Genomic DNA, 55,766 nt, shown 5'->3' with positions numbered 1-55,766 from the left:
TCTTCCGATCTCGCCGAACCCCCGTGGGCGAAACGATCAAAGAGGAAGGCGAACCCAAGACACTGAAGAACGGAAAGGTTAAAAAAACCTATATCACCACCCACATGGGTGGAACCCTGCGCCGTGGTTGGACGGCTAAAACGGAACAGGAAGCGGCAGCGGGAGGGGGCAACGCGGACGGCGTGACCTATGCGAAAAGCCTTCCCGTTGTTCATCAGGGCAACGAATTCATAATTGAAATCGTGAACCCGGTTCATTATGCGTCTTATGTTGAATACGGCCACCGGCAAACGCCGGGGCGGTATGTTCCGGCCATTGGGAAACGCCTGAAGGCCAGTTGGGTGAAAGGGCGGTTCATGCTGACGATTTCGGAACAGGAACTTCAAGCCCAATCCCCGGCCCTGTTGGAAAAGAAGTTGATTCAGTTTTTGGGGGAACATTTAAATGGTCAATGAAATCATTACAGGCGTTTCCCTTGGGCTGAACGGGGTTTTTGGGGACGCCTACGAAATTTATAAGGATGGCGTGGAACAGGATTTGAAAGAACCCTGTTTTTTTATCGCTATTCTTCAACCGCAATGGACGCCGCAACTGAACCGGCGTTCAAAACTGATTGTTCCCTTGGACGTGCATTATTTCCCGCTTGACGGCACGAATAACGGGGACATGATCAACAAAGCCGCCGACATTCTGACCGTCTTGGAGTACGTCACCCTTCCCAATGGTGACACGCTGCGGGGCTTGGATAAATCCTTTCAGATCATTGACGGCGTTCTTCATTGCTTTGTGACCTATACGGTTTATTTAGTCAAGCAGTACACCCCGCCCGAAATGGAAAGCGTGGATTCTGACGTTGGGGTGACGAAAGGGTGATTTTTTATGGCAACAAAGAACAAGCCCGTTGCCGCTGACGCTGAACCCGTTGAAATAAAGTTCAGCAAGGCCAAACTATTGACCTTCAAGCGGTATCGGAAGCGGGTTGACCTGTTGGCCACCCTGCTTAAAGATGGCGTGGAATACACTTTGGCGGACGTGGATTCCATCATCAACGATTTTATGAAAGGACGTGACTGAATATGGCTTTGGGCGGCGGCACCTTCTTGGTGCAAAACAAAGTTCTTCCCGGCAGCTATATCAATTTCGTCAGCGTTTCCAAAGCGTCCGCAACGCTTTCTGATCGTGGCTTCGCAACCATGCCCCTTGATTTGGATTGGGGCGCGGACGGCGAGGTTTTCACCGTCACCGCTGATGAATTCCAGAAAAACAGCCTGAAAATCTTCGGCTATGCGTATACAAACGATAAGCTGAAGGGCCTTCGTGATCTGTTCCAGAACATCAAGACCGGCTATTTCTACAAACTGAACACGGGCGGCGTAAAAGCGGCCAACAACTACGCAACGGCTAAATATACCGGCACCCGTGGCAATTCTCTGAAGATCGTGATTGAAGCGAATGAAAACAGCACAACCGAAAATCCGATCTATGACGTTTCCACGGTGCTGGATTCCTTGGTGGTTGACGTCCAAAAGGGCGTTACCGCCATGTCCGGCCTGACGGCCAACGATTATGTGACCTTTATTCCCACGGCCACCATTGCTTTGACGGCAGGGACGCCGCTGGCAAACGGCACGGACGGCACGGTTGCAGATGCTTCCTATCAGACGTATTTGGATAAGATTGAATCGTATTCCTTCAACGTCATGGGGTGCTTGGCAACCACGGACACGATCAAGGGCCTGTTCGCCGCGTTCAATAAGCGTATGCGTGATGATAACGGCGTGAAGTTCCAAACCGTTCTATTCAAATACAACGCTTTCGATTATGAAGGCGTGATCAGCGTTGAAAACGGTTTGGTTGGCGATCTTACCAACCCGGCCTTGATCTATTGGGCCACGGGAGCGGAAGCCGGTTGTCCGGTCAATAAGAGCCTGACAAACGCCACTTACACCGGTGAATACTCCGTTGATACGGATTACACCCAAAGCGAACTGGAAGCCGGGATTCAGGCCGGAAAGCTGATGTTCCATAAGGTTGACGATACCGTTCGGGTGTTGGAGGACATTAACACTTTCGTATCTGTGACGGACGCGAAATCTTCCGATTTTTCCAGCAATCAGACCATCCGCGTTCTGGATCAGATCGGCAATGATATTGCCCTTCTGTTCGGCACCAAATATTTGGGCAAGGTTCCCAATGACAACGCTGGCCGCGTAAGCCTGTGGAATGACATTGTGAAACACCACAACGATCTTCAGACCATCCGCGCCATTGAGAACTTCAGCGGTGATAATGTCACCGTTGCCCAAGGCACGGACAAGAAAGCAGTTGTCGTGACGGATTATGTGACGCCGGTGAACGCAATGGCCCAGCTTTACATGACCGTTTACGTTCAGTAAGAAAGGAGTAAAACGGTATGAACAATGTTATGAACGCCAAAGACGCCGTTTCTGCTTCTTTGGCACAATGCTTCGTGACTATCGAGGATAACCGCTATTGCTTCATGCAAGCGATCAACCTTGAAGCCAAATTTGACAAGAACAAAACAGAAGTTCCGATCCTTGGCAAAACCGGCAAAGGCAACAAGGCCACCGGCTGGAAGGGTACGGGTTCCGCCACGTTCCACTATAACACTTCGATCTTCCGGCAGCTGATGAAGCGTTACAAGGACAGCGGCGAGGACGTCTATTTTGACATTCAGGTAACGAATGAAGATCCCACTTCTTCGGTTGGCCGTCAAACTGTGATCCTGAAGGATTGCAATATGGACGGCGGCATTCTGGCCAAGTTTGACGCCGATGCTGATTATCTGGATGAAGATATGGATTTCACCTTTGAAGATTTTGAACTTCAGGAATCCTTCACCAATTTGGACGGCATGGTGTAATTCAGAAGGCCCGTCCGTTATTTTCAGCGGACGGGCCTTTTTCCATTTAATTCTATTTTAATTCAGGAGGTTTGAATTATGAGTATTTCCGCTTTTTTGGCACAAAACGCCCTTCCCATTGACAATGTGAAACACATTGTTTCTAAACGGTTCTTGGATGAAAACGGCCAGCCCATGGAATGGGAAATCAAGGCCATTGACAGCGCCGAGGATGAAGCGATCCGCAAATCCTGTACAAAAAGGATGCCCGTTCCCGGCAAGCGCAACCAATACACCAATGAAACTGACAGCAACCTTTATGTTGGCAAATTGGCCGTGGCCTGTACCGTATTCCCCAATCTGAATGATAAGGAACTTCAGGACAGCTATGGCGTTATGGGAGCCGACGCCCTGTTGAAAAAGATGCTGACGCCCGGTGAATATGCCGATTACCTGAACAAGATTCAGGAAATTTGCGGCTTCGACGTGGATTTCAGGGACAAGGTGGATGAAGTAAAAAACTAATCAGTGAAGGTGATGGTGAAGCGGCTATCGCTTACTTTTGCCTTCACGAACTTCATAAATGGCCACATGAATTTTTTGAATTGTCAGATAATGAACAAGCCGTGGTCGTGGCTTGTTTGGAAATTCGGGCAGATCGGGAGAAAAAACGGCAAAAAGAAATTGACGCGAAATCCAGACGGGGACGGCGGCATTGATCCGCCGTCCTACTTTTATCAAAGGTGGTGACTTCCATGGCAACCCTTAGAACGGCAATCGCCTTATATGACGGTATGACCGCCCCGCTGCAAAGCATGAACCGGGCAATGGGAATTGTTCTGAACAGCTTTGAAAAAATGCAAGCAGTATCGGGAAACGCCGTTGATACGGAATCCATTCAACAAGCGCGGGTGGAGTTGGCCAAAGCGGAAACCGCCTTTGATGGTATTGATGAAAGTATCCGTCGATCCCAACAAAATCAAAATAATTTTAACAATGCGATCCGAAACGGCGGTTCCGCCGCTGATGATCTTTGGAATAAAATCAAAGGCATTGCCATTTCTATTGGCGGGGTTATGGGCCTTCAAAAAGTCCTTAACATTTCTGATCAGCTTACCCAAGGAACCGCCCGGTTGAACCTGATCGTGGACGATGGCGGCAGCGTGGACGCTTTGGAAGCCAAGATTTACGCTTCCGCCCAGCGTTCCCGCGCCAATTATCTTGACATGATTCAAAGCGTTTCCAAATTGGGTGTGAATGCCGCTGATGCTTTCGCCAATAACGATGAACTAATTCAGTTTGCTGAACAGGTTCAGAAAAACTTCACCATTGCCGGAACTTCAACCGCTGAAGCGTCCGCCGCATTTCTTCAGCTTACCCAAGCTATGGCGTCCGGCGTCCTGCGCGGTGATGAATTAAGAAGCGTTTTTGAACAAGCGCCCACCCTGATTCAAGCCGTTTCAAAATATTTGGACGTTCCTATTGGACAAATCAGAGATATGGCGGCAGAAGGCCAAATCACGGCGGAAATTGTGAAAAACGCGATCCTTGCCGCCACCGATGAAACCAACGCCAAGTTTGACGCCATGCCCAAGACATGGGATCAAATTTGGACTTCTATGAAGAATCAGGCGCTTTTGGCTTTTCAACCGATTTTGCAAAAGCTGAATGAAGTTGGAAATTCTGAACGATTTCAACAGATGGTCAATGGCTTGATCAATGGCCTTTATACTCTGGCAGCTGTTGCCACCGCCGTGTTTGACGGTTTGGTGAGTGCGGCGGCTTGGGTATCTGATAATTGGTCTATTCTGGAACCTATTGTTTGGGCGCTTGTGGCCGCGTTTGTTGCTTATAACGTAGTTGGTGCCATTGTCAGCCTGATCAATGGCGCTGTGGCCCTTTCTGAAGGCGTCAAGGCGTCGGCCCAAGCCCTGGCAACCGGGGCCACCTTCGCTGAAACTGCGGCCCAATACGGCCTGAATGCCGCATTGCTGGCCTGTCCGTTGACGTGGATCGTTCTTTTGATCATTGCGCTGATTGCCGTTATCTATGCCGTATGTGCGGCAATCGCTAAATTTACCGGCGTGGCCACGTCCGGGTTTGGGGTGATCTGCGGCGGCGTTAACGTCGTGATTGCTTTTTTCAAGAATTTGGGCTTGTCCGTGGCTAACATTGCCTTGGGCATTTGGAACGCTTTAAGCGCCTGTGCCAGTAATATTGGCACCGCATTTCATAACGTGATCAGCGGCGTTCAATCTTGGTTTTACAATTTACTGTCCACCGCTTTGACGGTTGTGGCCGGTATCTGTGAAGCCCTGAACAAGCTTCCTTTCGTAGAATTCGATTATTCCGGCATTACCAACGCGGCCAGTGATTACGCCGCAAAAAGCGCCGCTGCGTCCGGCAATATGGAAGATTATACTTCTGTGGCCGACGCTTTTAATAAAGGCATGAACACATTCGACACCTATCAAAGCGGTTGGGCGTCTGATGCTTTTTCAGCTGGCGCGGCTTGGGGTGACGGTGTGGCCAATAAGGTTTCCGGCCTATTTAGCGGTGCCAATGATGCTTTGGGAGCCTATGACCTTGGAAATGCTGCGAACGCTACGGCAGCAAATACCGGCACCACGGCAGATAATACGGGGAAATCTCTTGACATTGCGGAAGATAGTTTGGAATACCTGAACGATATTGCGGAACGTGAAGCAATTAACCGTTTTACTACCGCTGAAGTTACGATCCATCAGACCAATGAAAATCACATTAACAGCGAACTTGACCTTGATGGAATCATGGACGGTTTGGCCACCAAAATGGTTGAAGAAGTTGACGTTTCGGCGGAAGGGGTGCATGACTGATGCCGTATAATTTTTATCTGGACGGCGTTCTTCTTCCGATCACGCCGGGGGCGCTGAAGCTGAAGATCAATAATCAGAACAAAACCATTACCTTGATCAATGAAGGTGAAATCAATGTTCTGAAAAAAGCCGGGCTGACTGAAGTTTCCTTTGAAATGAACATTCCTGCGGTCAGTTATCCGTTCGTCAATGGAACGCCCAAGACGCCGAAATACTATCTGGACAAATTGGAAGCCCTGAAAACGAATAAAAAAAGCTTCCGATTCATCGTTTCCAGAACCACCCCCGGTGGAAAGCTTCTGTTTGACACTAATTTGTCAGTTTCCATGGAGGATTACACCCTTGATGAAGATGCTAAAGCCAATGGAATGGACGTCAAGGCAACCGTGAAGCTGAAGCAATATAAACCTTGGGGAACCAAAGTAATCACGATTGAACAGCCGGTTGCAGCGGCTACCCCAAAAGCAACGGCCACCGCGACAAGGGACACCAGCACGGCCCCGGCAGTAAAAACCTATACCGTTCAAAAAGGCGATTGCCTGTGGAACATTGCCAAGAAATATCTTGGCAATGGTTCCCGGTATACGGAAATCTATAATTTGAACAAAGACAAGATCAAGAACCCAAATTTGATCTATGCCGGGCAAGTTTTAACCTTGCCTTCGTGAAAGGGATGAAACCATGACGGTGGAACTTCTTATTCAGAACGGTTCAAAAATCTATCAACCCGCCGTCGTGGAAGGAATCAGCCTGACCACCGAACGGAAGGGAACGCCCGGAAAGTTGACGTTCGATGTTGTGAAAGACGCTTCGTTAAACTTTCAGGAAGGAAACGCCGTTCGATTTACGGTAGACGGAACCAAAATGTTTTACGGTTTCGTGTTCATCAAAAAGCGTTCCAAAGCCAACACTATTTCTGTTACCGCTTATGATCAGCTGCGGTATTTAAAAAATAAAGATACCATTACCTATGAAGGGAAAAAGGCGTCTGAAGTGGTCAAGATGCTGGCCGATGATTTCAATCTTCAATGCGGAACGCTGGAAGATACCGGCTATGTAATTGAATCCGCCGTGGAGGAAAACACGGGCCTATTCGACATGATCCAAAACGCTTTGGACGTCACCCTTCGGAATACCAAGAAGCTTTATGTTCTCTATGATGATTTTGGAAAACTGACGTTAAAAAACGTTGAATCCATGAAACTGGATTTGCTGATCGACGCTGAAACCGCTGAAGATTTTGATTATGCGTCCAGTATTGACGATCAGACCTATAACAAGATTAAGTTGATCTATGACAATGATAAAACCGGCAAGCGTGAAATTTATATTGCGCAAGACGGCAGCAACATAAACAATTGGGGCGTCCTGCAATACCATGAAGCCCTTCAAAATAATACCGGGGCCGCTGCACGGGCCACCGCTCTATTGGGCTTGTACGATAAGAAAACCCGAACCTTGACCGTAAAAAACGCCTTCGGTGATCCCCGCGTTCATGCCGGTTGCGCGGTTGTGGTCAATCTGAACCTTGGCGATATTATCACGAAAAATTACATGGTAGTTCAAAAAGTTAAGCATACGTTCACCGAAAGTGAACACCTTATGGATTTAACCTTGATTGGCGGTGAATTCATTGCCTAAATTTCTTGAAACTGTGAAAACGGCAGCGGTGGACGCCGTAGAAGCCGGAAAGCCGGTCAACGTTGTATTTGGAACGGTTGTTTCCGCGTCCCCGTTGAAAATCCAAGTAGATCAAAAATTAATCCTTTCGGCCAAAATGCTGATTCTCGCCCGAAACGTTACGGACTTTACAGTTTATGAAACTGTAAACCACCAAACTGAAGATACGGGCGGGGGTTCCGGGGACGCTGCTTTTGAATCCCATCATCACGCCTACGCGGGAAAAAAGGCGTTTCAAATTCATAACGGCTTGGCCGTGGGGGAAAAAGTTATTCTGATCCGCGTTCAGGGCGGTCAAAAATACTTGGTCATTGACCGATTGGGGGCTTGAACATGATTCCTGAAGTATCGGATGATCTGCAACAGGATTTTGAATTTGCGGAATTTCCAACCAACACCTTCAAACTGAACATCAGTCAAAGCACGGTTGCCGGACATGTGGATAATATTGAAGCCATGAAACAAGTCATTTACCTGATCTTGAACGTGGAACGATATGAATACCTGATCCACACTTGGAACTATGGCGTGGAACTGAAGGATTTATTTGGGCAACCAATTTCATTCGTACTTCCTGAAGTGAAGCGCCGGATCACGGAAGCGTTGCTTCAGGATGAACGGATCACCGCCGTTGATGATTTTGAATTTGAAGTGAACCGTGGAAAAGTTCACGCCACCTTCACGGTCACAACGATATTTGGTGACATTCAAACAGAAAAGGCGGTGGAAATCTAATGTATGAAAATATTACTTATGAAAGCTTGCTGAAATCCATGCTGGCCGTGGTCATTGCCAAGAACGCCAACGTGGACACCCGAGAAGGTTCATTGGTTTGGTATGGCCAAGCGCCTTCGGCGGTGGAATTGCAAAACCTTTACATTCAACTTGATACAATCCTGAATGAAACCTTTGCCGATACTGCAAGCCGCCCTTATCTGATCCTTCGGGCAGCTGAACGGGGGTTGACGCCTTATTCCGCCACAAAAGCGATCTGCAAGGGGGAATTTACCCCCACAACGTTGGAACTGGCCACGGGAACCCGATTCAGCCTGAACGATCTGAACTATAAAATAACCGAAAAGATTTCCAACGGCGTTTATAAGCTGCAATGCGAAACCGAGGGTGAAAAGGGCAATGAATACGTCGGAACCCTGATCCCGGTGGAATATATCAATGGTTTAGAAACCGCCCAGCTTACGGAAATCTTGATCCCCGGCGAGGATGAAGAAGATACCGAGGTTTTCCGGCAGCGATATTTTGACAGTTTGGACGCCCAAGCCTTTGGCGGAAACGTGGCCGATTACAAAGAAAAGGTCAACGCCATTTCCGGCGTGGGGGGCGTCAAAGTTTACCGCGAATGGAACGGCAATATAAAACCGGCTGATCTGGCCCTTCCTACGGATTATGCGACATGGTACGCTTCTTTAACCGATGTTCCGGCAGCAATTCAAACGTGGCTTGCTGCGACGTCTACGGCGGCGCAAGACGGGCTGTTGACGGTTGGCGGGTGTATCAGGTTGGTTGTGATTGATTCCACCTTCAGCAAGCCTTCCATGGCCCTTGTGGACTTGGTTCAAGAAACTATTGATCCGGCGTCCGCTCATGCTGAAGGTTTGGGCCTTGCTCCTATTGGCCATTTTGTAACGGTTGAAGGCGTCAATAACACGGCGGTGAATATTGCCGTAACAATTACGTACCAAAGCGGTTGGACTTGGGACGATGTAAAATCATATGCCCAAAGCGCCATTGATGCCTATTTGCTTGGCTTGTCTAAAGGATGGGCAAATTCCAATGATCCATTAGTGGTAAGGATCAGCGGTATTGAAACCACGCTTTTAGCCTGTCCGGGCGTGGTTGACGTTGCCGGAACCACAATCAATGGCACGGCGGCGAACTTGATTCTTGGGGCCAATAATATCCCAATCCGGGGTGAACTGAATGGATAGACAAATCATAAATTACATTCCCCACGTTTTAAGGGCCGTTCGTGAAATGAAGGCCCTTACCGATGGCCAGCAATTCGCCCTTGATCAAGCGTGGGACGCGGTAGATCAAGGGCTAAATGATCAGTTTGTTGATACGTCCAGCGAATATGGTCTTTCCAGATGGGAAAAAATTCTATCCATTACCCCGAAAGGAAGTGAAACGTTAGATTATCGGCGGTTCCGTATAAAAGCGAGAATTGACAACGATTTTCCCTATACCATCAGTTTACTGAATTCAAAAATGGATTCTATGTCTAATGGTTTAGACTTCATTGTTGAAATTGAAAAAGGAACCTACCTGTTGAATCTAACCACCTATTGGGATCAGGCCGGACAGATCGACGCCCTTAAAATTGTATTGGATGATATGATTCCATGCAATTTGGTTATCAATTCCATAAATAAAATTTTGTCCATTCCCCCCGCTGAAACTAAGTACATTGCAACGGGAATGACCGTTTGCGATAAAATCAACCTTTCTGACGCTGGAAATATTTATGCTTCACTTAATGAAACCAAGAAGCTGATCGGTGTGGTTGGGCAATGTGATATTGTTCATCTTTCTGATGCCGTAATCATGAAACCGGCCATAAGCGTTGAACACAAATTGGCAACCGGCATTGTTTATGCTGAAGCAATAAATATTTCAGACTAATAATTTTTGAAAGAAGGTTTTCTAATGGCAGAATTCAGAACCATGATTCCGACGAACAAAGGCCGTGATTTGATTGCAAAAATAATCGCGGGATCGTCCGGGGTTCAATTTACCCGCGTCGTTACATCTTCCACGGTGTACACGGATGATCAAATTCCAGCGCTTACAAGCATTTCCAATATCAAACAAAGCGCTGCCATTTCCAAGGTTACAAAAGTAAACACCGCCACGGTGAAAATTGAAACAGCCTTGGATAATACCGCCGTTACCGTTGGGTATACTTTGGCCACAATTGCGGTATATGCCATTGATCCTGATGAAGGTGAAATTCTCTATGGTGTTTCCGGCGCTTCGGTAACTGGATATGTACCGGCATATAATGGCCTTACCGTGTCCGGGGTATATGTGACTTTGACCACGGCGGTGACAAATGCCAGCAATGTCAGTTTAACGGTTGATCCGGCAGCGACGGCCACAATTGCGGAAATCCAAACGCTGGAAAATGAAATTTCCGATATTAAAGGCTATATTGGATATTCTGACACGTCCATTTATGGGGCGGAAGTTGACTATACCAATAAAACCTTCACTCGTTTGGCCGGGGCAATCGGAAAAACGCCGGGAAGCTCATTTGATTCAATCCCGTGTTTCGGTGGGCGTAAGCGTTGCATTATGACCGACGCCGGGATTGTTTTGGCTTATTACGGTGAAACCGGCTATACCGAAACTGGTGCGTTGATCGTAGCAATCACCAAGAACAATGTCAATTACCCCGTTGGGACAAAAGTTCAAGTAATGGTTGAACAACCTAAATTTTATTACAAGGTTGTTCCGATTACCCTTAGTAAAATTGAATTCGCAGAAGTTGACACTATCGCCGTAACTGCGGGAGCGTCGGCGGCTGGAAACTTAACGATCACCCTTGACGGTATCGCCTTCACGGTTGCCGTTTTGAGTACGGACAATACAGCGGCTTTGATTGCCGCGAAAATCAGAGCGGCAACCTTTAGCGGCTGGACTGTAAGCGGAAGTGGAACATCTGCAATTTTTACTTGCAACAAAACCGGCACAAAAGTCACGGCCACTTTCGACGGGGCCAGCACCGGGGTTACTGCAACGGTTACGAAAACGATGCCGGGATATATCGGTAAAGGCCACCACATGAGAAAAGCCCGGTATTACGTTAGCCCTTATCAGCAAGCCGGATTTAAAATTCATCCCGCGTTTGTCTGCAACGGTAAAGTGAATAATTACATTTATCTTTCCGCTTTTGAAGGAACGATCTTTGATACTTCAGTCGGGGCCTACGTTTTGAACGATGATGTGACGGCGGACTTCACCGTGTCTACGGGGGATAAGCTTTCTTCCATCAATGGGGCAAAACCGGCCAGTGGACTTTTGAACACCTTAACCCGCGCAAATGTCCGAAAGTTAGCTGAAAATCGCGGAATCGGGTGGGAACAACAGTTAATCCAAACTATGGCCATGACCGAACTTCTGTTCACCATCGAATATGGTTCTATGGACATGCAATCCAAATTGGGCGTTGGGGTAACCAATAAAACAGACGATGGCACCACGTCCATGACTGAAATTACCGGAGCTACCGCAACCCTTGGAAATGCAAGCGGTTCTGTAACCAACACCAACGGGTTCAACGTGGTTTCTTATCGCGGTGAAGAAAACTTTTATGGCAACATTTGGAAATGGGTTGACGGGATCAACATCAAAAATGGGCCGAACCTTGGCTATGTATATGTAGCCGATCATTCGTTCACAGATGATACGGACGCTTCCCCCTATTCTGACGCGGGAATCAGCGCCGCCCAAGTCAACGGGTACATTTCGGCGTTTGCTTATAATGAATCCTTTGATTGGCTGTTCATTCCGTCTGAAACAACTGGAAGCAGCGCCCTTCCCGTGGGGGATTACTACTATCAGGACATTGTAAATTCCGGCTGGCGGGTTTGTGTATTGGGCGGTAATTGGAGTAGCGGTTCTTATGCCGGTGGTTTCTATGTGTTTCTGGGTAACGGTTCCGGTAATCGTGATCGGCGTATCGGCGGGCGGCTTGTGTATATTCCTTCTCTTGTAGCTTAATCAATTGTGGGTAAAACAGACCGCTTGACTGATTATTCATAAAAAAAAAGAAACTAAGTTTGTAAATTAGGCAGTAATTGGAATAACAGTTCTAATGCCAGTGGTTTCTATGTGAATCTGAATAACAGTTCCAGTAATCGTAATCAGAATATCAGCAGGCAGCTTGTAAATGCGCCATGGTTTGCTTGAACGCCCCCTTTGGATTCAACATTCAAAGGGGGTTTCAATATAGTTCGTCTGTTTTACCCTGCCACTTGGCAAAACATAAAATCTAAGATAAACCGTATTGGTAAATTTTATAATTGAAGGTTCGGTTAATCGCATACACAAAGGAACGCAAATGAAACGGTATGGGCATTTGTGGGAACAGGTTTGTTCAATTGAAAATTTAAAGCTGGCCCACCAACACGCGAGAAAGGGAAAAGGTTGGTATGAAGAAGTAAAAGAAATTGACAGTGATCCAAACCGATATTTGGCAAATCTTCAAGAAATGCTTTTGAACCATACGTTCAAAACTTCTTCCTATGAAACGTTTACCAAACAAGAAGGTGGAAAGCTAAGAACTATTTATAAATTACCGTATTTTCCAGACCGCGTGGCACAATGGGCAATCCTTCAGGTAATCGAGCCGGTTCTAATAAAGAATCTTGTTTCATTCACTTATTCAGCCATTCCAAACCGTGGAATCCATAAGGCGTTGACCGATATTAAAACGGCAATCACTAAAGATGCCCAAGGAACCCGGTATTGCCTGAAGTTCGACATTCGGCACTATTATCAATCCATTGATCATGACATTTTAAAAACCAAATACAGAACCCTGTTCAAAGATCGTGATTTATTGGAATCTTTGGATGAAATTATAGACAGCATTGACACCGCTGACAATGATGATCTTATTCGTTTACAGGCAACCGCCGCTGATCACAAAGGGCTTCCGATTGGGAACTATCATTCCCAATATGGCGGAAATTTTTATCTTTCATCCTTTGATCATTGGATGAAAGAAAATAAGCGAATTCGGCATTATTTCAGATATATGGACGATGTTGTTATTTTGGCAAGCAGCAAAGAAGAACTTCACGCTTTGAAAACTGAAATAACTGAATACCTTTGGACAAAACTGAAATTAACCCTTAAACCAAATTGGCAGGTGTTCCCGGTTTCATCCAGAGGTATTGACTTTGTCGGTTATCGTATTTTTCCCGGCTATACACTATTACGAAAATCAACTTGCATACAGATGAAGCGAAAAATGAACGGAATATTGGCCAAGCTGCAACACGACGGCGAAATGTCTTATTCAGAATGGTGTTCGGTTAATTCATATCACGGTTGGTTGATCCATTGCAATGGGTTTCGATTATCCCAAAAATATCTTGAACCATTACGGCCCTATTGCGATCAATATTATTTAAGCAAAATTAAACGAAAGGCAGGGTAAAATATGAAAAACTTTGGAGTTGTAAAAAGCACCGTGAAACCTTCTTCTTTGGCGATTGATGATTCCAGCGTGTGGATTAGCAGCAATATCACCGAAATTACGGAACCGGTGGGAGAAGATACGTTCACCGGGTATCAGTATGAGTTGATCCAGTACAGCAAAGATGAATACATCCAATTACTGGACACCCAAATGACCAACACACAACTTGCGTTGGTAGATGTTTACGAATTGGTTACTTCAACTACTACCGCATAAGAAAGGAAAAGTGAATTCGTATGACTAAAATCTATGCTGATCTTATCCGAAAGGGACTGAAAACAATCAATGACGTCCCCGAAAAACTGAAAGCTGAAGTTCAGGCCATTTTGGATAGTGAATCCAATGTGGTCTGATTTTTTGCTTAAAATTTTCTTCAGAAAGGAAGTGACTGAAATGGCTGTTATTTATGCAACCCTGATCGTCAAAGGCAAGAAAACCATCGATCAAGTCCCGCTTACGATCAGGGATCAGGTAAAGCAAATCTTGATTGATCTGGAATGCCCCGAATTGGCCGAATAACACCCTATCCGGCTTTCCCCCTGTCGGTTCCTAATACCGGCAGGGGGCCATTTTTTTGAAGAAAGGAAGGATGTTATGACGGTTGAAGTTGCTCTTTTGATTTCAGGTTTATCGCTTGCCTTCTCCATCTTTTTTGGTATTTCTACCCAACGCCGGAGCGCCAAATCAGATGATAAAAAGGACGCCACCGAAATGACAACCGTGATTGTCAAGCTGGAAAACATTGGAACAGGAATCACCGAAATCAAATCTGAAATGACCAACGTAAAGAATGACGTTAAAGAAGATCGGGAACGGCTCATTCGGGTGGAGGAATCCGCCAAGCAAGCCCATAAACGCTTGGATGATATTGTAAAGCCCTATCAAGTAAAAGAATGAAAGAAGGAAAGTTTATGTCAACAATTATAAAGAAATTATCCAGCCGCAAATTATGGGCCGCTGTGGTCGGTATTGCTACCGGCCTTGGTCTTGTATTCGGTTTGGATGAAGGGATCATTAGCACGGTTTCCGGCGCTGTGGTTGCTGTAGCGTCCGTGGTGACGTACATCATCACTGAAGGGAAGATTGATTCCGCCGCCGTGAAAAAGGCCGTGGAAGGCGTACAGAACGCCGTGGAAGCTATTACTAAAGAAGGTGAATAACCAATGACGGAACAACAGCTTAGAAACTTGGTTGTTGAAACTGCCCAAAGCTATCTTGGTTGTAATGAACAAGATGGAACCCATAAGCAGATCATAGACCTTTATAATTCCCATAAACCTTTGGCGCGGGGTTACGCTGTGAAATACACTGACGCTTGGTGTGCCACGTTTGTTTCTGCGGTATCTATAAAAGTTGGTCTTACTGATATTATGCCTACTGAATGTGGTTGTGAAAGTATGATCCAACTCTATAAGGCCCATGACGTCAGCCAATGGGAAGAAGATGAAAGCGTTACTCCGCAAAAGGGGGACGTTATTTTTTACGATTGGGAAGATACCGGGGCCGGAAATAACACTGGTTCGGCGGATCACGTCGGTATTGTTGCGGGCGTGATTGGAAGCACGATCACTGTCATTGAAGGGAATTATTCTAATTCTGTAAAGAAAAGAACCCTTCAAGTTAATTCAAAGTACATCAGGGGCTATGGTATTCCCGGTTATTATACAAAATCTGAAATGGAGGATAATGAAGAAATGCCTAACATTGAAACGTTGACTGAAGATCAAATCACGGCCCTGTGGGGAAAGCTTATGGCCCCTTTGAAGGATAACGACGCTTCGACATGGAGTGAAACAGGTAGACAATGGGCCATGGACAATGGTATTATTCTTGGTGATGGAACCGGGAATTATCAATGGGAAGCGCCTTTAACCCGTGAAGCCATGTGTGTCATGATGTATCGGTTTGCTCAATTCATCGGTAAAGCGTAATGCGCGGCAAACATGAACGAAAAGAAGCGTTTTCAAAAACGCTTCTTCGTCAGGATAGTTTACTAATCTGGATCATTACGATTTCATATATCGTGCTGGCTTTTTACTGTGTCCATAAAGGATTCACGGCTTCGTTGCCTTGGTTAACGGCGCTTCCAAGTGTAGCTTGGGGCGCATATGCCGTAAGCCAAAATGCGTATTATAAGAAGTCCACGGCGGAAAATACCAAGGATGGAATTGTTTTTGAAAGCACAATGAACCCGCCGTCTAACGTTGATCGAGATTGCTAAACATGGGCTAAAATAATGTTTCTAATGTGTTTCTAACCTACCCGCGACAAGCGACGCTTCACGGGTTGAAAGTTCAGTATTTCCGGCCTTTCTGCGCGTTGCGGGGCTTCAAAATTTATGGTACCATACAACCGGATGATCGGATCACGGCTGGTATCCGTCACTGACAGGATTTCATCAAAACGGCTGATCATGATTTCACACGCCGCCGCACATAGCTGGCCTGATTGCATCATGCGGCGCAATATATCCACAGTTTTTTCCTTTGAAAAAGCTTCTTTATAGCTTCGTTTACTGGTCAGGGCACTGACAATATCCGCAACAGCGACGATCTGCTGCGGCATCGTTAACTGCGCTTCTTTCAATCCCTCCGGATATCCGCTGCCGTCCAATTTTTCGTGGTGACGGGAAGCAATTTTAACAATTTCCTCATCCACCAGTCCTTCGATAATTTCATGCGTATACGCAACATGCCGCTTCATGATCTCCATTTGCTCCGAAGTCAGCCGGCCCTGAAATTCCAAAATGTCGGGACTGATGGCTACTTTGCCGACGTCATGAAGCATCGCTCCCAAATAAAGCTTTTTGATTTCCTCAATGGGGAGTCCCAGGCATTTACCCAGTTCCAGACTGATGGCAGTGGTATTCATGGTATGCGTCACAGTATATTCACTGCGGAAATCCACGGAAAACACCATCATTTTGAGATATTCAAAGGCTTGCTCCACTGTCAGATCGAGCTGTTCCACCGCCTTTGTAACGGTTTCACGGTAATTTCCGTTTCTCAAATTCTCCGCAATCTGGTTCGGATCGGACTGAAAGAAAAGCTTCACATATTCCGGGTGAAAGCGCTTGCCGCTATGCTTTAAAATAAGGCTGAAATCGCGCTGACCGGCGTCGGTGACATTCAAAATGTCAATCCGATCTGCCAGGCAAATAAGCCCCGCGTAATTGAGATATTGACTATCCGTTTTATCGTAATCACGGTAATCAAGATGATGATACAAAATTGCTTCGGCTTCGTCACCAATCGGGGACATATATTTTAAGAATAAGTACCCATAGATAGCATGGCTCCAGACAGACCCGCTGTCAAAAGAAACCATTTCATCAATTTCTTCCGTTTTATAAGCGCCAACATCATGTAGCAAACTAAGAATGAGAAGCTTGTCTTGATCAATGTCAAGCGGTGGCTGCGCATGTCGCAGCATTTCTAAAACGATATAGGCAACGCGCTCTCCGTGGTCAACCAATCTGGGATCGAAATAAAGCAGCATTTTTTCGATTACGGAAATGATTTGCGATTTATGAATGAACGATAGACTTTCTTTCATTATGCCAGATCCTCTCTGCCCCACAGGATTATATGGAAGGCAGCATAGCGCCTCTGCGGCTCGACGGGTTTTGCCCGGTACGCATGCACCTCTGCATGAATTGAATTTCACACAGCATCGTCCATGGCATTTGCCGCGATAGCAATGATGGAGCAAAAAATTCCATTCCCTCTCCACCGCTGCACCGCCGAAGCTGAACCTTTTTTAAGACCGACCGCTGGAGCGCAGAAGCCGTCCCGGCAGTTTTTCATGGGATCAAGCGACTCTCTGGCGCCGGTGGTCCAATCGGTCGAATACCCGATTGAACAGGAAGAGGCTCACCAATGTCACAGCCGCTCCGATGAGGTTGTTGCCAATGCGGGTCAGAACAGCGGCCTTGACGGGCAGCATCAGCGTGGCGGTGACCAGTGCGCTGAAGGAATTATAGACTGTTTTGATAAAATAGGAGGTGATGAACATGGACAGAAATCCCGCCAGCAGCACCACCGCCGTCTGGTAATCGGGAGGGATCAGCCAGCCAAACAGCGCCATGAACAGCACGCACCCCAAAATAGTGGCCGGAATGCGCATTCGCCGCCGCCGCATCAAATCGTCCTCAATGGGCGTCATCAGAGACAGCACGGTGAGATTCACCCACATGCTTTTGGGAATGCTCAGCAAATCACCGCAAAGCATGGTCACCAGCAGCGTGACCAGCAAGCTCAAAGCCCAGCGCTCCCACTGATTGTCCAGGGAAAATGGGGCAAGCAGCACCGTGGGCGCATCGTGCCCGCAGCTTTTCCGACTGCCCAGCCAGTGCAGCAGACCGATCACGCAGCCGATCACGGTCAGGCTCACCATCCGCTTGACAAACAGATCGCCCGTCACATCATAGCCGCGGAACATCAGATACCCCATAAAAAAGGGCAGATATGCGCTGTGGGTGGCATCCCGCCGGGTAAACAGCAGCGCGGCGCCCAAAAATATCGCATCCACCGCCAACCCCACCAGAGGACTCCATGTGGAGAGCTTGGCGCACAGCCCCATCAAAACCAGCAGCACCGGCACCAGCAGGGCGCTGTATTTAGCGTCCATACCGAAATCCGCCTTCAGGAACATCAGCAGTCCCATCAGCAAAATCACGCCTACGATGCTGTTTTCTTTTCCAAACCACGTGTTGTAGCCGTTGATAAAGAGGACACAGAAGAGAAATACCGGCAGCTTTTCCGCAATCCCTTTTAAAACGGCGCAAATTTTTTCCTTTGTCAATTTTATCACCGGAAAACAGGATACCATGGGAATTTATGTCTGTAAAGGTCAAATTTGTAAATAAATTGCGGCATACTGCGGCAAATCAACAGCCGGCGGGCACCCACAGGTCCTTGCCTCCGTTTTACGGATGTCGCCTTCCGCGCTTTTCCGTTCGAGCGCCTCTGGCGGCAGACGGCTGCCGTTTGGGCGCGTCCTGCTTGTCCCCGCGCAGTTTCACGGACGGGGCGGCTGTCCGCCGCCGGTTCGTGCCCGGCGCTGTGCGGGGCTGCTTCACCGTCTTTTGCAAAACCTCCATGGGCCACTTCGACGTTTCCCGGGGAAGGGCCTTCCCTGTCAGCTTTTCGATATCCTCCAGATAGTCCAGCTCATCATAGTCGCAAAAGCTGATGGCGATACCGCCCAGTCCCGCCCGACCGGTTCTGCCCACCCGATGGATATAGGTCTCCGGCTCATTGGGCAGTTCGTAGTTAATCACATGGGACAGTTCCGGCACGTCGATGCCGCGGGCGGCAATGTCGGTGGCGACCAGCACCTTGATTTTCCCGCTTTTAAAGCTGCTCAGGGCCGTTTGCCTTGCGGTCTGGCTCTTGTTTCCGTGGATGGCCATGGCCTCAATGCCCGCCTTTGCAAGATCCTTCACCACGTCATTGGCGCCGTACTTGGTTCTGGTGAAAACCAGAGCGCTGGTAACGCCCTGCTTGAGCAGATTTTGAAGCAGAAATTTCTTGTTTTTCTTGTCGATCAGATACACACTCTGCTGTACGGCAGTAGCAGTGTCTGTAACGGGATTTGCCTTTACTGTTACAGGCGCGTGGAGCATGGTGTGCGCCAGCGTCTCAATCTCCCGGGGCATGGTGGCGCTGAAAAGCAGCGTCTGGCGCTGCTTTGGCAAAGCAGCCAGCACCTTTTTTACGTCCCGCAGAAAGCCCATATCCAGCATCCGGTCCGCTTCGTCCAGCACAAAAATCTCCAGCCCAGCCAGCTTTACGTAGCCCTGCTGCATCAAATCGCACAGACGTCCCGGCGTTGCGATCAGGATGTCCACGCCGCGCCGCAGCGCCGCTACCTGCGGCTCCTGCCCAACGCCGCCAAAGATGGCCGCAGAGCGCAGGGGCAGGTTTTCCCCATAGCTTTGAAAGCAGTCCAGAATTTGAATAGCCAGTTCTCTGGTGGGTGTTAAAATCAGCGCGCGCACCTGCTTGGCCCGTTCTTTGGACAGAATCTGGAGGATGGGCAGGGCAAAGGCGGCAGTTTTTCCGGTGCCGGTCTGTGCGCAGCCAATCAGATCCCGTTTTTCCAAGAGGTATGGGATCGCCTGCTGCTGAATGGGGGTGGGCTCTATGTAGCCCTGACGCGAAATGGCGGCCAGCAGCGGCTGGGAAAGTTGCAATTGCTCAAAGGTCATGAAAACGATTCTCCGTTCTGGTGCCGTCGGCTTGTCGCGGTCATGGCGCGGCTCTCCCGCCCATGCTCGTCACAGCTCCAGATATCACTGGGACGGCAACCTTATAGAAGTATACCACAAGCGCGCCAAAGTATCAAATATCCTTACGGTACAGCTCCTGTTATTTCCGCCGCCTGCGCTCACCTCGTTTTCACGTAGTCCAGAATCATCCGCATTTGCATCTCCAGCGCGCTGGTATAATCCAGCACGCTATCCACCGGGTAAACCGTGCCGTAGCTATACTTCGCAGCCGTCGTCAGCATGGCATACATGGAGCCGAAATAGAGCTGCGTCTCGTCAATATCCGTGCGCATGGTGTGGTCGTTCAGCGCTTTTTCATAGAGCACGTGGAATTTTTTTGCGAACAGCCCCACGCTTTCATAGTAGGGCGCCATATCCTCTTTCGTCGCCTGCTCGTGAATGACGTAGAGGTCGAAATTAAAGTTGAACTTCAAAAGCTCCTTGTAATTCTGATATAAATCCATGTACCGCGACAGGCAGAATGCAAACTCCTCCATGCCATTCATGGCTGCGCCGTTTTGCTTTTCATAGTCGGCTTCCACCGTCTCGGCATACGCCCGCCATTTCAGCGCCGCAATTTCAATGACCAGCTTTAGCTTGGTGCCGTAGTACCGGTACAAACTGGCAATGCCGCAGTCGCTCTCGTCCGCGATCTGCTGCATGGTCACCGCCTCAATGCCGCGCCTGGCAAACAAATGAAACGCTGTCTCCGGAATATTGTCTTTCCGTTGCGCGATATACTCCTTATACTTCATATACGCCCCCTCTCTCCCCATCGGGTCCAACCAATCATAAGAAAGCGTGTCTTGCAGCAACACGCGCCTTCCAATTGATAGGGAGTCTACCACACCTCTGCTACAAAGTAAAGATTTCGTTAAAAACTGTCGCTTTCATACAGCCCGGGTCCCCCGCCGCACCTCTTTCGCAGGGCAGGCAGTGGGCGGCGGTTATTTGCAGAAAACTCCGCTTCAGCGCTGCGCTCAGGCGCTTGGAGGGGACTTGCGAACAGGAAATCACCTGTTGCCAGCACGTGGACCTGATACAAAACACCGCCCTTTGCCAAATTGTGTAAAAACGATGGAATTATTGTTTACGGGGGTATATAATTGCGCTGAGCACAAAGTCTTGCGCAGGAGGTGATACACCATGAACGTCGAGGATATATTTGACAACTTCAAGCATACCGGCATTTATATTGTGGATCGGGATACCCTGATCACCTATTACGAAAATCCCGTGGCCCAAGCCTATTCCGTCAAAAACAGAATTGGAAAGCCCTGCTATTCCATTCACGGAAACAAGGAGATGTGCGCTTCCTGCCCCATTCGCAGCAAGGATCACGTCAGCTTTGTCAATCACTCCGACGCCAATATGATCTTCATTGTCCGCTCGGTGGAGATCGACTGGAACGGGAAACCCTCGTACCTCCTGGCAGTGCAAAAGCAAGTGGACCTTCCCTTTCAGTCAGAAGATGAAAAGTCAATGAATCGGATGACCCGCGCTCTGCAAAAGTCGGTGAGCGTCTACACGGAGATCAATCTGGAAACCATGCAATACCGGCAGATCACCCTGCAAAATCCAGACGTCTTTTCTGTGCCGTCCGCCGGCGACTACCCGACCGCTTTTGAATATATGTGCCAGGCGGAGATCCATCCCGATGATGTGGATGAGGTTCGGCGGCTGCTCTCTCCGGCGGTACTGCTGGAAAACGGGTCAGACGCCAACGGCGCTGAAGAGGTCACCGTTCGGTATCGCCTGAAAAACACCTTTCCATTTCGCCTGATGCAAAGCCGGGCAATCTACATACGGGATGAGCTGCCGCATTACGTTGTGGCGATTGCAACGGATGTGACCAAAGAAAATCTGCTGAACGAGCAAAAATCGACGCTCATCAATGTCTTGAAAAACATCGCAGTGGGCGTTTTTGTATTTGAGCTTTCCCAGCAGGATGTTCGCATCGTCATTGCAAACCCTGCCATTTGCGAGATGATGGGCATTGACAGCGCAAAAGCCACCGGCATACAGAATCAAGAAGTCTTTCAGTTGACGCATCCCGACGATATGCCGACGGTCAGGAAGGTCATCAAGACGCTGCGCATTCCCGACAGCGCCATCGATTACGAATACCGCACTCGCAACAAAAAGACCGGTGAATACATCTGGCTGTCGGCCAAGGGCCGCAGCATTCTCCAGCCCAACGGGAAGGTGCTGGCCTATATCACCTATAACGACATTACGGAGCAGCGGCGGCTGCACGCGCTGCAAACGTCCCTTGAGGCGGAAGAAAAGGCAAACCGGGCAAAATCTGATTTTCTCGCCAATATGAGCCATGAGATCCGCACGCCGATGAATGCAATTCTCGGCATGACGCAGCTGGCGGGAAGTGAAGTGGCGCAAGGCACCGTGGCGGCGCAATATTTGGAGCAAATCAAGGAATCCAGTGCGTATTTGCTTGGAATCCTCAACGATATTCTTGAAATGAGCAGGATCGACAGTGGAAAAGTCACGCTGGAAGAAGAGTGGGTCTCTCCAAACGAAGTGCTCTCCGCCGTGCTGGACATGATGGAACCCATGATGGCGGCGAAGCATATTCATTTTGAGTACAACCCGCGCATTCGGAAGAAACCGCCCTATGAGTATTTTGTCGATCCGCAAAAGACAAAGCAGATGCTGATGAACATTTTGAACAACGCCTGCAAGTTTACGCCGGAGGGCGGGCACGTCAAGCTGAGCTTTCATAATATCACCCGCGATGACGAAGCCAAAACGGCCGTGGACCAAACCGTTATTGAGGACAACGGCTGCGGCATGAGCAGCGAATTTATTCAAAAACTGTTTCTCCCCTTCGAGCAGGAGCGCACAAAGGAAACCGCCTCCATTCCCGGAACCGGACTGGGGCTTTCAATCTCCCGGTCCATTGCGCGGCTGATGGGCGGCGATATCACAGCCACCAGCGAGCCGGGGAAAGGCTCCGTCTTTACCGTCACCTCCCCCTATCATTACAGACTCTCAAATGCTGCCGAGGTCCCGGAGCCGCGTCAGGAGCCGTCTCATAACCAGCAAATACTTGTCGGAAAACGGATTCTTCTGGCGGAGGATCACCCTCTGAATGCAACAATTGCCACCAAACTGCTTGAAAAACGAGGAATGTCCGTCACCCATGCCAATGACGGAGAAAGTGCGGTAAAGATTTTCGCGGCGAATCCCCCTGGCACCTATGCCGCGATTTTGATGGACGTGCGTATGCCAAACATGAATGGACTGACCGCAACAAAAGCGATCCGCAAGATGGCGCGGCAGGACGCAAAACGCATTCCCATCATCGCCATGACGGCCAACGCGTTTGACAGCGATCGGAAGCTGTCCGGGGATGCCGGTATGAATGCCCACCTCGCAAAACCAATCGATCCGGAGCTGCTTTACAGCACTCTGGCAAAATTCATCGGCGATGCCGACAAGCGCTCCTAGCAGGAAAAACCGGTCAATCCCCCCCAAAAGCGGAAGGGACGAGCAGACAGCTGTCAACTCGTCCCTTCCGCCCTTTTCATCCATGCGCCGCGCCCAACGGCGCCAAGGCCGTACGGGTGCTCCCCGGTTCCCATCGATCCGGCCTGCGGCAAGCCCGGCAATGCAGCAACCCCTGCCGCCTCACGGCAGCAGGGGTTGCGGATGGTTTATTCCGCAGCGGCGGCCTTCAAAGCCTCCACGCGGTCTGCCTTTTCCCAGCTGACACCCAGATCCTCCCGGCCCATGTGGCCGTATGCCGCAAGATCGCGGTAGATGGGTCTGCGCAGGTCCAGATCCCGGATGATGGCCGCGGGCCGCAGGTCAAACACCCGGCGCACCGCGCTCTCCAGCTTGTCATCGCCCACGGTCCCGGTGCCAAAGGTATCCACCAAAACGCTGACCGGGTGCGCCACGCCGATGGCATAGGCCAACTCCACCTGGCAGCGGCGGGCAAGCCCGGCCGCCACGATGTTCTTGGCCACCCAGCGGGCGGCGTACGCCGCGCTGCGGTCCACCTTGGTGGGGTCCTTGCCGGAGAAGCAGCCGCCGCCGTGGGGCGCGCTTCCGCCATAGGTATCCACAATGATCTTCCGCCCGGTGAGTCCCGCATCCGCCGCCGGACCGCCCTTGACAAAGCGGCCGGTGGGGTTCACATAATACTTTGTGTTTTCATCCAGCATTTCAGCGGGGATGACCACCTTGGCCACCTGGTCGATCATGTCTCTGCGGATCTGATCGAGGGTCACATCGGGGTTGTGCTGCGTGGAGATGACCACGGTATCCACCCGGACGGGGCGGTTGTTTTCGTCATATTCCACGGTGACCTGGCTCTTGCCGTCCGGCCGCATGTAGGGCACCACACCGGTCTTGCGGACAAGCGCCATCTGGCGGCACATCTTCTGGGCAAGCGACAGCGGCAGCGGCATCAGCTCCGGCGTTTCGTCGCAGGCGTAGCCGAACATCATGCCCTGATCGCCGGCGCCCTCGCCAAGTCCCGCGTCGGCCCCGGACTTATCCTCCAGCGCTTTGTCCACGCCCATGGCGATATCGGAGGACTGCTCGTCGATGGAGGTGATCACGGCGCAGGTATCGCAGTCAAAGCCGTATTTGCCCCGGTCGTAGCCGATGTCCCGCACCACTTCCCGGGCGATATGCGCGATGTCCACATAGCAGTTGGTGGTAATCTCGCCCATCACATGGATCAATCCGGTGCAGGCAGTGGTCTCGCAGGCCACCCGTCCCTGGGGGTCCTGCTCCAAAATAGCGTCCAGCACGGCGTCGGAAATCTGATCGCAGATTTTATCCGGATGTCCTTCCGTCACGGACTCGGATGTAAAGAGGTAATGTCTTGCCATAAGTTGTTCTCCTTTTGTGATCCCCCTCAAGAGTCGAAAAAAATGCGCGTTTCGACGACGAAACGCGCAAAAAGTATCCTTTTCTCGCTCCTCATCTATCGGTATCCGTCGGATTTGGCACCTTACAACGCAGGTTGCCGTGGTTTCATAGGGCCGTTCCCTCCGCCACTCTTGATAAGGGATGATGTAATTGTAAGCACTATTTTATCTTTCTCCCGCCCGTTTGTCAAGATAAAAGACGGTAAAATGTTTGGGAAATTTATCTGTTTTTGGCAACGTTTAAAATTTATTGATGACAATTGAGACTCCAGCGGGTATAATGCTCTCAGAGTAAAGATTCCATAAATGTTGGAGGTTTTGATTTTGAGGAAACTCTGTGACGCGGTGGACCGTTTCTGTCTGAACCACCCCCGCTTCGGCATTCCCAATCTGATGCGCTACGTCGTGTTCATCACCGCCGCGGTATTTTTGCTGGACTCGTTTTCCGGCAACGCCGCTTCCGCCATGCTGAGCTTCGACGCGGGGGCGATCCTGCACGGAGAGCTTTGGCGGATTATCACGTGGCTGTTTATCCCGGAATACGACCGGATGCTCTGGATGGTGCTGGGTATGTTTTTCTATTACTCCATCGGCACCTCCATTGAAGAGTCGTGGGGCAGCGCGAAATTCACGCTCTTCTATCTCACCGGCGCGGCTTTGACGGTGATTTTCGGGTCCATCAGTCTTTTGTGGAGTCCCTTTGCCATGGTCACCAACAGCTACCTCAATAACGTGTTGTTTCTGGCCTTTGCAACCCTTTACCCCGACGCCCTGATCCGGTTTTATTTCGTTCTTCCCATCCGGGCCAAGTGGCTGGCCCTGTTCTACGTCTTTTTGACCTTCTCCGACATCATCCGCATGAACACCCTGGCGGTGAAGCTGCTGCTACCGGCCATTTTGCCGGTGCTGCTGGCAGCATGGCTTGCCTATGCCGTTTTTTTCTGGGACCGCATCCGGGACATCCTCGCGGACATCGGCTTTCTCACCCGGCACCAGCGCTCTCCCCAGACTGTGCAATTTAAATCCGCTGTCCGGCAGCAGAAAAAGAAGGAGGCGGAGCGGGGCTACCGCCATAAGTGCGCCGTCTGCGGCCGCACCGACGCGGATTTTCCCGAGCTGGAGTTTCGGTACTGCTCCCGCTGCGCGGGGTATCACTGTTTTTGTCAGGACCACATTTTTAGCCACACGCACTATACGGAATAACGTGAAAATTCCCCGGCTATTTAGCCGGGGAATTGAGACTGCCCCAAAAGCCGTTGGGCTTTTGGGGCAAAGGGCTTCGCTGCGCTTTGCGCCTCATATGTCCGCTTTCAGCGGACTGTTCGACGCACGCTTCGCGCAAAGTGTTTTCTCCCACGCACAGGTCGCGGGAGAAAACAGATTTCATTTTTTTCCGCTCCTGCGGCAAACTGAAGTAAGACTTTTGAACAAGCTGAATTCCCCGGCTATTTAGCCGGGGAATTCCATTCTGGAAGGGGCATTCGGTATACGGAGTCGGCTCCCACCAGCTTTCCGTACTGAAAGCGAAAGCTGGCGGATTCAAACAGGACGTACAGCTTTCCGCCGCGAAAGGTGGTCTCCTCCGTCTGCGGCGGCAGATACAGCGTCTCGAGGCGCGCGTCGCCGTCAAAGCAGTACAGCGGGATGCTCGTCCCGTTTGGCCAGTGAAACCGCCGGAGCGTGCCGTTTTCCACAAGGGCAGCGTCATATAGATACAGCTGGGACACGCCCAGCGCGGCAGAGGCGGAAAGGACGATCCTCCCGTCGTTCGTCAGGCTCAGGCCCTGTATGCGCTCCGGCATGGAGACGGCCGCCGCCGGTTTTTCCAAAACGCCCAGCGGCGCCGTATCATCCAGGGGAAACACCATGGCCATGGCGGCGTTTTCCTCTCCCGATGCCGTGACGATGTGGTGGCTCTCCGGCGTGAAATAGCGCTCTCCCATGGCGTACTCCCCTACCAGCAGCCCGTCTCCCCAGATGCAGCAAAAAGACGCCCGATTCTGCGTTGCAAAGCTTCCCAACGCCGTCACGGATTTCCGGTCCCAGTCCGAAACCTCTTCGGCGGAAAACACGTAGCACTGACTGCCGCCCACCAGATACACAAACTCCCCCACCGCCGTGACGCCCCCGGCATGGCAGGATAGCGCGCTGCCATCCTCTCGGAGCAGCCGCAGCGCACCGGCGTTGCCCATGGCGTCCACGTGATAGAGCCGGGCCCGTCCCGAACGGGAGAGATATCCGCTGATGAGAAATCCGTCGCCAAAGCTTTCGATTCCCTGGGGAATGAAATCACTGTCCAGCCCCGGCACCTGAAACGCCCGCTCCGCCTTGTGATAAAAATCGCCGAAATACAGAAGGAATCCCATCCGAAATACCAGCACCAGTACCGCCAGACCCGCCAGCAGCCGCCGCAGTACCTTTCGCTTCACGGTTTTCCCTCCCATTTCGTTTTGTTTCTTTTCTATTGTACCGCATGTGTCAATCTTTTACGCAAGCAGCCCCGCCGCGAAAGCGGCGGGGCGTTCTTTTATTCCTTGGGTTCCTCCAGATGGCGGATTCGTTCTTCCAGCTCCTCCATCTTTTTGGACTGGCTCAAAAACGCACCGCTAAAGACCGACAGCACCACCGCCGACAGGCAAAGCAGCGCCCAAATATTGGAACTTCCAAAGGCCGCCACCAGATAGCAAACAACAAACCACAGCAAAAACATTGCGAGAAAATCTTTCATAGCGTCCTCCTCTTCTCAATAATAACTGAAGGTTCCCTGCTCGATCTCCTGCCGGAAAAGCTCTTTCCCCTCCGCGTCCAGCGCGACGGCGAACGCGCGACGCCGCTCCTGCTCATAGGGCCACGTCCCATCCGCCTGCCGCAGCAGGAAGTACCGCCGTCCTTCCTTTGTAAGCCAGTCTCCTTTTGCCGCGGTAAACCGGTCCACCTCCCGGGAAACGCTCTTGCCGTCCGCAAATTCCTCCGCCTGAACGCTGACGCTGATGTCCGCGATCCGGACATTGTCCACCCGGCCGTAGTAATACCAGAGGGTCTCATCAGACCGGGACATGGACCGCTCCGCGATGTAAAGAGGTTCCCCAGTGGTGCAGTCCAGCGTCCAGCCAAAGCCGCCCTCCCAGCCAAAAATCGTCCAGTGCGTGTCGCAAAGCTGAGTGGCCGCTTCATTTTCCGTGAGATACAGCAAATGGGTGGCGTAAAGCTTCGGCATCCAGCGCCGGGCCACCACACGCGTCCCGGTGACGCCGCTGCGCTGCTCCACCTGACGGATGGCCTGCCGGGGCAGCAGCAATCCCACGCCAAGGATATGCTGGACAAGCAGCAGGCACACCAGTGTCCGCAGGATGCGGCGCAGCGCCGTCCGCCGCCGAGAGAAAAGTACGTTCTTTTTCACGAGATCCCCTCCCCCGGCAGGGAAAGCTCCAGATAGACCCGCTCTCCCAGCCGCTCATATTCCAGCGTGACGAAGGTATCTCCCGGCTGCAGCGGGGCGTAGAGCCGCGTGTAGTCCGCCTTCCAACTGCCCCGTCCGCCACCATGAGAGGACGCCTCGCCCCGCTCATTTTTCACCTGCGTGGCACTCAGCAGCCGGTCTGAGACAATGCCGCCGGGAAGATGGTCATAGGCGCAAAGGGACACCTCCGCCTCCCATAGGCCCGGCACCTCTCCCCGCTGCCCCACCGCCAAGCGGTAGACCCGCAGCACATCGTCCCCCACCGGAACGCGGACATTCACCCGCTCCGTGGCTGCCACGCCGTTCATCCTGCTCTCCTCGTTGGGGTAGATCCGGGCCGTCACGCTGTCCCAAACCATGCCCAGCATCCCCACCGCCAGCAGCGCCTGCAAACAGGCCGCCACTGCCAGCACCACCGCACACCGCCCCAGCAGCAGCCACCGCAGGGGATACTGCGCCTCCAGCCCACGACCCACCGCTTCCGGGTCTCCCATGGCGGCCATGGTGCGCTCCTGGGCCAATTCCGGGGTGTATCCCAGCTCCAGCAGCGATTCCATGTGGTCCTCGATGTGGCCGTCGATCTCGCTGCGGACCGCCGCCCGCTCCTCCGGCGTCAGCCGCCGCAGCGCGGCAAGCACCCGGTCGCAATACTCTCCTCGCTCCATATCACGCCATGGACCGTCCCGCGCTGCTGCGCAGCACGGCGTTGACGGCGGTGGAATAGCTCTGCCACGCCTCCGTCTCGGTCTTGAGCAGCGCGCCGCCCCGGCGCGTCAGGCGGTAATACTTCCGCACCCGCCCCGTGGGGGCGTCCTGCTGGTAGGCCTCCACCAGTCCCTCCCGCTCCAGCGCGTGGAGCACCGGATAGAGCGTCCCCTCCTTCATCTCAAAGGTATGATCGGACCGGCGCGCCAGCTCCACGATCATCTGGTAGCCGTACATATCCTCTCCCGCCAGCAGCGACAGCACCAGCAGCCGGCTGTGTTCCATGGTCTTTTTCATAGGACGCCTCCTCAAATAACATACCTAGATTGTCTAAGTATATGATACATAGGTTCTCTAGGTAAGTCAAGCAAAAAAATCTCTCCGCTCGAACCCAAAATTTCCGGCGTTGCGCGAGGGGCTGTTGTGTGCTATCATTTGAGCAACAAGTCACAAAGGAGGCAATGGGATGGCGGATACCTGGGAATCCTTGAAAAGCGCCTGTGGGCAGTGTGACGGCTGTGCTCTGGCGCAAACGCGCAGCACCGTCGTCTTTGGCGACGGCGCCACCGACGCCGAAATCCTGCTGATTGGCGAAGGACCGGGCCAGCGGGAGGACGAACAGGGCGTCCCGTTTGTCGGCAAGGCCGGTCAGCTGCTGGACGATATGCTGGAGATCATCGGTCTGGACCGCACGAAAGTCTATATCGCCAACGTGGTCAAGTGCCGCCCGCCCCAGAATCGGGACCCGCTGAACGTGGAGCAGGACGCCTGCAAGGACTGGCTTCGGCGGCAGACGGCGCTGCTGCGGCCCAAGCTCATTGTGTGCCTGGGGCGCATTGCCGCCAAGGCCATCATCAAGGAGGACTTCAAAATCACCAGTGAGCACGGCCGCTGGTTTAGCCGGGGCGGCGTGCAGATGACTGCCATTTATCATCCCGCCGCCCTTTTGCGGGACGTTGGAAAGCGGCCGGAGACCTTTGAGGACCTCAAGTCCATTCAGGCAAAAATACAGGAGCTGTGTACCCACACCGATCTTTAAAAACGGCGGCAGACGCGCCGTTTTCCAAAGGAAAGCGCCCAGCCGAAAGCCGGGCGCTTCTTTTTCTAAAAGGTCAGCCGCATGGCGTACCATGTGACGCCGCCGTGGACGGATTGGGACACGCCCTCCTGCCGAAAGCCGAATTTTTCATAGTAGTGAATCAGCTTTTCCTTGCAGGTAAGCACGCATCCCTGTCGGCCCTGCGCCCGCGCGTCCGCGATCACTCGCTCCATCACAATGGCGGCAAGCCCGCGGCGGCGGTATGAGGGCAGCGTATTCACGCCAAAGATCATCTGCCACGCGCCATCCTCCTTGTGGAAGGACGCGTCGCCATACATTTCATCCCGCAACTCCGCCTCGTCGCACACCGGTCCGTTGATAAAGCTGACAAGCGCTCCCCCGTCGGTCTCCAGCAGCCAAAAGTGGTTGGGATACCTGGCAAGGCGGGCGGAAAAATCCGCCGCAGTGGCGGCTTCCGCAGCCGGAAAGCAGGCTTTCTCCACGGCTGTCACCGCCATCAGGTCCGCCATGACGGCGGTACGGATGCGCATACTCATCGCTCCTCACTTCAAATATCGGTACACCAGCATCAGCCGGGCCGTGGAATTGGACATGTTCTCAAAATAGTAGGGCCGGTCCGCCGCAAAACGGAGGGCGTCCCGTTCCAGCAGCTGAAAGTTCTGCTCCTCCGCGCTCACTTGTACGCTGCCGGACATCAGCGTGGCATGGCAGACGCAGCCCGGCACGGAGGGATCGGGCGCGTAGTGGGCGCTGATGTACAGATCCAGAAAAAAGCTTTCCTGCCGGGTCGTGTCGTCATAGGGAAAGCTGGGCCGCAGCACGGCCTTGCCGCCGTCCAGCCGGGCCGCCTTTTGATCCAGCTCCCGCACCAGAAGCAGCGAGTCGAAATCGTCGTTTTCCAGCAGCACCTCCGCAGGCACCTTCAGTGCCGCCGCCAGCTTGCCGATGATGGCCACGGAGGGGTTGGCCTCTCCCCGCTCGATCTGGCCCAGCATACTGCGGGACACGCCCGCGAGGACCGCCGTGCGCTCCATGCTCAGTTTTTTGCCCTTCCGGATGCGCTTGATGTTCTCCGCCACTGCCCGATTCAACTCCATTGGCCTGTCCCTCTTCTTAAAAGAGCCAATATATTAGCTCTTTTTTTCTTTATAGTAGCGGAATTCACGTTTTTTGTCAAGAAAAACGGGGCGGCCATGCCGCCCCGTTTTAAGTTTTCTCTTACGCGCGCGCCCAGCTTGCGCCGTCCTTGGTATCCGTGATTTCAATTCCCTGCGCGCGTAATTCCTCGCGAATCCGGTCCGCTTCCCCAAAGTTCTTCGCCTTTTTCGCCTCGTAGCGCTGGAAAACCAACGCGTCGATGGCGGAGTCGCCCTCCCCGGTGACGGTATAGCCGCCGGTGGTTTTGGCAGGTGTTTTCTCCGCTGTCCGCTTTGCCGCGGCCTTTTCCAAAAGGCCCAGGGACAGCACCGCGTCAAAATCCCCGATCAGCGCCAGCTTGGTGGCGTCGTTGGTCTGGGCCTTCAACACGTCGAAAATGGAGGTCACGCCCATGGAGGTGTTGAGATCGTTGCCCATCTGCTGGTTGAATTTGGTCCGATAGGCCTCAAATACCGCCGTGTCCACCTCCCCATCGCCGGGCACAAGCGCCGCGATCCGGGAAATCAGCTTCTGGTAAGCCGCCACCGCGTTGTCCAGATTCTCATAGGAGAACACCAGCGCCTTGCGGTAGTGGCTCTGGAGGCAGAAATAGCGGTAGGCCAGCGGGTCGTACCCCTTCTCCTCCAGCAGGGAGACCGTTAAAAACTCTCCCTTGGACTTGCTCATCTTGCCGCCAGAGGTGTTCAGGTGATGCACATGGAACCACTGCGCGCACCAGGGGTGGCCTAGATAGCTCTCCGACTGGGCGATTTCGTTGGTATGGTGGGGGAAGGCGTTGTCGACGCCGCCGCAATGGAGGTCCAGATACTCCCCATTGTACTTCATGGAGATGCCGGAGCACTCGATATGCCAGCCGGGATAGCCCACGCCCCAGGGGGAGTCCCACTTGAGCGCCTGATCTTCAAACTTGCTTTTCGTAAACCAGAGCACAAAGTCGTTCTTGTTGCGCTTGTTGGTGTCCTCTTCCACGCCCTCCCGGACGCCCACCGCCAAGTCCTCTTCGTCGTGGTCGTTAAAGACATAGTAGCGGGAGAGCTTGGAGGAGTCGAAATACACGTTGCCGCCGGCGGAATAGGCGTAGCCCTTCTCCAGCAGGGCGGAAACGATCTTGATATACTCGTCGATGCAGCCGGTGGCGGGCTGGACCACATCCGGGCGCTTGATATTCAGCTTACGGCAGTCCTCAAAAAAGGCGTCGGTGTAATACTGGGCGATCTCCAGCACGGACTTGTGCTCCCGCTTGGCGCCCTTGACCATCTTATCCTCGCCGGTATCGGCGTCGGAGCTCAGGTGCCCCACGTCGGTGATGTTCATGACGCGGTTCACATCGTATCCGGTATAGCGCAGGTATTTCTCCAGCACGTCCTCCATGATATAGCTGCGCAGGTTGCCGATATGGGCAAAATGGTAGACGGTGGGTCCGCAGGTATACATTTCTACATGGCCCGGCGTGTGGGTCCGAAATTCCTCTTTTTTATGCGTTGCCGAATTGTACAAATACATTCAGGCAGTCCTCTCTTTCGTTTTATTGACAGCAGTCTGCACTTCCCGCAGTTCTTTTTCCAGTTCCTCAATACGCCGGGACATCGTCGCCAGCTCCTCCAGAACCGGATCGTCCATGTGGATTTGATCCACATCGTCGGCATAGTAGACCGGCTTGCCCGCCACCCGAACCACCCGGGCGGGAACGCCCACGGCCGTTGCGTTGGGCGGCACCTCCCGCAGCACCACGGCGCCCGCCGCAATGCGGGCGTTGTCCCCCACGGTGAAGGGCCCCAAAATTTTCGCGCCGGAGCCGATCAGCACGTTATTGCCCAGCGTGGGATGGCGCTTGCCCTTATCCTTGCCAGTGCCGCCAAGGGTCACGCCCTGATACAGCAGGCAGTCGTCTCCAATTTCCGTGGTCTCGCCGATGATGATGCCCATGCCGTGGTCAATGACCAGCCGGTGCCCGATGGTGGCGCCGGGATGGATTTCGATTCCGGTCCAAAAGCGGCTCCACTGGGAAACGCACCGGGCCAGAAAGAAGCGGTGGTGTCCGTACAGCCAGTGGGCAAGGCGGTGGTAGATGATGGCGTGAACGCCGGGGTAGAGCAGGAAAATTTCCAATTTGCTGCGCGCCGCAGGGTCGCGGCGCTGATAGGCAGCCAGCAGGCCGCCCAGACGGGTCACTCGTTTTGACATGGTTTTGTTCTCCTTGTGTCGTCGGTCGGGGGAACAATAAAACGCCCCCCGTACCAAAGTACGAGAGGCGACGTATCGCGGTTCCACTCTCTTTTATCACTCAAGGAAGGCCCTTGACGCAGGCCGTGCGGAGGGCATCCACATCCCCCGCGCTCCCGGACGCACTTCGCAATCCCCTCCGTAGGCACGCTTGCAGCCGGTGACGCGCCCTCTCTGTCCATTGGGACAATTACTACTCTTTCCGTTCATCACGCTATTTACTTATAGAACACTATATTAGCAGGATTCCCTTTTCGTGTCAAGAGGGGCAGCTTTTTCTTTTCGCGCAGCTTTTTTGCGGACAGTCCCACAAATAAGACCGGCGGCATCGGGTCATTCCGGATGCCGCCGGATGCTCTCCTGACGCGCTATTTTGAAAAAATCTCGCTGTCCACGGCGGCCCGCTGCTCCCGAATGGACTTGCACAGGGCGGACACCGCCTGGTGGCGGGGATCATTTTTATACGCTTCCAGCGCCTCAAGGCTTTCAAACTCGCTCACCAGCACCGCATCGTAGTTTCCCTTGCCCACATTCATGGAAACCTCGCTGCGCAGCAGCTGCGGGATCACGCCCTGCAAGCTCCGCAGACCGTCCAGAAACAGGGCCTGTTCCGCCTCGGTATCGGGGCGGAATTTCCACATGACGATATGGCGGATCATCTCACGCTCTCCGCGCGTTGTAGGCTTCGATACCACGCCCCAAAATCTCCACAGCCTGGGTGAGGTCGGCGGGGTTGGTCACATAGGCGATACGGACCTTGTTGCGGCCGTCCTCCGGATTTTCATAAAATCCGTCGGCGGGGGTGAACATAACGGTCTCTCCCTGGTCCTCAAACTCCTCCAGCAGAAAGTATTGCAGCTTTTCCGTATCATCCACCGGAAGGGTCGCCATCAGGTAAAACGCCCCCTCGGGAGAGTTGAAGGTCACGCCGGGAAGCTTGGATAGGCTCGCCACGATGGCCTCCTTGCGCTGGTCATACTGGGACAATACGTCGGCATAGTAAGCGCTCGTCAGCTTTTCATACATGGCCGCAGCGCCTGCCTGCTCCAGCGTGGCAATGCAAAGGCGGCTCTGGGCCAGCTTGGAGGCCTCTTCCATCAGCTTTCGATTTCGGGAAATCAGCGCGCCCACGCGGCAGCCCGTGGCGGAAAACCGCTTGGACACGGAATCCACCACCACGATGTTCTCCGATGCGTCCTCGTAAGCCATCATGGTGCTCACCTTGCGTCCGCCGTAGACGATCTCGCGGTAGACCTCGTCACTGATGAGGAAGAGATCATGCTCCTTGGCAATGTCCACCATCGTCCGCTGCTCCTCATCGCTGAGCACAACGCCTGTGGGGTTGCCGGGATTCGTGATGAGGATGGCGCGGGTATGTTCATTGATCAGCGGCTCGATCCGGCTGCGGTCGGCGTAATGATACCCTTCCGCCGCTGTGGTTTTGATGGGCCGAATCTTGGCGCCGGTGATCCGGATAAAGGTATCGTAGTTGGGATAATAAGGCTCCGGCACCAGCACCTCGTCCCCGTCGTCCAAAAGGCAGCTCATGACGATTTGCAGCGCCTCGCTGCCGCCAAACGTCGCCATGATATCATCGCAGGTAAGCGCACAGCCAAGGCGGCTGTAATAGTTCCGGGCAGCCTCCAGAAAACTGGGAGTGCCGGGCGCCGGGGCATAGGCCACAACCTTGTCTTCAAAATTCCGGATGGCGTCAAAAAACACCTCCGGCGTTTCAATATCCGGCTGGCCGATGTTCAGGTGCCGGACCTTCCGCCCCTTTGCCTCCGCCGCCACCTCGTAAGCGTAAAATTTTCGGACGGGGGAAAGTCCGCACGTCTCGACCTTGCTGGAAAATTTCATCACTGTGGCCTCCTTGCCATATTCAAAGTATCTTTATTGTAGCACTCTTTTTCAAGTTGTCAATAGTTTTTCGCATAGGGGGGTATGAAAAAAAGGAGTGGCTACCCACTCCTTTTTTCGGTCGCGTCACAGCTCGCCGTCTCCATCCACTGGGAAGGGCGGCTCGTCCTCCTCGGCGGAAGCGCCCATTTGCAGCTCCTGCCACCGGGCGCGGGTGATCAGCAGCTGCCGGGGCTTCGAGCCTTCAAAGGGGCCGACGATGCCCCGTTCTTCCATCTGGTCCACCAGTCTGGCGGCCCGGGAATACCCCAGCTTTAGCCGCCGCTGGAGCATGGATACGGAGGCCTGTCCGGTCTCCAGCACCACATCCACGGCGGCGGGCAGCAGCTCGTCGCCCTCGTCGTCGCCGCTGTCTGCGGAAACTGCGCCGCCCTTGGAGCCGCCCTTCTCTTTTTCCTGAAGGGTCTCTTCGATTTTGGCAATGACCTCGTCGGAGTACTGCGCCTCTCCGCCCTGCTTTACAAACTCCACCACCGCCTCGATTTCCTCGGGAGCGATGAAGCAGCCCTGCACCCGCGTGGGCTTGCCGGCCCCCAGCGGCCCGTACAGCATGTCGCCCTTGCCCACCAGCTTTTCAGCTCCCGTGGTATCCAAAATGATCCGGGATTCCAGCGAGGACGCCACGGCAAAGGCGATGCGGCTGGGGATATTGGCCTTCATCAAGCCGGTAATGACGTCCGCGGAGGGACGCTGGGTGGCAATGACGAGGTGGACACCGGCGGCACGGCCCATCTGGGCCACACGGCAGATGGACTCTTCCACCTCCTTGGCGGCAACCAGCATCAAATCCGCCAGCTCGTCAATGACCACCACCACGGCGGGCATGGTCTCCATGTCCTCCCGGGTACGGGCCAGCTTATTGAACTCCTCCAGCTTCTTCACGCCATGCTCGGAGAAGGTCTTGTAGCGCTTCATCATCTCAAACACGGCCCACTGCAATGCCCCGGCGGCCTTCTTGGGGTCCGTCACCACGGGGATCAGCAGGTGGGGAATGCCGTTGTAGGGCGCCAGCTCCACCATCTTGGGGTCCACCATAATGAAGCGGACCTCGTCCGGCGTGGACTTATACAAAAGGCTGATGATCAGCGAGTTGGTACACACGGATTTACCGGAGCCGGTGGTACCGGCGATCAAAACGTGGGGCAGCTTTTCGATGTTGCCGATAATGTTCCGTCCGCCGATGTCCCGGCCCAGCGCAAAGGCCACTCTGGACTTGTGCTCGGTAAACTCCCGGGACTCGATCACGTCCCGGATCAGCACGGGGGTCACCTGCTTGTTGGGCACCTCGATTCCCACAACGGAAATTTTATCCGGAATGGGGGCAATGCGCACGCCGGTGGCGCCCAGCGCCAGCGCGATGTCGTCCGCAAGATTGGTGATTTTACTGAGCTTCACGCCCTGATCCAGCACAAACTCATACCGGGTGACGGCAGGGCCGTGGACCACATCGCCGGGCGTGGCATCCACGCCAAAGCTGGAAAGGGTCTCCGCCAGACGGCGGGAGTTGTTCCGAAGCTCCGCTCCGGCCTCGATATGGTTTTCCCCCTGACTTGCATACAGCAGGGTAACCGGCGGGAAGTGGTACTCGTCCTCCCCCGCAGTCATTTTTTCCTCGATCTCGGCTGCGACTGCCTGGGTCTGGGCCGCAACCTCCTGCGCGGTGCCGGCCTTTTCCTTGCGCGCGGGCAGCTCCGCCTGCGTCAGCGGCGGCGCGGGGACAGGCGCGGGATTTGGGATGGCGGCAACCGGGGATGGCGCTATGGACGGCTCCGGCACAGAGATAGGAGGCGCCGCAAAAACTGGGGCCACCGGGGCGGCGGAAGGCGCTGCCACCGGCGCGGCGGCAGTTTTTTCCGCAAGCACCTGATCCGGTGTTTTCTGCTGGTCGGACTTATGGCGGAAAAAGCCGGTAAAGCGGCCGCCTTCCTTGCGTTCTGCGGTTTTTTGTGCCGCCGCAGGCCCATCGTCCAGCGGGAAATCGATCTGCGGTTTTCCCTGCTCCTCCCCACGGCGTTTGGGCGTTTCCAGCGGCACCATCCGGATGGCGGGTGTCTCCGGTTCCGCCTCATAGCGGGGCCGCTCCCGGTGTCTTTCAAGGAGCGCCCCCAGCGTCAGGCGCAGGGCGGTCATCAGCAGAATCACAAAGAGTGCGGTAAAGATGATCACGGACGCAAACTTGGAAAACACCGCCACGGACCCCTCCGCCAGTACGCCGGAAATCGCGCCGCCGGAGCCAAGCGCTCTCCCGGAGATCCACAGGTCCCGCAAAATGGCAACGGAGGAGCGATAGGTCTCCTTGCAAAAGGCCATGTGCCCCAGCGCGCCAAACAGCACGGGCAGCAGCAGCGCGCAGGTCACCCGCAGCTGAACGGGGCGGCCGTGGTGAAACAGCAATATCAGCGACGAGAGCAGCAGAGCAGGCCCCACCAGCCAGTAGCCGTATCCAAAGAGTCCCTTCAGCAATATGGCGAACCAGTCGATAAACAGGGCGCTGATTTGCAGATAGCTGACAAAGACGCACAGCATCAAAATCAGCAGCGCCACGCCGCCGACCTCCCGGCGGATGGGCTGGGACTGCTTTTGCGCGGGCTTTTTTGCGCGGGAGGAACCGCTTTTGCTGTTCTTCCCGGTGGTTGTGGATTTCTTTTGTGTCGTGGCAGCCACGGTGATGTACCTCCGTTGGTTATTTCTGTATCAGTGCCAGAACAATGGTCAGCACGCCGACCACCCAGCAATAGTAAGCGAAGAAGCCGAATTTTCCCTTGTCGGCAATTATTTTCAAAAGGCGGATGCAGGCATAGCCCACGCCCATGGCCACTGCCACGCCCACCAGATACACCGGGACCTGCGCCCAGACGATACCCGCCGCAAAGGCGTCCTTCAAGCTCAAAATATTGGCGCCCAAAACCGCGGGAATGGACATGAGGAAGGAGTAGCGAACGGCAAATTTCCGCTCGAAGCCCACAAAGCATCCGGTGGTGATGGTGGTACCGGAGCGGGAAATGCCCGGGCAGGTAGCCACCGCCTGGGCAACGCCCACGATCAGGGCGTCCAGCAAGGTGGCGCTGCGCTCCGTCTTGCGGCCCCGCTTCACACGGTCGCTTAAAAAAAGCAGTCCGCCGGTCACCAGCAGCGCGCCGCCGATAAAGTACATGTTGTCCGCCAGGCCCTGGATCTGATCCTTGATGGGCAGCACCGCAAAAAGCGGCAGCGTGCCGATCACGATCAGCAAAATCATGCGCCGCGCGGGGGGGACCGGCGTGGGCGTGGTATGGCGGGCCAAATCCCGGGCGCCCCGAAAAAGCTCCAGCACCATGTCCCGGATCTCTTCCCAATAGGCAATGAATACCGCCGCCAGCGTGCCCAGATGCAGCAATACGTCAAAAAATTCCGGGATATCCGCTGCGCCCGACATCCCCAAGAGATGCTCCGCAATGGCCAGATGGCCGGAGCTGGAGATGGGCAAAAATTCCGCCACGCCCTGAATCAGGCCCAGCAGAATGGATGATAGCAATGTCACCGCGTTCACGCTCCTTATTTTATTTCAAAATTTTCACAAATGCAGTATACCACGCTCGGCTCGCAAATTCCAGTCATATTTCCGCTCTCCGGCGCAAAGGGAAGCCCGCCCCGGGATTCCCCCGCCCCGCGCACGGAAAAGGACCGCCTGACGGCGGTCCCCGGTGGACTTTATTCTTCGCTGAGCTGTTCCAAGGCGGTTTTTGCCGCCGCCTGCTCGGCCTCTTTCTTGCTGTGCCCAAGGCCGCTGCCAAGCGGCGCTCCGTTTAGCAGCACCTCTGCCGCAAATGTTTTGGCATGGTCCGGTCCCTGCTCCCCCGCCATCCGGTAGGTCAAAACCTGATCCGCCTGCCGCTGGACAAGCTCCTGCAGCGCGGTCTTGTAATCCCGGCGGCGCTCCTCCACGGCCTCTTCCTTTTCCGCCTCCAGCAAACACCGGTGGATCAGGGCGGAAGCCGCCGTGATGCCCCCGTCCAGATAGACTGCCGCAAACACCGCTTCCGTGGCGTCCGCCAGAATGGACGTGCGTTCCCGGCCGCCGCCGGCCTCTTCGCCCCGGCCCAGCTTCAAATACCGGCCCAGCTCCAGCTTTCGCGCAACTTCATACAAGCTCTGCTCGCAGACCAGCGCTGCCCGGATGCGGGTCAAATCCCCCTCCGGCAGATCCGGATGCTGGGCAAAGAGAAATTCCGCCGTCACGAAACCCAGCACGGAATCTCCCAAAAATTCCAGCCGCTCATTGCTGTTCAAGTGGGCGGCGCGGTGCTCGTTGGCGTAGGAGCTGTGACTCAGGGCCTCCGAGAGCAGCGCCGGGTTCCGGAATGCATAATTTAGTTTTCTTTCCAGTCCCTGCATTTTGGTCCTTTCCAAAAGGAAGCCCCGCGCAGGCGCGGGGCAATCCCTCAATTTACTTTAGCTTTCCGGCGATATAATTGACCGCATCGCCCACGGTTTTCAGCGTACCCAGTTCATCCTCCTGAATTTCGCCGACCTCAAACTCCTCTTCCATGGCCATGACCAATTCCACCAGGTCCACAGAATCAGCGCCCAGATCCTCTTCAAACGCGGTATCCATAGAGACTTCTTCGGGTTCCAGCGCAAATTGCTCCGCCACCAGATCCCGCATCGTTTGGAAAATTTCTTCAATCGACATGACGTTCACTCCTCATGGTTTATCTTTGCTGGGGTAATCATACGGCAAGTGACGCGCCTCTGTCAAGAGGGTTTCTGCTTTTTCTGGCGGAGGAAACAGGCGGCGCGCTCAAGGCGCGGAGCGTTCCACTTTCATTTGCTCGATATTGGTCTCAATATCGGTGATAAACCCGCTTTGTGCGTACTCCTTGGCCCGCAGGATGGCGTTTGCGATAGCCCGGGCGTCCGAAGAGCCGTGGGCCTTGATCACAGGCCGGGAGATACCAAGGAAGGCCGTGCCGCCGATCTCGCTGGGGTCCAGCAGCTTTTTCATAGCCCCAAGGTCCTTTTTCACCAGCCCGGCAGCCAGCTTCGTCTTGGTGCTGGAAAGGAACACCGCTTTGAGCTCCTTGAGCAAAAATTTCCCGGTGCCCTCCAGCGACTTGAGCATCACGTTTCCGGTAAAGCCGTCCGTCACCACCACGTCGGCTTCCCCCATCATCACGTCGCTAGCTTCGATATTCCCGGTAAAGCGGATCCGGCCCGCGTCTCCCGCCGCTTTGAGCAGCGCGTAGGCCTCGTGGCGAAGGGCGTCGCCCTTCTCCTCCTCCGCGCCGATGTTCAAAAGGGCCACCCGGGGCGACTCGATTCCCAAAACCCGCTTGGCATAGTAATTTCCGAGGTAGGCAAACTGAAGCAGATACTCCGGCGTACACTCGGCATTGGCGCCGCAATCGCACAAAACCGCCCGCCCTGCGGCGGTGGGAATGACGGGGCCCATGGCTGCCCGGCGGATACCACGGATGCGCTTTGCCACCAGCGTGGCCCCTGCGAGCAGCGCCCCGGTGGACCCGGCGGAGACGAAGGCGTCGCCGGCTCCCTCCTTCAAAAGGTTCAATCCAACTGTCAGCGAGGAGTCTTTTTTCAGCTTGAACGCCGTTGCGGGGTCGTCGGCAATCTCCACCACTTCGCTGGCGTCCCGGATCTCCACGCCCGCAGGCAGCGTCTTTTCGCCGCAGGTCTCCACCGCCCGCAAAATCTCCGCTGTCCGGCCCACCAGAAGAATCTCCACGCCGTGGGCCTTGTGGGCGTCCAGCGCGCCCTGCACAACGGCCCCGGGCGCATGGTCGCCGCCCATGGCGTCTACAATGATCTTCATGAAAGGACCTCCTCTTTCAGCGCCTCAATGATTGCAAGCGACCGCTCCGACAGCTCCGCGTTTTTGTTGCGCTTTCCCTTCACCCGGTGATCCAGCGGAGGAATGATGCCAAAGTTGACGTTCATTGGCTGGAACACCGTGACGGAGGGGTTGGATATATACAATCCCAGCGCGCCGATGGCGGTCTCGGGCGGAAAATCGATGGGGGACTTGCCGAGCAGCCGGCGGGCGGTCTCCACTCCCACCAGAAAGCCGCTGGCAGCCGACTCTACATACCCCTCCACGCCGGTCATCTGTCCGGCAAAGGAAATGCGCGGGTCCGCCTTGAGCCGATAGTACCGGTCCAGCAGCCGGGGACTGTTCAAAAACGTATTGCGGTGCATGACGCCGTAGCGCAAAAACTCCGCGTCGTGCAGGGCGGGGATCATGGAAAACACCCTTTTTTGCTCTGGAAACCGCAGATGGGTCTGAAAGCCCACCAGATTATAGATGGTGCCGCCCGTATTGTCCCGCCGCAGCTGCACCACCGCATAGGGCTCCTTCCCCGTGCGGGGGTCCTTCAGCCCTCTGGGCTTCAACGGTCCGTAGCAAAGGGTGTCGTGCCCCCGCCGTGCCATGACCTCCACGGGCATACAGCCCTCAAAGACCATTTTGTCCTCAAAGCCGTGGACCTCCGCCGCCTGCGCGCTCTTAAGCTCCTCCCAGAAGGCGTCGTACTCCGCCTCCGTCATGGGGCAGTTTACATAATCCGCAGTGCCCCGGTCATACCGGGACCCGAACCAGGCTTTTTCCATGTCCACGCTCTCGGCGGATACCAGCGGCGCCGCCGCATCGTAAAAATGCAGGTCGCTGTCCGTACCCAGCAGGGATTGAAGCTGCTGGGCCAAGGCGTCGGAGGTCAGCGGGCCGGAGGCGATGACCACCTCGCCCTCGGGCAATTCGGTCACCTCGCCGGGAACCACGGTGATGCGGGGGTGATCCTGCACCTTGTGCGTCACCAGCGCGGCAAAGCCCTCCCGGTCCACTGCCAGCGCGCCGCCCGCCTCTACCCGGGTCTCGTCGGCGCAGGAGAGGATCAGGGAGTCCATCCGGCGCAGTTCTTCCTTCAAAAGGCCCACCGCGTTTTCCAGCTGGTCGCTGCGCAGGGAGTTGGAGCAGCACAGCTCCGCGAAATAGTCTGTTATATGGGCGGGGGTCTTTTTCTCCGGCTTCATCTCCCGAAGCGTCACGTCAATGCCCCGCTGGGCCAGCTGCCACGCGCATTCGCTTCCGGCAAGACCCGCGCCGATCACTGTTACATTCATTCTTTATCCTTCCCGCTTTGTTGTCTCTCTCGGCCCACGGAAAGCGCCGCAGACGCCTCAGTTCTCCGTCTTTTTGGGAGCCGCCTTTTTCGCGGTCGCTTTCTTCGCTTCCGGCTTCTTTACCGCCGGTTTTTTCGCCGCGCTCTTCTTGGCGGTCGTTTTCTTAGCCGCAGGCGTTTCCTCCGCCGCGTCCTTTTTGGCCGTGGTTTTCTTTGCCGCCGGTTTCTGATCGGCGGTCTTTTTCGCCGCGGGCTTCTTGGCGGCGCTCTTCTTGGCGGTTGTTTTCTTGGCCGCAGGCTTTTTGGCAGTCTCTTTTTCGGCTGCTTGTTCCGCGCCGGCGGCCTCGTCGGCCTTCTTTTCTTCCGTGGCGCTCTTTTTGGGATAGCCCCGCTTGTCCTCCGGCAGGAAGTTGGCGCAATTGGAATTGATGCAGTAGGGCCGCTTAAAGCCCTTGCCCGCCTTCTTGAACATGGTCTGGCCGCAAACCGGGCAATCGTCCTTCACCGGCACGTCCCAGGTCATGAAGTCGCACTTGCTGGCCTCATCCCGGCTGTTCATATGCTCGCAGCAGTAATAGGTGTACTGCTTGCCCGTTTTCTTGCTGACGCCGGTGCGCTTCATGATGCGGCCGCCGCATTTGGGGCAGCGGCCCGGCATCTCCACCACCAGCGGCATGGTGAAGCTGCAATCGGGATAGCCGGGACAGGCCAGGAACCGTCCGAACCGGCCGGACTTCACCACCAGATTGCGTCCGCACTCCGGGCAAAGCTCCTCGCTAATCTCGTCGGGGACCTTGATACGGACCCCCTCCAGATCCTTTTCCGCCTGCTTGAGGCTTTTGTCGAAATCTCCGTAGAAATTCCGCAAAACGCCCTTCCACGGTGTGGAGCCCTCCTCCACGGAGTCCAGCCTCCGCTCCATGTTGGCGGTAAATTTCAAGTCGGCAATATCCGTGAACCGCTCTTTCATCAGCTCCGTGACCACCCGGCCCAAATTCGTGATATGCAGATACTTTCCCTCTTTGATGACATACTCCCGGTCCAAAATGGTGGACACGGTGGGCGCATACGTGGAGGGCCGTCCGATGCCCTGCTCCTCCATGGCGCGGATGAGGGTGGCGTCCGTATAGTGGGCGGGGGGCTGCGTGAAATGCTGATCCTTGGAAAAATCCTTCAGCCGCAGGGTCTCCCCTTCCCGCAGGGCGGGCAGCAAAGACTCCCGCTCCTCCTTTTCCTCGTCCTTCCCCTCCTCGTATACCGCGGTATACCCGGAAAACTTCAGACTGGAGGAGCTGGTGCGGAAGCTGTGGTCCGCGGCTTCAATTTCCACGGAGACGCTGTCATACACGGCGTTTGCCATCTGACAGGCCACAAAGCGGCTCCAGATCAGGCGGTAGAGGCGATACTGCTCCCCGGTGAGGTCCCGTTTGAGCTGCTCCGGCGTCCAGTTCACGTTGCTGGGGCGGATGGCCTCATGGGCGTCCTGCGCGTTGGCCTTGGCCTTGTAATGATTGGCCTGCGCGGGATAATAGGCTTCGCCGTACCGGCCCAGAATAAAGGACTTGGTCTCGGCCACGGCCTCCTCGGAAATGCGCAGGGAGTCGGTACGCATATAGGTGATGAGACCCACGGTCCCCTCGCCCTCGATGTCCACGCCCTCGTAGAGCTGCTGGGCGATGGCCATGGTGCGCCGGGGCGTCATGGAGAGCTTGCGGGACGCCTCCTGCTGCATGGTGGAGGTGGTAAAGGGCGGGGAGGGCGAGCGCTGCTTATCGCTGCGCTTCACGCTTTTGACGGTAAACGTCTCGTTTTCCGTCTCCCGCACCACGGCATCCACCTCGGCGGCGGCTTTCAGTTCCACCTTCTTGCCGCTCTTTCCGTGGTACCGGGCGGCAAACGGCACGCCCTTTTTATCGCCGCCAAGCACGTTGGCGTCCAGCGTCCAGTATTCCTCCGGCTGGAAGGCCTCGATCTCCCGCTCCCGGTCGTCCACCATCCGGGTGGCGACAGACTGGACCCGTCCGGCAGAAAGTCCCCGGCGAATCTTTTTCCACAGCAGCGGGGAAAGCTCATACCCCACGATCCGGTCCAGAATGCGGCGGGCCTGCTGGGCATCCACCAGATTCTGGTCGATGTCCCGGGGCTGACAAATGCTCTCCTGCACCACCTTCTTGGTAATTTCATTGAAAGTGACCCGCTGGGTCTTTTCATCCGGCAGATTCAAAAGCTGCTTCAAATGCCAGGAAATGGCCTCTCCTTCGCGGTCCGGGTCGGTGGCGAGATAAACGGTGTCCGCCGCCTTGGCGGACTTCTTCAGATCGCTGATGATCTCCTCTTTCCCCTTGATGGGGTTGTAGACCGGCTCAAAATCGTGCTCCAGATCCACGCCGAGGGTGCTTTTCGGCAAGTCCCGCAAATGGCCCATGCAGGCCTTCACGGTAAAATCCTTGCCCAAATATTTGCCGATGGTTTTAGCCTTCGCGGGAGATTCCACGATGACCAGGCTGTGCTTCGCCATAGTTACCTCCAAGCGCCCCGCAGGGACGCGTTTTTTATGCTTCCGGGAATCACACCAAAGTCACGGCGCGGGTATAGCGCTTTCCGCTGTGCTGCCGGACCAGATTTTCAATTTCCAAAACAGTCAGGGCAGACAAAACCCTTCTTGTGGGGATGCCGGTCTTTTCGATCAGGTCGTCCACCAGCGTCTCTTCCTCGTCGGAGAGGACGCGCAGCAGGGCGATTTGATCGTCCGTCAGACTGGCGGCGGAAAGGCTTAGCGTCGGCGCGACCTCCTTGGGCGGCGTCACGGTTCTTGCCTGATAGCCCAGCGTTTTCGGGGTTTGGCGGGCTGGTGTCTCCCGCAGCTTTTCCGGAAAACGGGCCTCGTATTCGCAAAGGATGTCCCACGCGTCGGTGACCAGACCGGCGCCCTCCCGAATGAGACGGTTGCAGCCCACGCTGGCGGGGGCGTCGATGGGTCCGGGAACCGCAAAGAGGTCCCTGCCCTGCTCCAGCGCCGTTTCCGCCGTGATGAGCGCACCGCTGCGCTCCGGCGCTTCCACCACCAGCGCGGCGGCACACAGCCCGGAGAGTATTCGGTTTCGGGCGGGAAAGTGGCGTCCCGCAGGCTCTGTTCCCGGCGGATACTCGGAGAGCAAGACCCCTGCCGCCGCCATATCCTCGTAGAGATATCGGTTTTCATAAGGGTACTGCACATCCAGACCGCCGCCCACAACGCCGGCCGTGATCCCGCCGGCGCGAAGCGCGCCCCGGATGGCCGCGCCGTCGATGCCCTTGGCAAGGCCGCTGACCACCATGGCGCCGCCGCCGGCGAGTCCATAGCCCAGCTTTTCCGCGCAGCTCACCCCGTAGGGCGTGCACGTCCTCGTGCCCACCACCGCCACAGCCAGTTCTTCGTCGAAGGCGGGCAGGTGCCCCTTCCAGTACAGCAGGCAGGGCGGGTCGTAAATATTTTTCAGGCGGCTTGGGTATGCCGCATCCTGAATCGTCAAAATATGCTGACTGAGCCGCTGGCACTCCGCCAAAATGCGCTCGGCGGTGGTCAAATCATGGTTTTTAAGCAGCACCGCGCTCTCCACGCTGATGCCCTCTGTGAGCAAAATCTCACCGCTGTCCGCGTAAAAGACGTTTTCCGGCGTGCCAAAATGGCGCAGCAGCGCCAGTCGCAGTTGATTGCTCAGCCCCGGCAGCTCCGCCAGCCACAGCCAAAATTTCAGCATAGACCCGGCTCCCTTCCGTCGCCCCGAGCGGCCTCCCACAGCAGCACTGCGGCAGCGGCAGCGGCGTTCAGGGATTCGCAATGGGCGCTCATGGGAATGAGCACGGTCTTGTCGCAAAGTGCCAGCAGCTCCGAAGAAAGGCCCTGACCCTCACTGCCGATGGCAATGACGCAGCGGGTATAGTCCACGGTGCGGGCGTCGGCAGTATCGGCGCGAAGCGCGGCGCCGTAGAGAGGCAGTCCGCTTTGAGTGAGGAGCTGGCGCAGCGCCTCCGGCGTGCATTTCCACACCGGACAGCGGAACACCGCGCCCATGGTGGAGCGCACCGTTTTGGGATTATAAAGATCCGCGCAGGCATTGACTAAAAACAGCCCGTCTGCATGGAAGGCGTCCGCCGTGCGCAGGATGGTTCCCACATTGCCCGGGTCCTGCACACCGTCCAGCACCACGTAGCGTCGGCCCGGCAGCGTCTCGGGCAGGGGCTGCTCCGGTAAACCGCAGACGGCCAGAACGCCCTGGGGCGTCTCCATGGGAGAGAGAAACGCCATCAGCTCCGGCGAAACCAAAACCTGCCGGACCCCCTCGGGCAGCGGCCCCAGACCGGCGTTCTCGGTAAATACCACGGTGTGAAGCGGGGCTTCCCACGCCAGCGCTTCCTCCAGAAGCTTTGGGCTGTCACAGAGGAATTCGCCGGTGCGTCTGCGATAAGACGCGGAGGAGGCCAGCTTGCGCAGGTGCGTACACAGCGGGTTTGTGCGGCTGGTGATGTTCTCCATGTCCAAGTCTCCTTTCCGCAGCTTCGCCGCAAGCTTTTGTGCCGCCCGGACGGGCCGCGCAGAGGTAAAACACATCACATGCTGATGCGAAAGCAAATATATCATACGCCGCCAAACCGGTCAAGTCAACGACTTTCCTTTCGCTTAAGGGGCGCAAACGCTTGAAAATCAGGCAAAACCGCCGGGGTAGTCCCCCTGTGCGCACCCACCGCGCAGATTGGCTTTTCCACAATCTTAGAAAAAGCAGGCCCGCATAGTTGATGCGGGCCTGCGATCAGTCCATGGGCTTCATGGTGGGGAACAGGATGACCTCCCGAATGGTGTCCGAATTGGTCAGCAGCATCACGCAGCGGTCGATGCCGATACCCAATCCGCCGGTGGGGGGCAGACCGTATTCCAGCGCGGTGATATAGTCCTCGTCCATCATGCCAGCCTCGCTGTCGCCCTTGTCCCGCAGCTCCACCTGCTTTTGGAAGCGCTGCTTTTGATCGATGGGGTCGTTCAGCTCGGAGAAGGCATTGCCCATCTCGCTGCGGCAGATGAACAGCTCAAACCGCTCCGTGAGGCGGGGGTCCTTGGGACTGCGCTTGGCCAGGGGGCTCACGTCCACAGGGTGCATGGTGATGAAGGTGGGCTGCACCAGCTTTTCCTCCACCCGCTGGTCAAAGCACTCGTACAGCGCATTGCCCCAGGTCTTGTCGGCCGTCTCCGCCAGCTCCACGCCGATGCCCTTGGCCGCGGCCACGGCCTCCGCGTCATCGGAAATGGCCATAAAATCGATGCCCGTATACTGCTTGACGGCCTCGGCCATGGTCATCCGGGGCCAGCCCGGCGTGAGGTCAATGTCCTCGCCCTGCCACTGCACGCAATAGGTGCCCAGCAGCTTTTGGGCGGCGGAGGAGAGCAGCTCCTCAAACAGATCCATCATATCATTGAAGTCCGCGTAAGCCTGATACAGCTCCACGGTGGTGAACTCCGGGTTGTGCTTGGGGTCCATGCCCTCGTTGCGGAAGATGCGGCCGATCTCATACACCCGGTCCATCCCGCCCACGATCAGCCGCTTGAGGGGCAGCTCGGTGGCAATGCGCATGAACATGTCGATGTCCAGCGTGTTGTGGTGGGTGATGAAGGGCCGCGCCGTGGCGCCGCCGGAGATGGTGTTCAAAACAGGCGTCTCCACCTCCACATAGCCCCGACCGTCCAAAAAGTCCCGCACATGCTTGATGAACCGGGAACGGACGACAAAATTCTTCTTCACCTCGGGATTGACCATCAGGTCGACATAACGCTGGCGGTAGCGCAGTTCCCGGTCCTGCAACCCGTGAAACTTCTCCGGAAGGGGCAGCAGGGATTTGGACAGCAGCACGATGTTCTTGGCCCGGACGCTCATCTCGCCCCGCTGGGTGCGGAACACTTCGCCGTCCACGCCCACGATATCGCCGATATCGTACTTTTTGAAGGCCTTGTAGACGTCCTCGTCCATTTCGTCCTGCCGGGCGTAGAGCTGGATGCGGCCGTCCCGATCCTGCAAATCGCAAAAGCTCACCTTGCCCATGCCGCGCTTGCTCATGAGCCGTCCGGCAACTTTGACGGCCTTCCCCTCCAGCGCGTCAAAATCCTCTCTGATCTGGGCGGAGGTCATATCCCAGTCAAACCGTGTCTGGCAGAAGGGGTCCTGCCCCGCGCTTTGCAGTGCGCTCAGCTTTTCCCGGCGGACTCTGCGCTGCTCGCTCAGATCCAACTCCGGCGTTGTCTTTTGTTCAGCCATGCTCTTACTCCTTACCGCTCGATCTTCTTTACCGTATACGTGATGGCGCCCCGGGGAGCCTCCACCGTCACGGTGTCGCCCTCTTTGGAGCCAAGAAGCGCTCTGCCAAAGGGAGATTCCTCGGAAATGACGCCGTGCATGGGGTCCGCCTCCTGAGAGCCGACGATCTTGTACGCGGGCATTTCCTTTCCGGCGGCGTCCGCCACCACGACCCGGCAGCCGATGGTGATGACATTGGTGGGCGCGTTGCTCTCGTCCAGAATGACCACATGCTGCAAAATCTCTTCCAGTTCGGCGATGCGGGAATACAGTTTGCCCTGCTCGTTTTTCGCCTCGTCGTACTCGCTGTTCTCGGAGAGATCGCCAAAGCCGCGGGCTACCTTGATCTGCTCGGCAACTTCATCGGAACGCGTCGTTTTGAGGTAGTTCAGCTCCTCCTGGAGTTCGTCGGCCCGGGCAGCACTCATTTTGTATTCTTTTTCCATATCGTCCGTTTCCTTTCTGCTATCCGTTCATGAAGAAAAGCCTTTCGGCCTTTCCACATATACTTATTCTACATTATCACAGAGTAGTATTATACTGGCTGTCAATCAGAATGTCAAGCAGCAAGGCGACGCCAGGGAAATCTGTCCGGGCTTCAGCGCTCCGGCGTCCTGAAGGACCGCCAGCAGCTGCCCACGATCCGCTCCGGCGGGGAGCTGGCCCTCCAGCGCGGGAGGCAGGCTCAGTCCCGGCAGGGGCGCCGTCTCATCGTACAGCGGCAGCACCACCGCGTTTTTCTTTGCCAATTCCGTTCTGGGAGAAAATAGCACCAGCGCCTCCGCGTCCTCCATCTGCTCTTTGGACGGCCCCAACAGCAGCGATACGCCGTAGTCCCGGCGCAGCTGACGGCACAGCTCCTCCCCGCCCCGGGGCAGATCTACCAGCACATAGCGGTGGCGCAGCACCAGCTCCGTGATGGTGCGCACCGCCTCGCCGGTGAGCTGATCGGCCGCGACGGCCACCCGAGCGCTGCCTGTGGGCTTTCCCTGCTGCGCCAGCTCCACCCGCACCCACTCCGCCGCCACTCTCCGCCGCAGCGCCAGCGTGGAGGCGCGGCGAATGCCGTACTTTTCCAGCTGGCTTTCATAGGCGAAGCACTCGGGAAGCACGGCGGTGTTCACCCCGAGTTTTCCAAGGCGCTTGGCGGCAGACGATACCCGGCGGCGAACCACCGCCTCCGGCGTCCGGGCGGTGCGGGAAATCTCCGCGCAGACAAACCGCATATGCAGGCAGCTGCGCTCCGCGATACGCACCGCCCGCTTCCCTTTTTCCGCTGTTGTCCATAAAATCAATCCAAACATAAAAAATCGCCCTCCCGCTCCCATGGTATGGTGCGAGAGGGCGATTCATGTCAAACCGCTTGCCAAAAAACGCTTCGGACGGCCACCTGGTTTACCAGGCCTGCGTATAATCCGTCAAATAGGTCAGCGGGTTGATCCGCGCGCCGTTTTCCGTGATCTCAAAATGGAGGTGAGGGCCTGTGGAGTGGCCGGTGGAGCCGGTAATACCCAGCACATCGCCCTGACTCACGGCTTGTCCCGCCGAGACCTTTCGGCTGCTCATATGGGCATACAGCGTGGTATTTCCGCTGCCGTGGGAAACCACCACATAGTTGCCGTAGGAGCTGGAATACTGGGACACGATCACCGTGCCGGCCTTTGCCGCGTGGATTTCCGTGGAATAGCCCACACCTGCAATATCCACGCCCTTGTGGTTCGTACTGCCCACGCCGCCCGGAGAGGAACGGTTTCCGAAGGGAGAGGAAATTTTATGGCTGCTCACCGGCCAGATATACCCGCCCAGCGCCGCGTTGGACCCGTGCCCCGCGGCGGCCTGCTGCGCGGCAAGCTCCTTGGACAGCTGCACGATCTTGGCCTGAATCCGTTCCTCTTCCTTGTCCAGCTCGTCCAGCGTGGCCTGATACTCGCCCTCGTTGGCCTCGATCTCCCGCGCCAGCGCGACGGCCTTGGCCCGCTGGCTGTCCAGCTCGCTCTTTCGGCTCACCAGCTCCGCCTTGGCGGATTCGGACTGGGCCTTGCTGTCCTGTAAGGACGCCTGCTTGTCGGAAATCTCCTGCTGGAGGGTCTGCAAATCATTGATGACCCGCTGGTCGGAGTCCATGATCTCGTTGATGATATCCAGACGGCCCAAAAGGTCCGTAAAGCTGTCCGCCTTGAAGAGCACGGACCAGTAAGACACGGTGCCCTGTTCCTCCATGGCTCGCACCCGGCGGCAAAACAGCTCGTACTGCGCCGCTTCTTTCTCCTGTGCATCCGCCAGCTCCACCTCTGTCTGCGTGATCAGCGCGGCGTAATCATTGATCTGCGCCTCCACGTTCTTGATCTGGGCGCTGGTGTTGCTGACCTGCTCATCCAGATATTTTTTCCGCTGAAGAACCTGCGTCTTGTCGTCCGCCAGATCGTCCAGCTTGCCCTCCAGTTCCTTCCTTTTTGCGTTCAGGTCGCCGGCGTCACTCTTGAGCGCGTCGATATCGGCCTGGGTGAGCGCTGCCGCCGGCAGCAAATCCACCGACACCACCACCAAAACCAGCAGTAGTGCCAGCAGCCCCTGCCAGATCCGTTTTTTGTGTTTACAGTTTTTCACGGCGCACCTCTCACACTTGCAGGAATTTCCGAATCGCGGACAAACTGCCTCCCACGCCCATCAAAATACCCGCGCCGGTGAAGGTCCCTCCCACCGCCGGCCACAGCTGCCGGAACGGGATCACGTGGATCAGCTGCAAGGTATCGTTGGTATCAACGCCCCGGGCCACCGCCGCATACAGCCCCCACTGCAAAGCAAACGCAATGACGGCGCTTAAAAAGCCCAGCATAAACCCCTCGTACACGAAGGGCCAGCGGATAAAACCGTTGGTGGCGCCCACCATGCGCATGATGGCGATCTCGTCCCGCCGGTCAAAGGTGGTGAGCTTGATGGTATTGGAAATGATGAAAACCGATACCACAAACAAAATGGCGATCAGCGCCACGCAGACCACCGTGGCCACGTTTCGCACCGTGATAAAGCCGCCCGCGATTTCCTCGTAGGCGTTGACGCCGTCGATGCCCTCCACCGCCTTCACGCTCCGGACGGTTTGGGAGAGCTGCTCCAGATTTTCGATCTTCACCGCATAGCGGTCCCGGAAAATCTGGGGGTCCAGATCCTGAAACATGTTCTCCTCCGGATACTGCTTTGCAAAATCCTCCATCGCCTGTTCCCGGCTGATGTATGTGGCGGAGGTAACGTTGGACACCGCCTTGAGTTTGCTTTCCAGGGCCTTGGCCTGCTCCGGCGTATAGGACTCCTGCACGTAGGCCAGAATCTCGTTTTCCTTTTCCAGATCCTTTAGCAGGCTATTGGCATTGACTGCCACCAGCGTAAAGGTTCCCATGATGAGCAAGCACGCCACCGTGATGCCGATGGCGGCAAACGTCATGAATCCGTGGCTGAACATGTTGGAGAGGCCCTCGTGGAAGAAATATCCGAAATTGTATTTACGCATGGATACTCCCTCCTACATAGCCGCCCACACCGTCGTTGACCACGCGCCCGGTGTCAATGGTAATGACCCGCTTGCTGAAACGGTCCACCAAATCTTTTTCATGGGTCACCACCACCACGGTGGTGCCCAGCTCGTTGATTTTCAGCAGCAGGCTCATCAGTTCAAAAGAGCGCTCCGGGTCCAGATTCCCGGTGGGCTCGTCGGCGATGATGGTGTTCGGGTTGTTGACCAGCGCCCGGGCAATGGCCACACGCTGCTGTTCGCCGCCGGAGAGCTCCGTGGGGTAGCTCTGGGCCTTCTTTTCCAGTCCCACCAGCTTGAGCACATAGGGAATCCGCTTTTGAATTTCCTTTGGCGCCGTTCCCACCGCCCGCATGACAAAGGCCAGATTGTCATAAACGGTTTTCTTCTCGATCAGGCGGAAATCCTGAAAGATAATCCCCAGCGTCCGGCGCATCAGGGGAATCTGTTTTTCCGAAATATTGCTGACGGAAAATCCGTTGATCATAATGCGGCCGGCGCAGGGCTCCACCTCGCCGGTCAGCAGCTTGATAATGGTGGATTTTCCCGACCCGGAGGGCCCCACCAGAAAGACAAATTCGCCGTCCTCAATGGACAGCGTGATCCCCTGAATGGCCCTGGTTCCGTTTTCATACTCCATTTCCACGTCTTTCAAACGGATCATGCGGCACCTCGCTCCTCATTTATAAAACTACCGGCCAAGCAGCAAACTTTTTCCACGGTAACCCGTCATTTTGCGGCTCAGTCGACATAATTCTTGATTAAATCACATTATATACCATGTATTGTCAAAAGGCAACCCGGTTTTTCCGTATTTCGCAATCCCATTTTATGGCATTTTTAAGCTCTTTTGGCAGATTCCTTTCATAAGGCGCCGTTTTCCGCGGCGCATAAAAAAAAACGGAAACAGCAAGCTGCTGTTTCCGTTTTTCGATTGCTCAGGACTCAATGCCCCGGGAGGTGAGGTACTTTTTCACCATCAGCGCCACCTTAAAGGTGATGGCGTCGTCAAATTCCCGCAGATCCAACCCCGTCAGCTTTTTGATCTTCTCCAGCCGGTAAACCAGGGTATTCCGATGGACAAACAGCTTTCGGGCGGTCTCGGACACATTCAGATTGTTCTCAAAGAACTTGTGGATCGTAAAGAGGGTTTCCTTATCCAGCGCGTCGATGGGGTTTTTCTTAAAAACCTCCTGCAAAAACATCTCGCACAGCGTGGTGGGCAGTTGGTAGATCAGACGCCCGATGCCCAGGTTTTCATAGTTGATGACATACTTCTCCGTGTCAAAAACCTTGCCCACCTCAATGGCGATCTGCGCTTCCTTGTAGCTCTTGGCCAAATCGCGCAGATGGATTGCCACGGTGCCGATGCCGACCACCACCGTGCTCTCTCCGCCCGTGCGCAGCGTCTCTTCAATGGAGAGTGCGATCTTGTTCAGCTCCTTGACGCTGGAGTTTTCCGGCATCTGCCGGATCAGCACCACGTCCCCCTCGCCGATGCTGAGGACAAAGTCGTTCTGCCGATCCGGGAAAAGGCTCTGGATGGCATCGGTGGGCGCAGACTCCCCCTTTTTCAGGGAACGCACCACAAAGACGCCCCGGGGCACGTCCGCCGTGACCCGCAGTTCCTTGGCCCGCATGTAGATATCGCCCAGCATGATGTTGTCCGAGATGATATCTTTAATGAAAGACCCTCGGTCATGCTTTTCCTCGTAATAAGACTTGGCGGCATTCAGCGCCACCGTGGCCATGGCGCACACCGTCTTGCTGACCTCGTTGTCGCCAAAGGCAAACACCGCATAGTCAAACTGATTGCCCCAGCCGTTGAGCGCCTTCAGCGTCTTACCATCGGAGGAAATCATACCGGAAGCGTTATTGACCACTGGTACATACTCAGCCCACCGCTGTCCGATCATAGACAGCTCACTGCAGGCGATCACGATTCCCTCTCCATCGATGACGCCAATCGTGCGGTCGGTATTCTCCTTCAGCTGCAAAACCACATTTTGAAAAATTCTTCCAGACATGGTTGTCCTCCTCACCTAAAATCACACGAATCTTTGTGCAATTTGTCAACGTCTTCATTATATCGGCATTTTCGGCGGAATGCAAGACATTTTTTCTTTTTTCAACAAAAAATACGTTAATTTTTTGTTGAACATTTGAGTTTCATTTTGAAATCATCAAGAATTTCTTAAGCCTTCCAATTCTTCCTCTGTCAGGAAGCGGAATTCCCCACGGGGCAATGATGCATCCAATGTCAAATTGCCCATCTGCAGCCGCTCCAGATACAGCACCGGTTTTCCGCACTGGGCCAGCATTCGCTTCACCTGATGGAACTTTCCCTCCCGCAGCGTCACCAGCGCTTCGCTCTCCTCCCCTGCCGAGAGGATTTCCAAGCCCGCGCTTTGGCACTGTGTCCCGTCTCCAAGGAGCATCCCGTCAAAAAAGGCGCGGCAGTCCTCTTCAGTCAGCCGTCCCGCCACCCTGGCCCGGTACACCTTGTCCACGTGATGCCGGGGCGAGAGCAGGTCATGGGCAAGAACGCCCTCATTGGTGAGCAGCAGCAGCCCCTCCGTATCCTTGTCCAGCCTTCCCACGGGAAAAAGACCCTGCCTTTGCAGCTCCTGCGGCAAAAGGTCCAGCACGGTAGCCCCCCTGCCATCCTCCGTGGCGGAAAGGTACCCTGCCGGCTTGTTCAGCATCAGCCAGGTATATCTCCGGTAGGTCAGCGCCTCGCCGCTCACCAGAATCTCCGCCGTCTCCGGGTCCGCCTTATCCTCCGACGCCCGGGCGGGAAAGCCGTCCACCAGCACCTCTCCCTGACGGATCAAGAGCTTGACCTCCCGCCGGGACCAGCGTCCCGTAGAGGCGATGATCTTGTCCAGCCGCTGTTTTTCCATGTCAGATACTCCTCTTTATTACTTTGTCCGTTATTCTATCATAATTTTGTTCCAAATTGAATAGAAAACAGGCAGGAGGGATGGAATATGTTGATTTGGACCGCCAAGTTTTCGAAAAAAATGGCCGTATTTGCCGTCATTTTAATGGGTCTCGTCATGGCTTTGCTCATTTTGCTGATGGGGCGGGAGGCGCCGCAGGAAGCACCGGCGCAGCCGCAGCTGCTCACCAATGAGGAACGCGTAACCTATCTGGAATCTCTGGGCTGGCAGGTGGAGTCGGAGCCGGTGGAAACGCTGCAGCTGCTGCTGCCGAAAAAACTGGAGGAACCCTATCTTTCTTACAACGATCTGCAACTCACCCAGGGATACGACCTCTCTCCCTGCTGCGGAAAGCGGCTATCCCGCTACACGTATGCCGTCACCAACTATCCGGATCGCCCCAGCGGCGTTCAGGCAAATCTATACCTATGCGAAGATTTACCCGTGGCCGGTGATATTTTCTGCCCGGACGCGGACGGTTTTCAGGACACCCTGGTCTATCCGGAGGAGACAACGTAAAAAAAGAGACTGCTGCAAA

58 protein-coding genes and 1 riboswitch are annotated in these 55,766 nt (G+C 54.9%); of the genes, 25 read left to right on the top strand and 33 right to left on the bottom strand.

The window, feature by feature from the left end:
• The 21 genes from PHI30_RS06585 to PHI30_RS06485 form a co-directional block, all read left to right on the top strand.
• A partial coding sequence (locus PHI30_RS06585; RefSeq protein ID WP_300025593.1) for an HK97 gp10 family phage protein occupies positions 1 to 455 on the top strand: 455 nt, incomplete at its 5' end.
• Complete coding sequence (locus tag PHI30_RS06580) at positions 445 to 873, top strand: DUF6838 family protein (protein WP_300025590.1); 429 nt, start codon at positions 445 to 447, stop codon at positions 871 to 873. The genes PHI30_RS06585 and PHI30_RS06580, both read left to right, overlap by 11 nt.
• A 6-nt stretch (positions 874 to 879) precedes the next feature.
• A complete protein-coding gene (locus PHI30_RS06575; RefSeq protein ID WP_300025588.1) occupies positions 880 to 1,074 on the top strand; it encodes a hypothetical protein in 195 nt (64 codons plus the stop codon).
• A 2-nt stretch (positions 1,075 to 1,076) separates the two neighbouring features.
• Complete coding sequence (locus tag PHI30_RS06570) at positions 1,077 to 2,396, top strand: phage tail sheath family protein (protein ID WP_300025585.1); 1,320 nt, start codon at positions 1,077 to 1,079, stop codon at positions 2,394 to 2,396.
• A gap of 17 nt (positions 2,397 to 2,413) precedes the next feature.
• Positions 2,414 to 2,884, top strand: coding sequence for a phage tail tube protein (locus PHI30_RS06565; protein WP_300025582.1), 471 nt, complete (start codon positions 2,414 to 2,416; stop codon positions 2,882 to 2,884).
• Positions 2,885 to 2,959: 75 nt separating this feature from the next.
• Entirely contained in the window at positions 2,960 to 3,388 is a 429-nt protein-coding gene (locus PHI30_RS06560; protein WP_300025596.1) for a phage portal protein, read from the top strand.
• Positions 3,389 to 3,618: 230 nt separating this feature from the next.
• Positions 3,619 to 5,721, top strand: a complete 2,103-nt coding sequence (locus tag PHI30_RS06555; protein WP_300025579.1) for a tape measure protein — start codon at positions 3,619 to 3,621, stop codon at positions 5,719 to 5,721.
• Entirely contained in the window at positions 5,721 to 6,389 is a 669-nt protein-coding gene (locus PHI30_RS06550) for a LysM peptidoglycan-binding domain-containing protein (protein WP_300025576.1), read from the top strand. The genes PHI30_RS06555 and PHI30_RS06550 overlap by 1 nt, the downstream gene beginning before the upstream one ends.
• A 13-nt stretch (positions 6,390 to 6,402) precedes the next feature.
• The gene (locus tag PHI30_RS06545) at positions 6,403 to 7,362 is read left to right on the top strand and encodes a hydrolase (RefSeq protein WP_300025573.1); all 960 of its coding nucleotides are present in this window, start codon (positions 6,403 to 6,405) and stop codon (positions 7,360 to 7,362) included.
• Between the two features lie 13 nt (positions 7,363 to 7,375).
• Positions 7,376 to 7,732 carry a DUF2577 domain-containing protein gene (locus tag PHI30_RS06540; RefSeq protein WP_300025570.1) on the top strand — a complete coding sequence of 119 codons (357 nt, stop codon included), beginning with the start codon at positions 7,376 to 7,378 and terminating at the stop codon, positions 7,730 to 7,732.
• 2 nt (positions 7,733 to 7,734) lie between these two features.
• Positions 7,735 to 8,136, top strand: coding sequence for a DUF2634 domain-containing protein (locus PHI30_RS06535; RefSeq protein WP_300025567.1), 402 nt, complete (start codon positions 7,735 to 7,737; stop codon positions 8,134 to 8,136).
• Positions 8,136 to 9,347: a baseplate J/gp47 family protein gene (locus PHI30_RS06530; protein ID WP_300025564.1), complete on the top strand. Its 1,212-nt coding sequence runs from the start codon at positions 8,136 to 8,138 to the stop codon at positions 9,345 to 9,347. Before PHI30_RS06535 ends, PHI30_RS06530 begins: the two co-directional genes overlap by 1 nt.
• Complete coding sequence (locus PHI30_RS06525; RefSeq protein WP_300025560.1) at positions 9,340 to 10,041, top strand: putative phage tail protein; 702 nt, start codon at positions 9,340 to 9,342, stop codon at positions 10,039 to 10,041. Before PHI30_RS06530 ends, PHI30_RS06525 begins: the two co-directional genes overlap by 8 nt.
• A 24-nt stretch (positions 10,042 to 10,065) precedes the next feature.
• On the top strand, positions 10,066 to 12,141 hold the full coding sequence (locus tag PHI30_RS06520; RefSeq protein ID WP_300025557.1) for a hypothetical protein: 2,076 nt from the start codon (positions 10,066 to 10,068) through the stop codon (positions 12,139 to 12,141).
• Positions 12,142 to 12,481: 340 nt separating this feature from the next.
• Positions 12,482 to 13,585, top strand: a complete 1,104-nt coding sequence (locus PHI30_RS06515; RefSeq protein WP_300025554.1) for an RNA-directed DNA polymerase — start codon at positions 12,482 to 12,484, stop codon at positions 13,583 to 13,585.
• Positions 13,586 to 13,588: 3 nt separating this feature from the next.
• Positions 13,589 to 13,843: a hypothetical protein gene (locus tag PHI30_RS06510; protein WP_300025551.1), complete on the top strand. Its 255-nt coding sequence runs from the start codon at positions 13,589 to 13,591 to the stop codon at positions 13,841 to 13,843.
• A gap of 20 nt (positions 13,844 to 13,863) precedes the next feature.
• Positions 13,864 to 13,980, top strand: a complete 117-nt coding sequence (locus tag PHI30_RS06505; RefSeq protein ID WP_300025549.1) for a CD1375 family protein — start codon at positions 13,864 to 13,866, stop codon at positions 13,978 to 13,980.
• A 40-nt stretch (positions 13,981 to 14,020) separates the two neighbouring features.
• Positions 14,021 to 14,146, top strand: a complete 126-nt coding sequence (locus tag PHI30_RS06500) for a CD1375 family protein (RefSeq protein ID WP_367186345.1) — start codon at positions 14,021 to 14,023, stop codon at positions 14,144 to 14,146.
• A 75-nt stretch (positions 14,147 to 14,221) separates the two neighbouring features.
• On the top strand, positions 14,222 to 14,524 hold the full coding sequence (locus PHI30_RS06495; RefSeq protein ID WP_300025543.1) for a hypothetical protein: 303 nt from the start codon (positions 14,222 to 14,224) through the stop codon (positions 14,522 to 14,524).
• Complete coding sequence (locus tag PHI30_RS06490) at positions 14,521 to 14,787, top strand: hypothetical protein (RefSeq protein WP_300025540.1); 267 nt, start codon at positions 14,521 to 14,523, stop codon at positions 14,785 to 14,787. The genes PHI30_RS06495 and PHI30_RS06490 overlap by 4 nt, the downstream gene beginning before the upstream one ends.
• A 3-nt stretch (positions 14,788 to 14,790) precedes the next feature.
• Entirely contained in the window at positions 14,791 to 15,558 is a 768-nt protein-coding gene (locus tag PHI30_RS06485) for a CHAP domain-containing protein (protein WP_300025537.1), read from the top strand.
• A 322-nt stretch (positions 15,559 to 15,880) separates the two neighbouring features.
• On the opposite strand, the gene PHI30_RS06480 is transcribed toward PHI30_RS06485, so the two are convergent.
• The 4 genes from PHI30_RS06480 to PHI30_RS06465 all read right to left on the bottom strand — a co-directional run bounded on the left by PHI30_RS06480 (position 15,881) and on the right by PHI30_RS06465 (position 20,653).
• Complete coding sequence (locus PHI30_RS06480; RefSeq protein WP_300025534.1) at positions 15,881 to 17,182, bottom strand: HD domain-containing phosphohydrolase; 1,302 nt, start codon at positions 17,180 to 17,182, stop codon at positions 15,881 to 15,883.
• 255 nt (positions 17,183 to 17,437) lie between these two features.
• The gene (locus PHI30_RS06475) at positions 17,438 to 18,439 is read right to left on the bottom strand and encodes an FUSC family protein (protein WP_300025531.1); all 1,002 of its coding nucleotides are present in this window, start codon (positions 18,437 to 18,439) and stop codon (positions 17,438 to 17,440) included.
• A 115-nt stretch (positions 18,440 to 18,554) separates the two neighbouring features.
• On the bottom strand, positions 18,555 to 19,838 hold the full coding sequence (locus PHI30_RS06470; protein WP_300025528.1) for a DEAD/DEAH box helicase: 1,284 nt from the start codon (positions 19,836 to 19,838) through the stop codon (positions 18,555 to 18,557).
• A gap of 179 nt (positions 19,839 to 20,017) precedes the next feature.
• Positions 20,018 to 20,653: a TetR/AcrR family transcriptional regulator gene (locus PHI30_RS06465; protein WP_300025525.1), complete on the bottom strand. Its 636-nt coding sequence runs from the start codon at positions 20,651 to 20,653 to the stop codon at positions 20,018 to 20,020.
• Between the two features lie 391 nt (positions 20,654 to 21,044).
• Here PHI30_RS06465 and PHI30_RS06460 point away from each other — a divergent pair, with 391 nt between their 5' ends.
• Positions 21,045 to 23,366, top strand: coding sequence for a hybrid sensor histidine kinase/response regulator (locus PHI30_RS06460; RefSeq protein WP_300025522.1), 2,322 nt, complete (start codon positions 21,045 to 21,047; stop codon positions 23,364 to 23,366).
• Positions 23,367 to 23,572: 206 nt separating this feature from the next.
• Here the strand turns inward: PHI30_RS06460 and metK are convergent, their stop codons facing one another.
• Positions 23,573 to 24,760 carry a methionine adenosyltransferase gene (metK, locus tag PHI30_RS06455; protein WP_300025519.1) on the bottom strand — a complete coding sequence of 396 codons (1,188 nt, stop codon included), beginning with the start codon at positions 24,758 to 24,760 and terminating at the stop codon, positions 23,573 to 23,575.
• An 88-nt stretch (positions 24,761 to 24,848) separates the two neighbouring features.
• A riboswitch (SAM riboswitch) is annotated at positions 24,849 to 24,941 on the bottom strand.
• 182 nt (positions 24,942 to 25,123) lie between these two features.
• Here metK and PHI30_RS06450 point away from each other — a divergent pair.
• Complete coding sequence (locus tag PHI30_RS06450; protein WP_300025516.1) at positions 25,124 to 26,002, top strand: rhomboid family intramembrane serine protease; 879 nt, start codon at positions 25,124 to 25,126, stop codon at positions 26,000 to 26,002.
• 242 nt (positions 26,003 to 26,244) lie between these two features.
• Here the strand turns inward: PHI30_RS06450 and PHI30_RS06445 are convergent, their stop codons facing one another.
• The 5 genes from PHI30_RS06445 to PHI30_RS06425 all read right to left on the bottom strand — a co-directional run bounded on the left by PHI30_RS06445 (position 26,245) and on the right by PHI30_RS06425 (position 29,261).
• Positions 26,245 to 27,228, bottom strand: a complete 984-nt coding sequence (locus tag PHI30_RS06445) for a hypothetical protein (protein ID WP_300025514.1) — start codon at positions 27,226 to 27,228, stop codon at positions 26,245 to 26,247.
• A 98-nt stretch (positions 27,229 to 27,326) separates the two neighbouring features.
• The gene (locus PHI30_RS06440) at positions 27,327 to 27,527 is read right to left on the bottom strand and encodes a hypothetical protein (RefSeq protein ID WP_300025512.1); all 201 of its coding nucleotides are present in this window, start codon (positions 27,525 to 27,527) and stop codon (positions 27,327 to 27,329) included.
• Between the two features lie 15 nt (positions 27,528 to 27,542).
• The gene (locus PHI30_RS06435) at positions 27,543 to 28,199 is read right to left on the bottom strand and encodes a hypothetical protein (protein WP_300025509.1); all 657 of its coding nucleotides are present in this window, start codon (positions 28,197 to 28,199) and stop codon (positions 27,543 to 27,545) included.
• Positions 28,196 to 28,924 (bottom strand): permease prefix domain 1-containing protein, encoded by a 729-nt coding sequence (locus PHI30_RS06430; protein WP_300025506.1) that lies wholly within the window; start codon positions 28,922 to 28,924, stop codon positions 28,196 to 28,198. The genes PHI30_RS06435 and PHI30_RS06430 overlap by 4 nt, the downstream gene beginning before the upstream one ends.
• A 1-nt stretch (position 28,925) precedes the next feature.
• Positions 28,926 to 29,261 (bottom strand): PadR family transcriptional regulator, encoded by a 336-nt coding sequence (locus tag PHI30_RS06425; protein WP_300025505.1) that lies wholly within the window; start codon positions 29,259 to 29,261, stop codon positions 28,926 to 28,928.
• Between the two features lie 169 nt (positions 29,262 to 29,430).
• Between PHI30_RS06425 and PHI30_RS06420 the strand changes: the two genes are divergently transcribed.
• Positions 29,431 to 30,003: a uracil-DNA glycosylase gene (locus PHI30_RS06420; protein WP_300025503.1), complete on the top strand. Its 573-nt coding sequence runs from the start codon at positions 29,431 to 29,433 to the stop codon at positions 30,001 to 30,003.
• Positions 30,004 to 30,068: 65 nt separating this feature from the next.
• On the opposite strand, the gene PHI30_RS06415 is transcribed toward PHI30_RS06420, so the two are convergent.
• The 23 genes from PHI30_RS06415 to PHI30_RS06305 form a co-directional block, all read right to left on the bottom strand.
• Entirely contained in the window at positions 30,069 to 30,554 is a 486-nt protein-coding gene (locus PHI30_RS06415; RefSeq protein ID WP_300025500.1) for a GNAT family N-acetyltransferase, read from the bottom strand.
• Between the two features lie 12 nt (positions 30,555 to 30,566).
• Complete coding sequence (locus PHI30_RS06410) at positions 30,567 to 31,121, bottom strand: helix-turn-helix transcriptional regulator (protein WP_300025498.1); 555 nt, start codon at positions 31,119 to 31,121, stop codon at positions 30,567 to 30,569.
• Between the two features lie 121 nt (positions 31,122 to 31,242).
• Complete coding sequence (gene cysS / locus PHI30_RS06405; RefSeq protein WP_300025496.1) at positions 31,243 to 32,685, bottom strand: cysteine--tRNA ligase; 1,443 nt, start codon at positions 32,683 to 32,685, stop codon at positions 31,243 to 31,245.
• Complete coding sequence (gene epsC / locus PHI30_RS06400) at positions 32,686 to 33,366, bottom strand: serine O-acetyltransferase EpsC (RefSeq protein ID WP_300025494.1); 681 nt, start codon at positions 33,364 to 33,366, stop codon at positions 32,686 to 32,688.
• A gap of 407 nt (positions 33,367 to 33,773) precedes the next feature.
• Entirely contained in the window at positions 33,774 to 34,064 is a 291-nt protein-coding gene (locus PHI30_RS06395) for a Dabb family protein (protein WP_300025491.1), read from the bottom strand.
• A gap of 1 nt (position 34,065) precedes the next feature.
• Complete coding sequence (locus PHI30_RS06390) at positions 34,066 to 35,265, bottom strand: pyridoxal phosphate-dependent aminotransferase (protein ID WP_300025488.1); 1,200 nt, start codon at positions 35,263 to 35,265, stop codon at positions 34,066 to 34,068.
• Between the two features lie 126 nt (positions 35,266 to 35,391).
• Positions 35,392 to 37,989, bottom strand: coding sequence for a DNA translocase FtsK (locus PHI30_RS06385; RefSeq protein ID WP_300025485.1), 2,598 nt, complete (start codon positions 37,987 to 37,989; stop codon positions 35,392 to 35,394).
• Positions 37,990 to 38,008: 19 nt separating this feature from the next.
• Positions 38,009 to 38,845: an undecaprenyl-diphosphate phosphatase gene (locus PHI30_RS06380; RefSeq protein ID WP_300025482.1), complete on the bottom strand. Its 837-nt coding sequence runs from the start codon at positions 38,843 to 38,845 to the stop codon at positions 38,009 to 38,011.
• 170 nt (positions 38,846 to 39,015) lie between these two features.
• On the bottom strand, positions 39,016 to 39,699 hold the full coding sequence (gene rnc, locus PHI30_RS06375; RefSeq protein ID WP_300025479.1) for a ribonuclease III: 684 nt from the start codon (positions 39,697 to 39,699) through the stop codon (positions 39,016 to 39,018).
• Between the two features lie 52 nt (positions 39,700 to 39,751).
• A complete protein-coding gene (acpP, locus tag PHI30_RS06370) occupies positions 39,752 to 39,997 on the bottom strand; it encodes an acyl carrier protein (RefSeq protein WP_295583246.1) in 246 nt (81 codons plus the stop codon).
• Between the two features lie 108 nt (positions 39,998 to 40,105).
• On the bottom strand, positions 40,106 to 41,134 hold the full coding sequence (gene plsX / locus PHI30_RS06365; RefSeq protein ID WP_300025475.1) for a phosphate acyltransferase PlsX: 1,029 nt from the start codon (positions 41,132 to 41,134) through the stop codon (positions 40,106 to 40,108).
• Positions 41,131 to 42,438 (bottom strand): methylenetetrahydrofolate--tRNA-(uracil(54)-C(5))-methyltransferase (FADH(2)-oxidizing) TrmFO, encoded by a 1,308-nt coding sequence (gene trmFO, locus PHI30_RS06360; protein WP_300025472.1) that lies wholly within the window; start codon positions 42,436 to 42,438, stop codon positions 41,131 to 41,133. The genes plsX and trmFO overlap by 4 nt, the downstream gene beginning before the upstream one ends.
• Positions 42,439 to 42,495: 57 nt before the next feature.
• On the bottom strand, positions 42,496 to 44,955 hold the full coding sequence (topA, locus tag PHI30_RS06355) for a type I DNA topoisomerase (protein WP_300025468.1): 2,460 nt from the start codon (positions 44,953 to 44,955) through the stop codon (positions 42,496 to 42,498).
• A gap of 49 nt (positions 44,956 to 45,004) precedes the next feature.
• Entirely contained in the window at positions 45,005 to 46,177 is a 1,173-nt protein-coding gene (dprA, locus tag PHI30_RS06350; protein ID WP_300025465.1) for a DNA-processing protein DprA, read from the bottom strand.
• Positions 46,171 to 46,953, bottom strand: coding sequence for an RNA methyltransferase (locus PHI30_RS06345; protein WP_300025462.1), 783 nt, complete (start codon positions 46,951 to 46,953; stop codon positions 46,171 to 46,173). The genes dprA and PHI30_RS06345 overlap by 7 nt, the downstream gene beginning before the upstream one ends.
• A 274-nt stretch (positions 46,954 to 47,227) precedes the next feature.
• A complete protein-coding gene (gene lysS, locus PHI30_RS06340) occupies positions 47,228 to 48,721 on the bottom strand; it encodes a lysine--tRNA ligase (RefSeq protein ID WP_300025459.1) in 1,494 nt (497 codons plus the stop codon).
• Positions 48,722 to 48,732: 11 nt separating this feature from the next.
• Positions 48,733 to 49,206: a transcription elongation factor GreA gene (gene greA, locus PHI30_RS06335; RefSeq protein WP_300025456.1), complete on the bottom strand. Its 474-nt coding sequence runs from the start codon at positions 49,204 to 49,206 to the stop codon at positions 48,733 to 48,735.
• Positions 49,207 to 49,311: 105 nt separating this feature from the next.
• Positions 49,312 to 50,064: a hypothetical protein gene (locus PHI30_RS06330; RefSeq protein WP_300025454.1), complete on the bottom strand. Its 753-nt coding sequence runs from the start codon at positions 50,062 to 50,064 to the stop codon at positions 49,312 to 49,314.
• Positions 50,065 to 50,155: 91 nt separating this feature from the next.
• Positions 50,156 to 51,367, bottom strand: a complete 1,212-nt coding sequence (locus PHI30_RS06325) for a peptidoglycan DD-metalloendopeptidase family protein (RefSeq protein ID WP_300025451.1) — start codon at positions 51,365 to 51,367, stop codon at positions 50,156 to 50,158.
• Positions 51,368 to 51,377: 10 nt separating this feature from the next.
• The gene (gene ftsX, locus PHI30_RS06320) at positions 51,378 to 52,265 is read right to left on the bottom strand and encodes a permease-like cell division protein FtsX (RefSeq protein ID WP_300025450.1); all 888 of its coding nucleotides are present in this window, start codon (positions 52,263 to 52,265) and stop codon (positions 51,378 to 51,380) included.
• Positions 52,258 to 52,950, bottom strand: coding sequence for a cell division ATP-binding protein FtsE (ftsE, locus tag PHI30_RS06315; protein WP_300025449.1), 693 nt, complete (start codon positions 52,948 to 52,950; stop codon positions 52,258 to 52,260). The genes ftsX and ftsE overlap by 8 nt, the downstream gene beginning before the upstream one ends.
• Before the next feature lie 274 nt (positions 52,951 to 53,224).
• On the bottom strand, positions 53,225 to 54,313 hold the full coding sequence (locus PHI30_RS06310) for a helix-turn-helix domain-containing protein (protein WP_300025447.1): 1,089 nt from the start codon (positions 54,311 to 54,313) through the stop codon (positions 53,225 to 53,227).
• A 156-nt stretch (positions 54,314 to 54,469) separates the two neighbouring features.
• Entirely contained in the window at positions 54,470 to 55,189 is a 720-nt protein-coding gene (locus PHI30_RS06305) for a pseudouridine synthase (RefSeq protein ID WP_300025444.1), read from the bottom strand.
• An 87-nt stretch (positions 55,190 to 55,276) separates the two neighbouring features.
• Here PHI30_RS06305 and PHI30_RS06300 point away from each other — a divergent pair, with 87 nt between their 5' ends.
• A complete protein-coding gene (locus PHI30_RS06300; RefSeq protein WP_300025441.1) occupies positions 55,277 to 55,747 on the top strand; it encodes a DUF4830 domain-containing protein in 471 nt (156 codons plus the stop codon).
• Positions 55,748 to 55,766: the final 19 nt, after the last annotated feature.

The organism is Oscillibacter sp., from assembly GCF_028693505.1.
Taxonomy (GTDB): Bacteria; Bacillota; Clostridia; order Oscillospirales; family Oscillospiraceae; genus Oscillibacter.
Note: the sequence above shows the minus strand (reverse complement) of the source record. Positions and strands in the feature narration are given on the sequence as shown.

What these genes read in the sequence shown, in the direction of transcription:
- PHI30_RS06580 (WP_300025590.1), top strand. Translation starts at nt 445, where the DNA reads ATGGTCAATGAAATCATTACAGGCGTTTCCCTTGGGCTGAACGGGGTT.
- PHI30_RS06575 (WP_300025588.1), top strand. Translation starts at nt 880, where the DNA reads ATGGCAACAAAGAACAAGCCCGTTGCCGCTGACGCTGAACCCGTTGAA.
- PHI30_RS06570 (WP_300025585.1), top strand. Translation starts at nt 1,077, where the DNA reads ATGGCTTTGGGCGGCGGCACCTTCTTGGTGCAAAACAAAGTTCTTCCC.
- PHI30_RS06565 (WP_300025582.1), top strand. Translation starts at nt 2,414, where the DNA reads ATGAACAATGTTATGAACGCCAAAGACGCCGTTTCTGCTTCTTTGGCA.
- PHI30_RS06555 (WP_300025579.1), top strand. Translation starts at nt 3,619, where the DNA reads ATGGCAACCCTTAGAACGGCAATCGCCTTATATGACGGTATGACCGCC.
- PHI30_RS06550 (WP_300025576.1), top strand. Translation starts at nt 5,721, where the DNA reads ATGCCGTATAATTTTTATCTGGACGGCGTTCTTCTTCCGATCACGCCG.
- PHI30_RS06545 (WP_300025573.1), top strand. Translation starts at nt 6,403, where the DNA reads ATGACGGTGGAACTTCTTATTCAGAACGGTTCAAAAATCTATCAACCC.
- PHI30_RS06535 (WP_300025567.1), top strand. Translation starts at nt 7,735, where the DNA reads ATGATTCCTGAAGTATCGGATGATCTGCAACAGGATTTTGAATTTGCG.
- PHI30_RS06530 (WP_300025564.1), top strand. Translation starts at nt 8,136, where the DNA reads ATGTATGAAAATATTACTTATGAAAGCTTGCTGAAATCCATGCTGGCC.
- PHI30_RS06525 (WP_300025560.1), top strand. Translation starts at nt 9,340, where the DNA reads ATGGATAGACAAATCATAAATTACATTCCCCACGTTTTAAGGGCCGTT.
- PHI30_RS06520 (WP_300025557.1), top strand. Translation starts at nt 10,066, where the DNA reads ATGGCAGAATTCAGAACCATGATTCCGACGAACAAAGGCCGTGATTTG.
- PHI30_RS06515 (WP_300025554.1), top strand. Translation starts at nt 12,482, where the DNA reads ATGAAACGGTATGGGCATTTGTGGGAACAGGTTTGTTCAATTGAAAAT.
- PHI30_RS06510 (WP_300025551.1), top strand. Translation starts at nt 13,589, where the DNA reads ATGAAAAACTTTGGAGTTGTAAAAAGCACCGTGAAACCTTCTTCTTTG.
- PHI30_RS06505 (WP_300025549.1), top strand. Translation starts at nt 13,864, where the DNA reads ATGACTAAAATCTATGCTGATCTTATCCGAAAGGGACTGAAAACAATC.
- PHI30_RS06500 (WP_367186345.1), top strand. Translation starts at nt 14,021, where the DNA reads ATGGCTGTTATTTATGCAACCCTGATCGTCAAAGGCAAGAAAACCATC.
- PHI30_RS06495 (WP_300025543.1), top strand. Translation starts at nt 14,222, where the DNA reads ATGACGGTTGAAGTTGCTCTTTTGATTTCAGGTTTATCGCTTGCCTTC.
- PHI30_RS06490 (WP_300025540.1), top strand. Translation starts at nt 14,521, where the DNA reads ATGAAAGAAGGAAAGTTTATGTCAACAATTATAAAGAAATTATCCAGC.
- PHI30_RS06485 (WP_300025537.1), top strand. Translation starts at nt 14,791, where the DNA reads ATGACGGAACAACAGCTTAGAAACTTGGTTGTTGAAACTGCCCAAAGC.
- PHI30_RS06480 (WP_300025534.1), bottom strand. Translation starts at nt 17,182, where the DNA reads ATGAAAGAAAGTCTATCGTTCATTCATAAATCGCAAATCATTTCCGTA.
- PHI30_RS06470 (WP_300025528.1), bottom strand. Translation starts at nt 19,838, where the DNA reads ATGACCTTTGAGCAATTGCAACTTTCCCAGCCGCTGCTGGCCGCCATT.
- PHI30_RS06465 (WP_300025525.1), bottom strand. Translation starts at nt 20,653, where the DNA reads ATGAAGTATAAGGAGTATATCGCGCAACGGAAAGACAATATTCCGGAG.
- PHI30_RS06460 (WP_300025522.1), top strand. Translation starts at nt 21,045, where the DNA reads ATGAACGTCGAGGATATATTTGACAACTTCAAGCATACCGGCATTTAT.
- metK (WP_300025519.1), bottom strand. Translation starts at nt 24,760, where the DNA reads ATGGCAAGACATTACCTCTTTACATCCGAGTCCGTGACGGAAGGACAT.
- PHI30_RS06440 (WP_300025512.1), bottom strand. Translation starts at nt 27,527, where the DNA reads ATGAAAGATTTTCTCGCAATGTTTTTGCTGTGGTTTGTTGTTTGCTAT.
- PHI30_RS06430 (WP_300025506.1), bottom strand. Translation starts at nt 28,924, where the DNA reads ATGGAGCGAGGAGAGTATTGCGACCGGGTGCTTGCCGCGCTGCGGCGG.
- PHI30_RS06425 (WP_300025505.1), bottom strand. Translation starts at nt 29,261, where the DNA reads ATGAAAAAGACCATGGAACACAGCCGGCTGCTGGTGCTGTCGCTGCTG.
- PHI30_RS06420 (WP_300025503.1), top strand. Translation starts at nt 29,431, where the DNA reads ATGGCGGATACCTGGGAATCCTTGAAAAGCGCCTGTGGGCAGTGTGAC.
- PHI30_RS06415 (WP_300025500.1), bottom strand. Translation starts at nt 30,554, where the DNA reads ATGCGCATCCGTACCGCCGTCATGGCGGACCTGATGGCGGTGACAGCC.
- PHI30_RS06410 (WP_300025498.1), bottom strand. Translation starts at nt 31,121, where the DNA reads ATGGAGTTGAATCGGGCAGTGGCGGAGAACATCAAGCGCATCCGGAAG.
- cysS (WP_300025496.1), bottom strand. Translation starts at nt 32,685, where the DNA reads ATGTATTTGTACAATTCGGCAACGCATAAAAAAGAGGAATTTCGGACC.
- epsC (WP_300025494.1), bottom strand. Translation starts at nt 33,366, where the DNA reads ATGTCAAAACGAGTGACCCGTCTGGGCGGCCTGCTGGCTGCCTATCAG.
- PHI30_RS06395 (WP_300025491.1), bottom strand. Translation starts at nt 34,064, where the DNA reads ATGATCCGCCATATCGTCATGTGGAAATTCCGCCCCGATACCGAGGCG.
- PHI30_RS06390 (WP_300025488.1), bottom strand. Translation starts at nt 35,265, where the DNA reads ATGAAATTTTCCAGCAAGGTCGAGACGTGCGGACTTTCCCCCGTCCGA.
- rnc (WP_300025479.1), bottom strand. Translation starts at nt 39,699, where the DNA reads ATGCAGGGACTGGAAAGAAAACTAAATTATGCATTCCGGAACCCGGCG.
- acpP (WP_295583246.1), bottom strand. Translation starts at nt 39,997, where the DNA reads ATGTCGATTGAAGAAATTTTCCAAACGATGCGGGATCTGGTGGCGGAG.
- plsX (WP_300025475.1), bottom strand. Translation starts at nt 41,134, where the DNA reads ATGAAGATCATTGTAGACGCCATGGGCGGCGACCATGCGCCCGGGGCC.
- trmFO (WP_300025472.1), bottom strand. Translation starts at nt 42,438, where the DNA reads ATGAATGTAACAGTGATCGGCGCGGGTCTTGCCGGAAGCGAATGCGCG.
- topA (WP_300025468.1), bottom strand. Translation starts at nt 44,955, where the DNA reads ATGGCGAAGCACAGCCTGGTCATCGTGGAATCTCCCGCGAAGGCTAAA.
- dprA (WP_300025465.1), bottom strand. Translation starts at nt 46,177, where the DNA reads ATGCTGAAATTTTGGCTGTGGCTGGCGGAGCTGCCGGGGCTGAGCAAT.
- PHI30_RS06345 (WP_300025462.1), bottom strand. Translation starts at nt 46,953, where the DNA reads ATGGAGAACATCACCAGCCGCACAAACCCGCTGTGTACGCACCTGCGC.
- lysS (WP_300025459.1), bottom strand. Translation starts at nt 48,721, where the DNA reads ATGGCTGAACAAAAGACAACGCCGGAGTTGGATCTGAGCGAGCAGCGC.
- greA (WP_300025456.1), bottom strand. Translation starts at nt 49,206, where the DNA reads ATGGAAAAAGAATACAAAATGAGTGCTGCCCGGGCCGACGAACTCCAG.
- PHI30_RS06330 (WP_300025454.1), bottom strand. Translation starts at nt 50,064, where the DNA reads ATGTTTGGATTGATTTTATGGACAACAGCGGAAAAAGGGAAGCGGGCG.
- ftsX (WP_300025450.1), bottom strand. Translation starts at nt 52,265, where the DNA reads ATGCGTAAATACAATTTCGGATATTTCTTCCACGAGGGCCTCTCCAAC.
- ftsE (WP_300025449.1), bottom strand. Translation starts at nt 52,950, where the DNA reads ATGATCCGTTTGAAAGACGTGGAAATGGAGTATGAAAACGGAACCAGG.
- PHI30_RS06310 (WP_300025447.1), bottom strand. Translation starts at nt 54,313, where the DNA reads ATGTCTGGAAGAATTTTTCAAAATGTGGTTTTGCAGCTGAAGGAGAAT.
- PHI30_RS06305 (WP_300025444.1), bottom strand. Translation starts at nt 55,189, where the DNA reads ATGGAAAAACAGCGGCTGGACAAGATCATCGCCTCTACGGGACGCTGG.
- PHI30_RS06300 (WP_300025441.1), top strand. Translation starts at nt 55,277, where the DNA reads ATGTTGATTTGGACCGCCAAGTTTTCGAAAAAAATGGCCGTATTTGCC.